Below are 55,499 nucleotides of genomic sequence, written 5' to 3'. Positions count from 1 at the left end.
GCCGATGGCGAGCAACTCGCCAACCTGCTCGTCCTCGTCGGCCATCATCTTGAGCTGCGGCACTTCCTTCAGCGAGCGCTCGAGCGTCCATGGGTCTGCGGGATTGGCCGGCACGAGCTTGGCGATCCGGTCCACCTGGCCGTACGGCATCTGCAGCACGCGGCCGACGTCGCGCAGCACAGCGCGCGCCTGGAGCGTACCGAAGGTGATGATCTGCGCGACCTGCGCCTCGCCGTATTTCTTCTGCACGTAGCGGATCACCTCTTCGCGGCGGTCCTGGCAGAAGTCGATGTCGAAGTCCGGCATCGACACGCGCTCGGGGTTGAGGAAGCGCTCGAACAGCAGGTTGTAGCGCAGCGGATCGAGGTCGGTGATGGTGGTCGCGTACGCAACCAGCGAGCCGGCGCCTGAACCACGGCCCGGGCCGACGGGGATGTCCTGCGCCTTGGCCCAGCGGATGAAGTCGGCGACGATGAGGAAGTAGCCCGGGTACTTCATCTTCTGGATGATATCGAGCTCGAACTCGAGCCGTTCGCGGTACTCGGTTTCGGTCTTCCCGGGGGCGACGCCGACTGTCTTCAGCCGCTCGTCGAGCCCAGTGCGCGCCATCTCGGCGAGGGCATTCGCCTCGGCGGCGATGGCCTCGGCGTCGGTGAGGTCGGAGGCGGCGGCGAACTTCGGCAGCACCGGATCGCGCTTCTTCGGCCGGTAACCGATGCGTTGCGCGATCTCGATGGTGTTGTCGAGCGCTTCGGGCAGGTCGGCGAAGAGTTTCTGCATCTCCTCGCGGGTCTTGAAATAGTGCTGGTCGGAGAGCTTCCGCCGCTCGGTCTGCGCCACCACCGTACCACCGGCGATGGCCAGCAGCGCGTCATGCGCCTCGTGATCCACCGGGCCGGGGTAGAATGGTTCGTTGGTCGCAACCAGCGGCACGCCGCGGGCATAGGCGTAGTCGATCAGCTTGGCTTCGTTCAGCGTCTCCTGCGGGCGTCCGTGGCGCTGCAACTCGACATAGAAGCGATCGCCGAACAGCTCGCGTAGCCGGTCGAGCCGGGCCTGTGCGATTGCGTCGAGATTATTGGCGAGCCAGGGGTCGATCGCACCTTCCGGACCCCCGCTCAGGCAGATGATGCCTTCGAGCGCGTGACGCTCCATCCAGGCGAGCTTGGCTGCGGCGCGACCATTCTCGCCTTCGAGGTGCGCCCGACTGACGAGCGAAGAGAGGTTGGCGAACCCGGTGTCGGAGGCGGCGAGCAGCACCAGCCCGCCCTTGCCGTAGCGACCACGGTCGTGGCCGCGCTCCTGCATACGGTCCTGGCTGTCCTCCATCTCGGAGAAGTCGATCGCCAGTTCGACGCCGATCAGCGGCTGGATGCCCTTGCCCGCCGCCTTTTCGGAGAACTCGAGGGCACCGAACAGGTTGTTGGTATCGGCGATGCCGAGCGCCGGCTGCTTGTCGGCCTTGGCGAGGTCGAGCAGTTTCGACAGCGGCAGGGCCCCCTCGAGGAGCGAGTAAGCCGAATGTACGTGCAGGTGAATGAAGCCGGGGCCAGCCATTCGTCGTTCCTAACCCCGTGGCGGCACCACGGCCACACACGAGGACGTCAATCCACAAGTCACTCACACGAGTCGGGCAGCGATATCCATCCAGGTGAGCGAGGCGACCGAGAAGCCGCAGATGGTGACGAAAGCCAGCAGATCCTTGACGAAAGAGAGCATCGGAACCTCCAAAGTTTCTGTTCCGTTCTTGTATGTTCTCAATTTGTTCTTGTCTAGCGACATCGGCTTAGCCATGAATACATGGTTAACGCGCGAGTCGGGGATCGACCCGGGCACCGAGGAGAACGAGCGTTGAACCAGCAGCAGAAAGCCGAGCGTTTCCAGGCACTTCACCAAGGGCCGCTGTTCATCATGCCGAACCCCTGGGACGCCGGCAGTGCCCGGCTGCTGGCCGGTTTCGGTTTCCAGTCGCTGGCGACGACCAGTGCGGGGCTGGCATTTGCGCTCGGTCGCCGCGACGGCGAAGGCAGCGTCAGTCGCGATGAGGCGCTGCGGAACGCCGCCAATATCGTCGCCGCCGTGGATTTGCCGGTCAGCGCCGACCTCGAGAATGGCTACGGCGATGCACCCGAGTACGCCGCCGAGACCATCCGCCTGGCCGCTGAAGTCGGCCTGGTCGGGGGCTCGATCGAGGATGCCACCGGAAACGCCGATGCGCCGATCTACGATTTCAACCTGTCGGTCGAACGTGTGGCGGCGGCGGCAGAGGCTGCCCACTCCCTGCCCTTCCCATTCACCTTCGTCGGCCGGGCCGAGAACTTCCTCCATGGTCGCAATGACCTCGACGACACCATCCGCCGCCTGCAGGCCTATGAGAAGGCGGGCGCCGACGTGTTGTTCGCGCCCGGCCTGCCTGACCTCGAGGCCATTCGCACCGTCTGCGCTTCGGTGACCAAGCCCGTGAATGTCGTGCTGGGAGCCGGGAACACGCCCTACTCCACCGCGGACCTGGCCGCCGCCGGTGTCCGACGGGTCAGCACCGGCAGTTCATTCGCCCGCGCCGCGCTGACCGGGTTGCGGGATGCATCTCGCGAACTGCTGGGCCCTGGGACTGCGACTTACCTCGATGACGCCATCACCTTCGCCGAGGTGACCGCGCTGATGGCCGAGAAGCAGTAGACGGCTGGATTTCGCGTAGCGATGCGGTTACCCCTTCAACCATGGCGATAGATGGCCGCACCCGCAAGAAACTCATCCGGATCCTGAAGCTGATGGGCTCCGATCAGCCGGGCGAACGCGCTTCGGCCGCGCTGGCGGCGGACAAGCTCGTCGCCTCTCTCGGCACCGACTGGGAGACGCTGCTCGATCCGCCGCCGGAGACCAAGGTGGTGATCCGGCGGGTGCGCGAATGGGACGTGAACCATCAGGAAGCGGCGGAGACCCGCATCCGCCAGCTCAGGGACACCACGGAGCGGCAGGCCCGGCAGATACGCGGCCTGAGAACCCGGGTGAACACCCTGCTGGATCGCGAGCGGACGCGCCGCGCCAGCGAGTCCGACGCGGACGAGGTTCAGCCAGAAGCCTAGAGGGTGATCGGCTCGATCAGCCCGCCACGCAGCGTCACGATCCGGTTGGCGCGCCGCGCCAGTTCGTGGTTGTGGGTGGCGATCAGCGCGGCAGCGCCCTCCTCGCGGATCAGCGCCGCCAGGGCATCGAACACCACATCGCTGGTCGAGGGGTCGAGGTTGCCAGTCGGCTCGTCGGCGAGGATGATGCGGGGGTGGTTTGCCGCCGCGCGGGCGATGGCGACGCGCTGCTGTTCGCCGCCCGAGAGCTCGGCCGGGCGGTGCTGGGCGCGGGGGGCGATGCCGAGGATTTCGAGTAGTTCCATCGCGCGCTTCTCGGCCGCGGCGCGGTCGCGCCCGGCGATAAGTTGCGGCATTGCGACGTTCTCGATTGCAGAGAATTCGGGCAGCAGATGATGGAATTGGTACACGTAGCCGATGGTGTCGCGACGGAGCAGCGTGCGGCCGCGCTCATTGAGCTTGCTGGTCGAGATGCCGGTGATCTCCACGTCGCCACCCTGCGGACGTTCGAGCAGGCCTGAGATGTGCAACAGCGTCGACTTGCCGGCGCCGGACGGCGCGACGATGGCGACGAGCTCGCCGCCCTTCACCTCGAGATCGGCGGCTTCCAGCACGCGGACCAGCGTTTCGCCCTCACCATAGTGACGGTGCACCTTCGCGAGTTTGAGATGGACGTCACTCATAGCGCAGGGCCTCGACGGGATCGTATTGGGCGGCACGCCAGGCCGGATAGAGCGTGGCGAGGAAGGACAAGCCCATCGCCACCGCGACGATGGCCGCGACTTCCGAGGGGTTGGTGCGGCTGGGCAGCGAGGAGAGGAAGAACACCTCGGGCGGGAAGATGGTGAAGCCGAGCACGCTGGAGAGGAATGCCCGGATCGATTCTGCGTTCGCCGCGATGAGCAGCCCGAGCGCCATGCCGAGCAAGGTGCCGCCGACGCCGATCGCCACCCCGGCGATGCCGAAGATCCGCATGATCGAGCCGCGCGTCGCGCCCATGGTGCGCAGCACCGCGATATCGGTGCCCTTGTCCTTCACCAGCATGATGAGGCTGGAGATGATGTTGAAGGCGGCCACCACGATGATCATCGACAGGATGATGAACATGACGCTGCCCTGCGTCTGCAGCGCGTCGAAGAAATTCTGGTGCTGCTGCTCCCAATCCGACAGGATCAGCGGCCGCTCGATCTGCTGGCCGATCTTCAGGCGCATAGCATCGAGCGCGCTTGGGTTGTCGATGAACACTTCGATGGCGGTGGCACGGTAGATCCGATCGTAGGCCGCCTCCCGGTCCTCCTCGGTGGCGTCGAGCGCCGGAACCGAAGCGTTGGGCTTCAGCACCCGGTCGAACATGTCGAGGTAGTCCTGCGCGGGACGCAGCGGCATGTAGAGGTAGAAGCTGTCGAACTCGGTCATCCCGAGGTCGAAGATCACCTGCACCGGGAACGAGCGCGTCTTCGGCCGGTTACCGCCCTGCGCACCCTGCGCATCGGGACTGAGCAGCGTCACCGTATCCCCGATATTGACCTTCAGCTTCTCGGCGAGCCGGCGGCCGATGGCGACGCCGTTCCCCTCGTCCCAGCCATCCCAGTGACCGAGCAGGGCGCCGTCGTGCAGCAGCTTCAGCTTCTCGATCGAGGCCAGTGACACGCCGCGGACGATGACGCCCGTGGAATCGGCCTTGGCGCCGGAGGCAAGTGCCTGCCCCTCGACATAAGGGATCGCCGCGACCACGCCGTCGACGTTCTGAATCTGGATGGCGGACTCGTCGTAGTCGGTGAAGCGCGCTTCGATCGGATAGGCGGAGAAATGCCCGTTGAGCCCGAGCAGCTTGGAGACGATCTCGGCGTTGAAGCCATTCATCACCGACGTGACAACGATCAGTGCCGCGACGCCGAGCGCGATGCCGGTGAGGGTTAGCCCGGCGATCACCGAGACGAAGCGGTCGCGCCGACGGGCCCGCAGGTAGCGGCCGGCCACCAGGAACTCGAACCGCGAGAACGGGCCGGGATCGGCGACTTTGTCGGTCATTGGTTGAGACCCTCGATCGGGTCGAGACGCGCGGCGCGCCATGCCGGGTAGAGGGTCGCGAGGAAGGTGAGGCCGAGCGACAGCAGCACCACGAGTGCCACCTCATGCACATCCACCCGCGATGGCAGGCTCGACATCAGGAACAGTTCGGGCGGGAAGATCGAAATGTTGAAGAAGTTGGAGACCGCCGAGCGGATGGCTTCGACATTGAAGGCGAATACCAGCCCGAGGATCAGCCCAAGCAGCGTTCCGGACAGGCCGATGGCGAAGCCGGTCATCGAGAAGATGCGAAGGATTGAGCCGCGCGTCGCTCCCATGGTGCGGAGGACGGCGATGTCCGGTCCCTTGTCCTTCACCAGCATGACGAGGCTAGCGATGATGTTGAAGGCGGCGACGAGGATGATCAGCGACAGGATGACGAACATCACCACCCGCTCGACCTGCAGCGCCGAAAAGAACGTGGCGTTGCGCTGTTGCCAGTCGGCGATGTCGAAGCCGGGCTCGAGCGCTGCCTGCAGCTTTGAACGCATGCCGGCGATGTTGTCGGGGTCGGTGACGAACACCTCGACGCCGCTGGCCTGGTAGACGCGCTCGTAAGCGGCATCAATCTCCTCGTCGGTCGCCATCACGCCGGGCATGGCGACGCCGGGCTTCAACTGGTCCTCGTACAGCCGGAAATAGGCCTGCGCCTCCTGCATCGGCAGGTAGACGTAGAAGCCGTCATATTCGGGCATGCCGATGTTGAAGATGACGTTGACCGGCAGCGTGCGTTCGGCCGGTGTCATGCCGAACGGGGTCGGAGTGCCGTTGGGATTGATGATGGTGATCTGGTCGCCGAGCGCCAGTCCCAGCCGCTCCGCCAACCGCTGGCCGATAGCGGCGCCCTGGCTGGCGTCCCACTGGTCCCAGCCACCGAGCGCTGCTCCATCACGCAGCAGATCGAGCTTGTTCAGCGATGCCTCGCTGATGCCGCGGACCACGACGCCCGTGGCGCTGGAGACGCCCGACGCGAGCGCCTGCCCCTCGACATAAGGAATGGCGTAGCGCACCCCGTCGACGCCTTCGAGACGCACCACGGCGTCGTCATAGTCGGCCATCGGCCCGGCGACCGACTGCACCACGAAGTGGCCGTTGAGGCCCAGGATCTTGCCCAGGAGCTCGGTGCGAAAGCCGTTCATCACCGACATCACGACGATCAGCGTGGCGACGCCAAGCACGACGCCAAGCAGTGTCAGCACCGCGATCACTGAAACGAAACGTTCCTTGCGGCGGGCCCGCAGATAGCGGCCCGCCACCAGGAACTCGAAACGCGAGAACGGTCCCGGTCCCTTCGCCGCGATGGGCGGGGCGTCGGTCAAACGTTGTCCCGCCGCTGCGGCACGATCAGCTTCTTGAGCCGGCCGACCGCCTCTTCGATGGACAGCGTCTCGCGCTCACCGGACTTGCGGTGCTTGATCTCGACCTGGCCGTCCTTGAGGCCGCGCGGGCCGACGATCAGCTGGTACGGGATGCCGATCAGGTCGGCCGCGGCGAACTTGCCCCCGGCCCCCTGGTCGCGGTCGTCGTAGAGCGCGTCGATACCCTCGAGCTTGAGGTCTTCGTAGAGGCGCTCGGCCGCGCGATCGCTGTCGGCGTCGCCGACCTTGAGGTTGATCACCACGGCCTCGAACGGCGCCACGCTCACCGGCCAGACGATGCCGGCATCGTCATGCGAGGCTTCGATGATGGCGGGCACCAGCCGGGTCGGGCCGATGCCGTAGCTGCCCATCTGGACCTCGACCGCCTGCCCTTCCTGGCTCGTGACGGTCGCCTTCATCGGCTTCGAGTATCTGGTGCCGAAGTAGAAGATGTGGCCGACTTCGATGCCGCGGGCAGCGAGCTGGTGCTCCGCGTCGACGGCAGCCTTGAACTGGGTCTCGTCGGTCATCTCGTCGGTGGCGGCAAATAGCGACGTCCAATCCTTGAAGATCGGCGTCAGGTCGCTGCGGAAATCGATGTCGATGGGCGGAATCGGCTTGTCCACCAGGCGCTTGTCGAGGAATACCGCGCTCTCGCCGGTCTCGGCGAGGACGTGGAACTCGTAGCTCAGGTCACCGCCGATCGGGCCGGTATCGGCGCGCATCGGCACACCCACCAGCCCCATGCGGTGGAAGGTGCGGAGATAGGCCACAAACATGCGGTAGAATGCCTGCGTCGCGCTGGCCTCATCGAGGTCGAACGAATAGGCGTCCTTCATCAGGAACTCGCGCGAGCGCATGGTGCCGAAGCGCGGCCGTACCTCGTCGCGGAACTTCCACTGGATGTGGTAGAGGTTCAGCGGCAGGTCCTTGTAGGACTTCACGTACGTCCGGAAAATGTCGGTGATCACCTCCTCGTTGGTCGGCCCGAACAGCATGTCGCGCTCGTGCCGATCCTCGATGCGCAGCATCTCCTTGCCATACGCGTCGTAGCGGCCGCTTTCCTTCCAGAGGTCCGCGGACTGGATAGTCGGCATCAGCAACTGGATGGCACCAGAGCGGTTCTGCTCTTCTTCGATGATCCTGACGATCTTGTTGAGGACCTTGAAGCCCAGCGGCAGCCACGAATAGCTGCCTGCCGCCTGCTGCTTGATCATGCCGGCGCGCAGCATCAGCTGATGCGAGACGATCTCGGCCTCTTTCGGCGTCTCCTTCAGGAGGGGCAGGAAGTAGCGGCTCAAACGCATGAACGGTCCTCGGGTACGCCGGATTCGGTTGGGGGAACCCTATAGCGCAAAGCGGGGCAAAGTGGAGCCCGCAAAAACGCGCGAAACTTAGGCAAACGCTTGGTCGTGCGGCACTTTTGCGCAGTCGCTGAGCGCCCCCAAATCATGACTTGAATACTATGTAAAATTGCCATGGCTGCCATGCAGAATCCACTTGGCAGCCCCAGATTCAGTTGTTAGGGTCCCGCGTCATAAGAACACAGGCAACCACAAGTTGCCGGACGTCGACAACGTCAAGGGAGGAGCGTTGGCTGCCATCTAACCGTGTGCCTAAGACCAACGTATTGTCGAAAAACTTCTCAAAGCAGGGCTTAGGCCCTGCTTTTTTCATTCCGGGATGAAGAATCGATGACAAGTTCTTCTGACTTCAGGGCAATTGCACTGTCGCTGGCCGGCACCACCGAAGCCCCGCACTTCGACCGCGCGGCGTTCAAGGTCGCCCGCATCTACGCCACCCTCGCTGCCGATGGCCTGACCGCCAACCTCAAGCTCACGCCCGACGAGCAGGAGTTCAAGGCCATGCTGGCGCCTGAAGCCCTGATCCCGATCGACAATGGCTGGGGCCGGCAGGGCTGGACGACGGCAGTGCTGGCGAAGCTCAGCGAGGGGGAGTTGCAGGCGGCGCTGGAGATGGCTCACGCGCACGCGTTGCCCAAGGCGAAGAAGCGGGCTGGCGGGAGCTAGGTTGCGCCTACCGAGGCTATGGCGACGTTCGGCTCTCTACCGCCAGTACTCGATCAGCCATGGGGTGGTCAGCGCCCAGAGCAGCAGGCCCGTGACCACGATGGCGAGGATGGTCGTGATCAGCAGCTTTGGCCAGAGGCGCAGGATGCCCGCCGGGGCGCCGCGTTCGGTGCCCTGCACCCATTCGCCCGCATCGACCTGGTTGCGCACCTTGAACGGCAGCACCAGGAACAGGCATATCCACCAGGTGACAAAGAAGATCGCGAGGAATGTGCCGACTTGCATGGCGAGCTCAGACGCGGTGTACGAAGATCGTTACGTTGGGTTTGCGGCCCCAGTAGGACGAAACTTCACTGCGCACCGCCCGCTGCAGCGCCGTGTTGACCAGCTCGGGGTCATTGCGGCGCTTGGGCGGTATCGACTTGAGCGTGCCGGTGACGGCGCGACGCACCAGTTGCGGCAATGACTCGTCGTCATCCTCCACATCCGGCAGGCCTTCGATCACCAGTTCGGGGCCGGCAAGCACCTGGCCGCTGGCATTGACGCAGAGGCTGACCACGATATGGCCGCCGAAGCTGAGCCTGCGGCGGCCCTTCACGCCGCTTTCCTCGGGTGTGCAGAGCACGTTGCCATCGAGATAGAGCTGGCCGACGCGGACCTCGCCGGGGAACTGGGTGGTGTTGGGGAACAGCCGGACCATATCGCCGTTGCGGGCGTGGACGACGGTATCGATGCCATGCTGGCGGCCGAGCAGCGCATGCGCCTCGAGGTGAGCGGCTTCGCCGTGCACTGGCACCAGCACGTCGGGCTTGATCAGGTCGTAGAGCCGCTTCAGCTCTTCGCGGCGCGGGTGGCCGGTGGTGTGCACCAGGCCGTGCGTCTGGGTGATCACGTCGATGCCGCGGTCGATCAGCATGTTCTGGATGTCGATGACTTCGCGCTCGTTGCCCGGGATAGCCCAGGACGAGAAGATCACTCGGTCGCCGGCGTTGAGCGAGATCTCGGGATGCTCCTCGCGGGCGATGCGGGCGATGGCGGCGCGGGCTTCGCCCTGGCTGCCGGTGCAGAGCAGCACGACCTTGGCGCGCGGCAGGGTCTTGTATTCGTTCTGGTCGAGGAACGGATCGATCCCCTCCAGCATGCCGAGTTCGCGGGCGATCCCGCTGATGCGGTGCAGCGCCCTGCCCGACATCACCACCTTGCGGCCGGCCTTCTGGGCGGCGCGGGCCACCGAAATCACCCGGCCGACATTGGAGGCGAAGGTGGTGACGGCGACGCGATGCGTCGACTCGGCGATCAGCGCGGCGAGCGTCGCCGCGACCTCGTCCTCGGACGGGCTGGTGCCGTCCTTCATCGCATTGGTGGAATCGCAGATCAGCGCGATCGGCGTCGAGCGGTCGGCGCCGATCTGCGCGAAACGGCCCACATCGGTCGGCGGCGCGCCGACCGGATGCGGATCGAGCTTCCAGTCGCCGGTATGGACGACGCGGCCGATCGGCGTGGTGATCAACAGCGCGCAGCTTTCCGGGATCGAGTGGGCGACGTTGATCGCCTCGATGGTGAAGGGGCCGACCGTGAACGGCTTACCGACCTGCATCGGCTTGACCTCGACGTCCTCGACGATGCCCTCCGATTCCTTCTTGGCGCTCAGCATCGCGGCCGTGAAGGCGGTGGCGTAGACCGGCCGGTCGAAGGCCGGCCACAGGTCGAGCACGGCACCGTAATGGTCTTCGTGGCTGTGGGTAAGGATCAGCGCCAGGATGTCGTCGGCGTTCTCCTCAAGGAACGCGGGATCGGGCAGGATCAGCTCGACACCGGGCTCTTCCGGGCCGGCGAAGGTGACGCCGCAATCGACCACGATCCACTTGCGGTTGCGCTCCGGCCCGAAGCCGTAGGCGCCCATGTTCATGCCGATTTCGCCCACGCCGCCAAGCGGAACGAAGACGAGCTCATCGGGACTCGGCTTTGCCATTGTCAGTTCCTAACGCTTGCGGTCGTGCCGAAATGCACGTCACCGGCGGTGATGGCAATGCGACTGTTGTCATTGGCGCGGACGATCAGTCGCCCCGCCTCATCAATGGTTTCGAAAATGCCGCGGACGATATCGCCATCGCGGTTCACCGCCACCTCGGCGCCCATCCCGGCAGCCGATTTGCGCCAGAGTTCGAGCACCTGGGTTATGCCCCTGCCCTGGTTCCAGATCTCGAACGCCTCGACCCAGGCGTCCGACAGCGCACCGAACACGGTCTCGGCGCTCGTATCGAGCCCGAGGGTGCGGAGCGACGTCGCGGGATACGGCAGCCCCTCGGGCGCCTCCACCACGTTGACGCCGATGCCGATGACGATGGCCATCGAGCCATCCGGGCGTTTGTGGGCTTCGAGCAGGATGCCGGCGAGCTTGGCGCCATCGGCCAGCACGTCGTTCGGCCACTTGAGCGCGATGCGGCCGTGAGCCAGGTCGGCTCCGTCGATGCCGGTCTTGAAGCGGGCTGCGGGGACGATATCGGCGAGGGCCCGGTTCAGCGCCACCCCGGCCACAAAGCCGAGGGTAGCGGAGATCGCCGGATCGGCGTCGGGCACCACGAGCAGGCTGGCAGCGAGGTTGCCGTGCGGCGACTGCCACGGGCGGCCGCGCCGGCCACGACCGGCGGTCTGCTGCAATGCGCAGAACCAGACATCGCCGACATCGCCGGCTTTCGCTGCATTGGCGGCCTCGTTCGAGGTCGAGCCGACGCTGTCGAAGCCGTTCAGCCTATAGCCGCGGGAGACCGCCCTGGACCCAAGCCAGAACCCTGCCACTAGAACAGGCTTCCGGCCGCGCTGTGGGCAGCGGCTGTGAGCGGCGAACCCACGGTCACGAAATAGGTGACGATGAGAAAGCCGATCGCTGCCATGACGACGTTGAGTTCACCCGGCACGGCGGCGAACTTCGCCACCGGCTCGTCGAAGTACATCACCTTGACGATGCGCAGATAATAGAACGCGCTCACCGCCGAGGCGAGGACGCCGATCACGGCGAGAACGAAGAGGTTCTGCTCGACCGCGGCGAGGAACACCTGCCACTTGGCGAAGAACCCGGCGAGCGGCGGCAGGCCGATCAGCGAGAACATCAGGATGGCAATCACCGCCGCAACGAACGGCCGGCGCTGCGCCAGGCCTGCAAGTTCGGAGATCGTCTCGACCGGACCGTTCTCGGTGCGGAGCGCCAGGACGCAGGCGAAGATGCCCACGGTCATCGCGATGTAGATCGCCATGTAGACGGCAACGCCCTCGACGCCGACGGCAGTGCCAGCCGACAGGCCGACGAGCGCGAAGCCGACATGGCCGATCGACGAATAAGCGAGCAGGCGCTTGAGGTTGTTCTGCCCGATGGCGGCAAAGGCGGCGAGGACCATCGAGGCGATCGAGAGGAAGATGACGACCTGCTGCCAATCATGAGTGATCGGCGCGAAGCTGACGGTGGTGACGCGGATGAAGAGCGCCATCGCGGCGACCTTCGGAGCGGCCGCGAAGAACGCCGTCACCGGCGTGGGAGCACCCTCGTAGACGTCCGGCGTCCACATGTGGAACGGCACTGCCGAGATCTTGAAGGCGATACCGGCGAGCAGGAACACCACGCCGAAGATCAGCCCGATCGAGCGACTGTCGAGCGAGATCGCAGAGACAATCAGGTCGAGCTGGGTAGTGCCGGTGAAGCCGTAGACCAGCGACGCGCCGTAGAGCAGCATGCCCGAGCTGAGGGCGCCGAGCACGAAGTACTTGATGCCGGCCTCGGTGGCCTTCTGGTCTTCGCGCTTCATCGCGGCGACCACGTAGAGCGCGAGGCTCTGCAGTTCGAGGCCGATATAGAGGCTCATCAGATCGTTGGCCGAAACCATGATCATCATGCCCAGCGTCGCCAGTAGCACGAGCACCGAGTACTCGAACTTGTCGATGCCGTGCTCCTTGGAGTTCGACAGCGAGATCAGCAGCGTCGCTGCGGCGCCACCCAGCACCAGTGCCTTCATGTAGCGAGCGAACCCATCGACGATGAACACGCCGTTGAACAGCACGCCGGTCGCCGGCTGCAGCAGCAGCACCGCGAGCACCGCTACCAGCAAGGCGATGGAGACGATGGCCACCACGGTCGGGCTGATGCCCTTCCAGAACAGCGCGATCAACAGCACCACCACGGCGCCGGTGGCGAGCAGCAGTTCAGGATAGGCGGGTGCGAGCGAAGCGAAGCTCGTGACGTCGGACAGCATGCCCGTCTCCTAGTGGCCGGTCACCGCGGCGACCGCTGCAGGAGCGGCGCCTATGGCGTTGGCGAAGTTTTCAGCGACGAGATTCACCGATGCGGCAGTCGCATCGAGGATCGGCGCGGGATAGAAGCCGAAGAGGATGGTGAGGATCACCAGCGGTACCAGCACGGCGACTTCACGCGCGTCGAGATCGAGGATGCCCTTCAGCGACTCCTTGGTGAAGGCGCCGAAGATTACCCGGCGATAGAGCCAGAGCGCATAGGCCGCCGACAGGATCACGCCGAAGGCCGCGAAGAACGCCACCCAGGTATTGGCCTGGAATGCCGCCAGCATGGTGAGGAATTCGCCGACGAAGCCCGACGTACCCGGCAAGCCAACATTGGCCATGGTGAATACCATGAAGGCCACTGCATAGCGCGGCATCGGCGACACCAGCCCGCCATAGGCGGAGATCTCGCGGGTGTGCATCCGGTCATAGACCACGCCGACGCAAAGGAAGAGCGCGGCCGAGACGACGCCGTGCGAGATCATCTGGAAGATCGCGCCGTGGATGCCGTAGACGTTGCCGGTGAAGATACCCATCGTCACGAAGCCCATATGGGCCACCGACGAATAGGCGATCAGCTTCTTCATGTCGGTCTGCACCAGTGCGACGAGCGAGGTGATGATGATCGCCGCGATCGACAGCACGTAGACGAACGTCGAGAACTGGTGCGACGCATCGGGGAACATCGAGATCGAGAAACGGATGAAGCCGTAGCCGCCAAGCTTCAGAAGGATCGCGGCCAGGATCACCGAGCCACCCGTCGGCGCCTCGACGTGTGCTTCCGGCAGCCAGCGGTGGAACGGCCACATCGGCATCTTCACCGCGAACGAGGCGAAGAACCCGATCCAGAGCCAGGTCTGGACTTCCGGCGCAAATTTGAAGGTCAGCAGCTTGGTGATGTCGAGCGTGCCGGCCTGCCAGAACATCGCCATGATGGCGATGAGCATGAGCACCGTGCCGGTGAAGCTGTAAAAGAAGAACTTGTAGGTGGCCTGGATGCGCCGCGCGCCGCCCCAGATACCGATGATCAGGAACATCGGGATCAGCGTGCCCTCGAAGAACACGTAGAACAGCGCCAGATCGAGCGTCGCGAAGGCGCCGATCATGAACGTCTCTAGGACCAGGAAGACAATCAGGTATTCCCGCACGCGCTTGGTGATGGAGGTCCAGCTCGAGAGGATCACCGCCGGCATCAGCACGGCCGTCAGCGGGATGAACAGCACCGAGATGCCGTCGACGCCCATGCGGTAGCCGATCGAGTCGCTGAATGGGATATTCTCGACGAACTGGAAGCCGGTGTTCGACGGGTCGAACAGATACCATAGATAAAGGCTCAGTGCCGCCGTCACCAGCGTCACAACGAGCGCGATCCAGCGCGACAGGTTCGTCCCCGCCTCGTCGCGACCGCCGACGAACAGCAGCAGCAACGCGCCCAGCGTCGGCAGGAAGGTGATGACCGTCAGAAGGTGGTCACTGAAGATCATCCCAGGAGTCCCCCGGCGGCGATGGCCCAGGTGAGCAGCGCCGCGATACCGATAAGCATGGCGAAAGCGTAGTGATAGAGGTAGCCGGACTGTAGCTTGACGACGCGACCGGTGATGGCCTTCACCCGATTGCCGAGGCCTTCGGTGATGGTCTGGTCGATCAGCATGTCGTCAAAGCCCTTCCACAGGGCATTGCCGAGCCAGAGCGCCGGCTTGACGAAGATGCGGTCGTAGAGCTCGTCGAAGTACCACTTGTTGAGCAGGAACAGGTAAAGCCCGGGGTTGGCGTGAGCCAACCGCTTCGGCGCCGCCGGATCGCGGATGTACATCTGGTACGCAGCGGCGAAGCCGAGCAGCATGGCGACAGTCGCCGACCACTTCACCCACAGCGGCACGCCGTGCGCGGTTTCGAGCAGTTCCGTCGGAACGACCAGCGAGCCTTGGAAGAAGTGCGCGATGTGCTCGGCATGGCCGAAGAACAGGTCGTTGAATACCACGCCCGCCAGCACCGCACCGGCAGCCAGGATATAGAGCGGCACCAGCATGACGTTGGGGCTCTCGTGCGCATTATCGTAGGCGCTGCCGTGGTGCCCGTGGTCATCATGGGCAGCATGCGCATCATGGCCGTGGTGGGCTTCGCGCGGCTTGCCGTGGAACGTCAGGTGGATCAGGCGCCACGAGTAAAAGCTCGTGAACATCGCTGCGATCACCAGGGCCCAGAAGGCGATGTAGCCGGTCGATCCGCCAGCCGCATAAGCGACTTCGATGATGCCGTCCTTCGAGAAGAACCCGGCGAAGCCGAGCGGCGTGCCCGGAATGCCGACGCCGGTGAGCGCCAGTGTGCCGATGATCATCAGCCAATAGGTGACCGGGATCTTCTTCCGCAGTCCGCCCATGTTCCGCATGTCCTGCTCGTGGTGCATCGCATGGATGACCGAGCCGGCGCCGAGGAACAACAGAGCCTTGAAAAAGGCGTGGGTGAACAGGTGGAAGATGCCCGCCGAGAACATGCCGGCGCCGAGCGCCACGAACATGTAGCCGAGCTGCGAACAGGTCGAATATGCGATGACGCGCTTGATGTCGTTCTGGACCAGGCCGACGGTCGCCGCGAAGAACGCGGTCATCGCGCCGACCAGCATCACCACGGTCATGGCGAAGGGCGACAGCTCGAACAGCGGCGACAGCCGCGCCACCATGAACACGCCGGCGGTCACCATGGTGGCGGCGTGGATGAGCGCAGAAACCGGGGTCGGGCCTTCCATGGCGTCCGGCAACCAGGTGTGGAGCAGGAACTGCGCGGACTTGCCCATGGCGCCCATGAACAGCAGCAGGCAGACCACAGTCATGGCATCCAAGTCCCACGACAGGAAGTGGATGACCGGCAGGTTGCCCTTTAGGCCGTCCGCAGCGTGGAACGCGCCATCGAAATCGAGGTGACCGAGCACCACGAAGGCGGCAAAGATGCCCAGCGCGAAGCCGAAGTCGCCGACGCGGTTGACCACAAACGCCTTGATGGCGGCGGCATTGGCCGACGGCCGCGTGTACCAGAAGCCGATCAGCAGGTAGGACGCGAGACCCACGCCTTCCCAGCCAAAGAACATCTGGAGGAAGTTGTCGGCGGTCACCAGCATCAGCATGGCGAACGTGAACAGCGACAGGTAGGCGAAGAACCGCGCGCGGTGCGGATCATCGGCCATATAGCCGATCGAATAGAGGTGGACGAGGCTGGAGACGGTGGTGACGACGACCAGCATCACCGCGGTCAGCGTATCGACGCGCAGCACCCAGCGGAGGTCGAGCGCACCCGAGGCGATCCAGCGGAACACCTCGACCTTGGCAGCCTCGGCATGAGCGCCCGCCTCGGCGGCTTCCGGAGCGAACCAGTAGCCGGCAAAGACGATCCAGCTCAGCACCGCGGCGGCGATCAGCAGCCCGGTGGTGATGTACTCGCTGGTGCGGTGACCGATGATACGGCCCAGCAAACCTGCGATCAGGGCCCCGACGAGCGGGAAGAATACGATGGCCTGGATAAGCACCGGGTCAGCCCTTCAGCGAGTTGACGTCTTCCACGGCGATGGAGCCGCGGTTGCGATAGAAGATGACGAGGATGGCGAGACCGATCGCCGCTTCAGCAGCAGCCACCGTAAGGATCAAGAGCGCGAACACCTGTCCGGCGAGATCGCTGAGCTGTGCCGAGAACGCCACGAAGTTGATGTTCACCGCGAGGAGGATGAGCTCGACCGACATCAGGATGACGATGATGTTCTTGCGGTTGAGGAAGATACCGAACACGCCAAGCGTGAAGAGGATCGCCCCGACGGTCAGGTAGTGCCCGAGCCCGATGCCTGTTTCTGCCAGCATTTAGAGCCCCTGCCCCGATTTGACCTTGACCAGTTCCGTGCCTTCCGAGCGCTTGCGCCCAGTCTGGCGGAACACGTCCTGACGTTTGACATTCGACTTGTGCCTGAGCGTGAGGACGATCGCGCCGATCATCGCCACCAGCAGCACGCCGGCGGCGCCCTGGAACAGGAAGACGTAGCGCGTATAGAGCAGCTGCCCGATGGCCCGGGTGTTGCTGATCCCGGCCTCGATCGGCACCATGGCCGAGGCCCCGGAGTCGACAGGCAGCACGAAGCTACCCCCGACCAGCAGCAGCTCGAGCAACAGGATAATGCCCACCACCATGCCGACAGGCGCGTACTGCAACATGCCCTGGCGCAGCGACGCGAAATCGACATCGAGCATCATTGTGACGAACAGGAACAGAACCGCGACGGCGCCGACATAGACGACGATCAGGATCAGCGCCAGGAACTCGGCGCCGGCAAGCATGAACAGCCCGGCCGAATTGACGAACGCCAGGATCAGGAACAGCACCGAGTGCACGGGATTGCGCGCCGCGATCACCATCAGCGCCGAGGCGACGGTGATGACCGAAAACACGTAGAAGAAGAACAGCGGCAGCGTCATCTCGATCCCTTACCGGTACGGCGCGTCGGCGGCGAGGTTGGCAGCGATTTCACGCTCCCAGCGATCGCCATTGGCAAGCAGCTTCTCCTTGGAGAAATACAGCTCCTCGCGTGTCTCGGTCGCAAACTCGAAGTTCGGCCCTTCGACGATGGCGTCGACCGGGCAGGCTTCCTGGCAGAAGCCGCAATAGATGCACTTCACCATGTCGATGTCGTAGCGCACCGTGCGGCGGGTGCCGTCGTTCTGGCGCGGGCCGGCCTCGATGGTGATGGCCTGCGCCGGGCAGATCGCTTCGCACAGCTTGCAGGCGATGCAACGCTCTTCGCCGTTTGGATAGCGGCGGAGCGCATGCTCACCGCGGAAACGCGGCGAATACGGAATCTTCTCGAACGGGTAGTTCACGGTCTTCTTGGGCGCGAAGAAGTACTTCATCGCGAGGAAGAAGGCGCCGACGAACTCGCGCAGCAGCAGGCCGTTGAGGAACTGGGCGAAACGCATCAGACGGCACCTCCGTGCCAGCCCCAGCCGGTGAGCTGGAGAACCGCGGCAACGACGACGACCATGAGCAGCGAGATCGGCAGGAACACCTTCCAGCCGATACGCATCAGCTGGTCGTAGCGGTAGCGCGGCACGATCGCCTTGGCCATCGCGAACATGAAGAACACCAGGCAGAGCTTGAGACCGAACCAGACAACGCCCGGGATCCAGGTGAACGGCGGCGCGTCGATCGGCGCAGCCCAGCCTCCGAGGAAGAGGATCGTCGTCATCGCGCACATCAGGATGATGGCGATGTATTCGCCGAGCATGAACAGCAGATACGGGGTCGAGGAATATTCGACCATATAGCCAGCCACGAGCTCGGACTCACCTTCCGGCAGGTCGAACGGCGGGCGGTTGGTTTCCGCCAGTGCCGAGACGTAGAAGATCACGAACATCGGGAACAGCGGCAGCCAGTACCAGTTCAGGACGCTGAGCCACGGCACGCCAAGCATGGTGGCGATGCCGCCCGACTGCTGCGCCACAACGATGTCGGTGAGGTTCAGCGAACCGACGCAGAGCAGCACCGTGATGATGACGAGGCCGATCGAGACTTCGTACGACACCATCTGCGCGGCCGAACGCAGCGCGCCGAGGAAGGCGTATTTGCTGTTCGACGACCAACCGCCGATGATGATGCCGTAAACGCCGAGCGACGAGATGGCGAAGATGTAGAGGACGCCGATGTTGATGTTGGCAAGCGCCCAGCCCTTGTCGAACGGGATCACAGCATAGGCCGAGAGCGCCAGGATCGACGTCACCAGCGGGGCCAGGATGAACAGCACCTTGTCCGAACTTGCCGGGATTACAGGCTCTTTGAGCACGAACTTCAACAAGTCCGCGAAGCTCTGCAGCAACCCGAGCGGGCCGACGACGTTGGGGCCACGACGCTGCTGCACGGCCGCCCAGATCTTGCGGTCGGCGAGCAGGATGTAGGCGGTGAAGATCAGCAGCGCCACGAGGAGCAGCAGCCCCTTGTAGATGAAACCGACCTGTTCGCCCCACCCGAAGATCGGGATGCCGAGCAGGTAGTCCAGCGCTGAAACGACGAAATCCATCTGGGCCTCTTACTCTGCTGCCTGCCGGAGACCGGCCTGCAGCGCGGCGCATTCGCCCATCGTCGCGGACGACCGCGCGATCGGGTTGGTGAGGTAGAAGTCGGCGATCGGAGACGTGAAGGTCGCGGACTTGGTCTTGATCGCGGCGCCCGCGAGCTTCTTCACATCGGCCACCGAACCGGCGGCGATCTGGTCGAGGCGCGCGAGGTGCGGGAACTCGGCATAGATCGCGGCGCGCAGCCCAGTGAGCGAGTTGAACGGCAGAGGCTGGCCGAGAACAGCCGACAAGGCACGGAAGATCGCCCAGTCTTCCTTCGCCTCGCCCGGGGGGAACACGGCGCGCTCGGCGAGCTGCACGCGACCCTCGGTATTGACGTAGGTACCCGACTTCTCGGTGTAGGTGGCAGCCGGCAGGATGACGTCGGCGCGGTGTGCACCGGCATCGCCGTGCGTGCCGACATAGACGACGAACGCCTTGCCCATCGCCGCGGTGTCGTACTCATCGGCGCCCAGCAGGAACAGCACGTCGAGCTTGCCCTCGCCGGCGAGACCAACCTGGTCCGCCGAGCAGACGCCGCCATTGTGCGGCACGAAGCCGATATCGAGGCCGCCGACCCGACCTGCTGCGTTGTGCAGCAGCGCAAAGCCGTTCCAGCCCTCGGCGACATTTGCGCCGGTGGCGAGCTTGGCGGCGAGCGCGATGGTATCGCGGCCGATCTGCTTGGAGTGCGCGGCACCGTGCGAAACAGCTCCCTCGCCCACGATGATCAGCGGCTTCTTCGCGGCGGCCAGCTTCTCGGCAAAGCCGCCCTTGCCGGCGACGAGGTCGAGAAGGCCCGAAAAGCCATTGCCGAGGTATTCATAGTCATAGGTCAGGTCGGCCTGGTCGCCGATCACGGCGATCGGCATGCCCTTGGCGCGCCAGGCCTTGCGGATCCGGGCGTTAAGGACCGAAGCCTCCTTGCGCGGGTTCGAGCCGATGATCAGGATAGCGTCGGCTTCTTCGATACCCGCGATCGTCGGGTTGAAGATGTAAGCCGAACGCGGCATCGACGGATCGATCCCCGACATCGCCGGACGGCTGTCGGTCATGCCGGAGCCCAGCGAGGTCATCAGCGCTTTCAGCGCGTACATGTCCTCGACCGAGGCAAGGTCGCCGGCGATCGCGCCGACCTTGTTGCCGCCACCCGAGGCCTTGATCGCCTTGGCAACCGCCGCGAATGCCTCATCCCAGGTGGCGGGCTTCAGCTTGCCGCCCGAGCGGACATACGGGCGATCGAGGCGCTGGCTCTTCAGGCCATCCCAGATGAACCGGGTCTTGTCCGAAATCCACTCTTCGTTGATCGCCTCATTGACGCGCGGCAGGATGCGCATCACTTCGCGACCACGGCTGTCGACCCGGATGTTGGAGCCGACCGCGTCCATCACGTCGATGGATTCGGTCTTCACCAGTTCCCACGGACGAGCCGCGAAGGCGTAGGGCTTCGAAGTCAAAGCGCCGACCGGGCAGAGGTCGATGACGTTGCCCGAGAGTTCGCTGGTGAGCGCCTTCTCGAGATACGAGGTGATCTCGGCATCTTCGCCACGGCCCAGGAGGCCCATCTCGGCGATACCGGCGACTTCGGTGGTGAAGCGGACGCAGCGCGTGCAGTGGATGCAGCGGTTCATCGACGTCTTCACCAGCGGCCCGAGATACTTGTCTTCGACGGCACGCTTGTTCTCGGCGTAGCGGTTCTTGTCCACGCCATAGGCCATGGCCTGGTCCTGCAGGTCGCATTCGCCACCCTGGTCGCAGATCGGGCAATCCAGCGGGTGGTTGATGAGCAGGAACTCCATCACCCCTTCGCGGGCCTTCTTGACCATAGGGGTGTTGGTGAACATCTCGGGCGGCTCGCCGTTCGGGCCCGGACGCAGGTCCTTGACCGACATGGCGCAGCTGGCCTGCGGCTTCGGCGGCCCGCCCTTAACCTCGACGAGGCACATGCGGCAGTTGCCGGCGACCGACAGGCGCTCGTGGTAGCAGAAGCGCGGGATCTCGGCGCCGGCGGCCTCGGCCGCCTGCATCAGCGTGTAGTAGTCCGGGACCTCGACGAGCGTGCCGTCGACCTTGATGCTGGCCATCAGTCTTACTCCGCCGCGATCGAGGGCACGGCGCCCTCGCTGGTCGAGGACCAGGTGTATTGGTCGATCCGCGCCTCGATGACGTCGCGGAAGTTGCGGATCAGCCCCTGGACAGGCCAGGCCGCCGCATCGCCGAGGGCGCAGATGGTGTGCCCTTCGATCTGCTTGGTCACTTCGAACAGCATGTCGATCTCGCGCTTCTGGGCGCGGCCTTCGACCATGCGCTCCATGACGCGCATCATCCAGCCGGTGCCTTCACGACACGGCGTGCACTGGCCACAGCTCTCGTGCTTGAAGAAAGCCGCGATACGCCAGATCGCCTTGATGATGTCCGTGGACTTGTCCATGACGATCATGCCGCCGGTACCGAACGACGACTTCTTCTCGCGCATCCCGTCGAAATCGAGGATGGCGTCCATCATGTCTTCGCCGCGCACGACCGGACAGGACGCGCCGCCCGGAATGACCGCCAGCAGGTTGTCCCAGCCGCCGCGGATGCCGCCGCAATGCTTCTCGATGACTTCGCGGAACGACACCCCGAGTGCGTCTTCGAAGGTCGCAGGCTTGTTCACATGGCCCGAGACCATGAACAGCTTAGTGCCAGTGTTGTTCGGACGGCCAATGCCGGCGAACCAGGCACCGCCGCGGCGCAGGATTTCCGGGACCACGGCGATCGACTCGACGTTGTTGACGGTCGTCGGGTTGCCGTAGACGCCCATCGCCGCCGGGAACGGCGGCTTCAGGCGCGGCTGGCCCTTCTTGCCCTCCAGCGACTCCATCAGCGCGGTTTCTTCGCCGCAGATGTAGGCGCCGGCGCCGTGATGGACGACGATCTCGAAGTCCCAGCCATGGATGTTGTTCTTGCCGATCAGCTTGGCGTCGTAGGCCTGTTGCACGGCTTCCTCGAAGCGCTGACGCTCGCGGATGAACTCGCCACGGATGTAGACGTAAGCGATGTGCGCGCCCATGGCGCGGCCGGCCAGGAGGCAGCCCTCGATCAGGTGATGCGGGTCGTGCCGCAGGATCTCGCGGTCCTTGCAGGTGCCGGGCTCGGACTCGTCGGCATTGACGAGAAGCTGGCTCGGGCGGCCGTCATTGACGCCCTCCTTGGGCATGAAGGTCCACTTCAGCGCGGTCGGGAAGCCGGCGCCGCCGCGGCCGCGGAGGCCCGAGCCCTTGACCTCGTTGACGATCCAGTCGCGACCGTTGTCGATGAACTTCTTGGTATCCTGCCAGCCACCGCGCGCCCGGGCGCCCTCGAGGCCCCAGTCGCCGTTGCCGTACAGATTGGTGAAGATGCGGTCTTTATCTTCCAGCATCACACACTGCCCTTCTTGGTGCGCGGCTTACCCGGCGCCTTGCCCGCATCGATCTTGCCGGCCGGCGATTCGGCGCCGGTGGCATCTTCTCGCATCGCCTTGTTCGGCTTGCCATCGGCCTTGGCGGCGGCATCTGCCTTCTTGCGCTCCGACTCAGCCTTGGCGACGGAGGCCTTGGGCGCACCCGCGGGCTCCTTGAGCGCCGGAGCGGCCTCTTCAGGAACGTCGCCACGCTTGCGACCAGGCTTGGTCGGCGCGGGTTCTGCCACCTTTGCGGCAGGAGCCGGGGCAGCCGCGGCGGGAGCCGCAGCAGCCGGAGCACCCGGAGCGGGCGCCGGAGCCGGCGGTGGCGGGAACGGCTTGTAGGTGCGCTTGGCGGTCGGCTTTTCCAGCAGCGTCGTCTGCCCGCCCTCGGCGGCGCCGAACTGGCGCTGGATCTGCGGACCGGTGGGGACTTCGCTGCCCTTGCCGGCGGCGAACTTGTCGATCAGCGACTCGAGGCTGTCTACCGTCAGGTCTTCGTACGTGTCGTTGCCGATCATCACCAGCGGAGCATTCACGCAGGCGCCCAGGCACTCGACCTCTTCCCAGCTCAGCGTGCCATCCGCATTGGTCTCGAACGGCTCGTGATTGATCTTGTGCTGGCAGACTTCGCGCAGGTCTTCGGCGCCGCGCAGCATGCAGGGCGTCGTGCCGCAGACGAGAATATGCGCCTTGGTGCCGACCGGCCGCAGCAGGAACTGCGTGTAGAACGTCGCAACTTCGAGGACGCGGATGTAGGCCATGTCCAGCATCTTGGCGATCGTCTCGATCGCCGCGCGGGTGATCCAGCCTTCCTGCTCCTGGGCACGCCACAGGATTGGGATCACGGCCGACTGCTGCCGGCCGGGCGGGTACTCAGCCATCTTCTTTTCAGCCCAGGCCTGGTTGGCCTTCGAGAAAGCAAAGCTCTCGGGCTGGACGGTCTCATCTGCGAGGCGGCGGACGGACATGCTCTATCCTGCGAAATCGACGCGGGCGATCTTGCCGCCCGCTATGGTGTAAATCGCGATCGCTTCGAAGCGCTCGCCATCCGGCGCGCGCCGGACGTCTTCGTGGTCTACGACAGTGTTCCCCGCCGCGATGCGGTTGATCAGGATTGCCTGGTTCTGCGGGAACTTGGCGAACATCGTCGCATAGCGCTCGCGGATGGCGGTCGCGCCGTCCTGGGTGATCTTGCCATCCGGGCCGGCAATGACGCAGTCATCGGCGTAGAACGTCATGAACGCGTCGAGATCCTGCGCGTTGTAGGCGTCGAGTTGGCCTTGGGCGAGTGCGGTGGGCGACATCAGCGGTCGACCTCGCCGAACACGATGTCGAGCGAACCGAGGATAGCGGCAACGTCGGCCAGCATGTGCCCGCGGCAGAGGAAATCCATCGCCTGTAGGTGCGCAAAACCCGGCGCGCGGATTTTGCAGCGGTACGGCTTGTTGGTGCCGTCGCTGACGAGATAGACGCCGAACTCGCCCTTCGGTGCTTCGACGGCGGCGTAAACCTCGCCGGCCGGCACCTTGTAGCCCTCGGTGTAGAGCTTGAAGTGATGGATCAGTGCTTCCATCGACTGCTTCATCTCGGCGCGCTTGGGCGGCACCACCTTGCCGTCGGTCGAGGCCACCGGCCCCTGCCCTTCAGGCGAATTCAGTAGATCGAGCACCTGCTTCATGATGCGGATCGACTGGCGCATCTCGTCCATGCGGACGAGATAGCGGTCGTAACAATCGCCGTTCTTGCCGACGGGAACGTCGAACTCGAGCCGGTCGTAGCACTCGTAGGGCTGTGCCTTGCGCACGTCCCAGGCATCGCCCGAGCCGCGCACCATCACGCCGGAGAAACCCCACTTCCACGCGTCGTCGCGCGACACCACGCCGATATCGGCGTTGCGCTGCATATAGATGCGGTTGCCGGTGAGGAGCTTTTCGAGATCGTCGAGCACCTTGAGGAACGGGTCGCAGAACGCGCCGATATCGTCGATCAGCGCCTGCGGCAGGTCCTGGTGCACACCACCCGGACGGAAATAGGCCGCATGCATACGGCTGCCCGAGGCGCGCTCGTAGAAGATCATGAGCTTTTCGCGCTCGTCGAAACCCCAGAGCGGCGGGGTCAGCGCGCCGACGTCCATGGCCTGCGTCGTGCAGTTGAGCATGTGCGACAGCAGCCGCCCGATCTCGGCATAGAGAACGCGGATCAGCTGGCCTCGGAACGGCACGGTGATGCCGAGCAGCTTTTCCACTGCGAGGCAGAACGCGTGCTCCTGGTTCATCGGTGCCACGTAGTCGAGCCGGTCGAAATACGGCACGGCCTGGAGGTAGGTCTTGGTCTCGATCAGCTTCTCCGTGCCGCGATGCAGCAGCCCGATATGCGGATCGACCCGCTCGACGACTTCACCGTCGAGTTCGAGGATCAGGCGCAGCACGCCGTGCGCCGACGGGTGGATCGGCCCGAAGTTGATCGTGAAATTGCGGACGTCGACTTCGGACATCAGTTCTTCGCCTTCTCGTCGCCGGGCAGCACGTAATCCGTACCCTCCCAAGGTGACAGGTAGTCAAACTGCCGAAATTCCTGCGGCAGCTTCACCGGCTCATAGACGACGCGCTTGCGCTCTTCGTCGTAGCGCACTTCGACATAGCCGGTGGTCGGGAAGTCCTTGCGCAGCGGGTAGCCGTCGAACCCGTAGTCGGTCAGCAGCCGGCGCAGGTCCGGATGCCCGGTGAACAGGATGCCGAACAGATCGTAGGTCTCGCGCTCGAACCAGTCGGCCCCCGGGTACATGCCGGTGATCGACTGCACGGGCTGCGTGTCGTCCGTCGTCAGCTTCAGCCGCACGCGCAGGTTCTGCTTGGGGCTGAGCAGGTGGTAGACCACGTCGAAGCGCTCGTCTCGCTCCGGGAAGTCCACGCCGCACACGTCGATGATCGAAATGAACGCCTCGTGGTCGTGCAGGAACGTCGCCACGTCGATGATGGCATCGCGCCGGACCGACAGCGTCAGCTCGCCATAGGCCAGCTTGTGGTCGATGATCTTGTCGCCGAGCGCGTTACGGGCGCGTTCAGCGAGCGCCGCGAGCGGTGAAGGAATGGGGCCGTCAATCATGGCCGGTCCTAACGTTCGATCGTGCCGGTGCGGCGGATTTTCTTCTGCAGCAGCAGGATGCCGTAGAGCAGCGCCTCAGCTGTCGGCGGGCAACCCGGGACATAGATGTCCACGGGCATCACGCGGTCGCAGCCGCGCACCACCGAGTAGGAATAGTGATAGTAGCCGCCGCCATTGGCGCAGCTGCCCATCGAGATGACGTAGCGCGGCTCCGGCATCTGGTCGTAGACCTTGCGGAGGGCGGGAGCCATCTTGTTGGTGAGCGTGCCGGCGACGATCAAGACGTCCGCCTGGCGCGGCGAAGCGCGCGGCGCAGTGCCGAATCGCTCGATGTCGTAGCGCGGCATCGACATCTGGATCATTTCCACGGCGCAGCAGGCGAGGCCCGTCTGCATCCACATCAGCGATCCGGTGCGCGCCCAGGTGATCAGCTGCGAGGCCGTCGAAACGAGGAAGCCCTTGTCCGCCAGCTCAGCGTTCACATCCGCCATGAACGGATCGTCGGCGCCGATCGGCTTGTTGGTGCGCGGGTCGATCAGGCCCTTGGGCTGCGGCGCGACCAGCGTCTGCTCACTCAATCCCATTCCAGCGCGCCCTTCTTCCATTCGTAGATAAAGCCGATAGTCAGTACCCCGAGGAAGATCATGACCGCCCAGAAGCCGAACCAGCCGACATCGCGGAAAGCCACGGCCCACGGGAACAGCAGCGCCACTTCGAGGTCGAACACGATGAACAGGATCGACACCAAGTAGAAGCGCACATCGAACTTCATGCGCGCGTCGTCGAACGCTTCAAACCCAGCCTCGAACGCCGACACCTTTTCCGGGTCCGGTCGCTTGTAGGCAACGATGAAGGGGGCAACCATGAGGGCCAGGCCGATAACGGCAGCCAGACCGACGAATATGATGATCGGCAGGTAGTTGCTGAGCAACTCGTTCATTGTGCAGCCTAATGGTCGGGCCGGCTGGGAGTGGCCGGCTCGCGCGGCCAGACGGGCGATTTTGGGCCCGCGAGACGACGCGACTTCGTGTGGCACGGGCTTAGCCCACGCCTTGCAGCGATTCAAGGAAAACTAATGTTGATCATTACGCTCAACTTAGCACGGGAATCCGGCTGAGACGCCCTGCCCGCAACGGTCTTCCGACGATTGTCGCTATCGGAGTGCTTTGCTCATGGTTGAGGCTGTGCAAACGCGTGACTGGCGATGCCGCGGGTCGCCGCGGAATCGCTAGAAATGGAACCGCGCGCCGAGGCTGAACTGGTCCTTCGGGTTGCCACCCTCGAGATCGAAGCCGCGCAGGTATTCGGCATTGACCGAGATATCGTCGCTGACCGCGTATTCAAGACCGCCACCCGCCAGCAGGTCACGCTCGCCGGTGCCGGTGAGCTCCATGCCGTAGCCGGCCGAGGCGTAGGCCAGCAGATCATCGGTAACCAGCACGCCGCCGCGACCCGTGACCTGCCCGTAGGCCGTGTCGATGGTGTCGCTGGTCAGCCCGTGCAGGGCCACCTCGCCGCCGACGAGGAAGAAGTCGAGCTGCGCATTCACGCCGGCCTCGATGCCCGCCCCGACCTCGCCGCCACGCGCCGGGCTGGATTGTACAACGCCGTAGACGCCGGCGTAAAAGCCGCTCCAGTCGAATCCACTGGCGACAGGAACGCCGACGGCGCTGGAACCGACCGGCACGGTGATGAGGTCAGACGCAGCCGCGGCCCCTACCGTGCCGGCTAGTGCTGCTGCTGCAAGCATCAGTCGCAACGACATCCGCATGTCTGGTCTCCGAGATCGCCTCCAACAGACTTCAATGCACCACCCCGCCCCGCGGTTCCGACGCACCTAGGGGCTGGTACAATTGAAATGTGGTGAGGGGACGGCCCTTGCAAGGGCAGAGCATGGCGACCGCCATCAAGCGATCATCGCCACCCGGTATTCTTCAACAATGTGATGAGAAAGGGTGGCGCGAGAGACGGGGCTCGAACCCGCGACCTCCGGCGTGACAGGCCGGCGCTCTAACCAACTGAGCTACTCCCGCAGCGCTTGCGAACAAGTCGTCCGCGCAACGTGGCGTCCGTTTAGAGGGAGGGTCGGAGAGTGTCAAGCGCCGAAACCGTGCGCGCCGCATACTTTCTTCCAGCTTTTCCACGCCTGCCTGCAAATGCCTTTCCAGACTGGCGTTTTCCCCATCGAATGCGGTGTCGCTCGCTAAGCCCCCGCACCCGCCGGACGAATGTTGTGGTTGTGGCGGAACACGTTCTCGGGGTCCCACTCGGCCTTGAGCGCGCGCAGCCGGGCAAGCTTGGCGGCGCCGAACGCCGCGTCGACTCGATCCTGCCCCTCGTTGCCGATGTAGTTGAGGTAGACCCGGCCGGTCGACCAGGGCTTCAGCACGGAGGCAATCTCCTTGACGCGGGCAATGTTGGCTTCGTTGTCGGCCGGATCCATCCAGCCGCAGATGTAGTGGACGTTCCACGGCGCGGTGCGCATGCCGAAGGCCGTTGCTTCTTCATCGACTCGCGACGGCGCGCCACCGCCAGGAACGAGGATGATGGCCGACTGCGGCGACACCGGCGTCAGCGCCAGCGCGGCATAGGCGTCGATCGCCTCCTCGGGCAGCTCGTTGAGGAAGTCGGCGGTCCAGTAGTTCTGCGAGCCGGGGAAGTTGCCGCCCATCTTCTGGAACTCGGTGTAAGGCATCGGCTGCACTAGGTCGGCCGCCGGCGGACCAAAGGCCCGGAACGGCGCCAGCACCCGCTGCCCTTCTTCCACGTCGCCGGCATAGATCAGTTGCACCACCACGATCGGCTTGCCGCGTGCCGGCTCGGGGACGAATGGCGCGTCGGGCGCGGTGGTGAAGGCCATTCCGGTGCCCACCTCATCCGGCGCGGTGCGCATGAAATCGCGAATGTGCCGCAACACGGCACCAGCCATCGGCGCCGGGTACATAAGCACGCCGGCCAGCACGATCGGGCCGAGCTTGTGCAGACGGAAGTGGAACGCCGTGACGATGCCGAAATTGCCGCCCCCACCGCGCAGGCCCCAGAACAGCTCCGGATTCTCGCTGGCCGACGCGACCACCTTGCGTCCGTTTGCGGTGACCACTTCGGCACTGATGAGATTGTCGCAGACGAAGCCGAACTTCCGCTCCAACCAGCCGCTGCCGCTGCCCAGCGACAGCCCGGCGACGCCGGTGGTGGGGTTTCGGCCACCAGTGAGCACGAGGCCGTATGCGGCAGTCGCCGCGTCGAACTCGCCCCAGTTCAGCCCGGCCTCGACGCGGCAGGTCTGCGCCGCAGGATCGATGGTCATCCCCTTCATGCCGCGCATATCGATGCACACCCCGCCGTCACAAACCGACGCACCGGTGACCGCATGGCCGCCGCCGAACACCGAGAGCGGCAAACCCTCTCGACGGGCAAGGCCGATGGCCAGCACCACGTCGTCGGCGCTGCTGCAGCGCGCGATCACCGCCGGCCGACAGTCGATCATGCCGTTGTAGACGCGGCGCGCGTCATCGTAGTCGGCATGGTCTGGGTGGATCAGGGTGCCCGCAAAACCAGGCAGATCAAAGCGGCTTACTTCGGCAATCGACATCAGAGCCCTCCCCTGGCCTAAGTCCGACGAACCGTGAAGTTTAGCGATGTGAGCCTACAGGGGGATTGTTGCGACGCACAGCCCAGATCGGAGTGCCACGGGTTGACGCCTCGCGACCAAAACCCTAGTTAGTGCGCCTTCGTCGCGACCACGTCGCTGACGGGCGGTTAGCTCAGTTGGTAGAGCATCTCGTTTACACCGAGAGGGTCGGCGGTTCGAGACCGTCACCGCCCACCATTCCCCTCGAATGACTGACATGCGCTTGGCGCCAGCACCAAGCCAACTTCAGCGCCCTGCCCCAAAAAGCAAATGGCCCCGGCGGCAAGCGCACGGGGCCATGTGGTCTTATCGACCGGAACGCGTTCTTAGTTGATCGCGTCCTTGAGGCCCTTGCCGGGCTTGAACTTGGCCTGGTTGGAGGCCGGGATCTTGATCTCGGCGCCCGTTGCCGGGTTGCGGCCGATCGAAGCCTTGCGCTTGGAAACGGCAAACGTGCCGAAACCGACGAGGCGAACTTCTTCGCCCTTCTTCAGCGAAGCGGTGACGGCGTCAAACACGGCATCGACAGCCTCCCCAGCCTGGGCCTTGGTCAGGCCCGCCTTGTCGGCGACGACGCCGATCAGATCGTTCTTGTTAGACATAGCGTTTCCTCACTGTGGGATGCCCGCCCTCTGAGGCGAACCAAAACGCCGTGACCCTTCTTCGATTCTGCTCGGAACGCAAGGAAATCCGGGCTTTTCCGCAAGCTGGGCACAGCAATTCTGTTAATGAACTGTCAATTTAGGCTCAACTTTGTCAGCCTTCGGGCGTTACTGTGGCGAGCGGCGTTCTCCGGATGCCCAAAAGCAGCGGCAAAGCCAGCAAATACACGCCTCCCCCGACGATCCAGATCAGCCCCGGCCAGGTCGGTTTGAGGGCGAAATACACCATTGAGAAGAATAGCGGGCCGAATACTGCCGAGAGGCTGACGAGACTGGCGAGCACGCCCTGAAGCTTGCCCTGGTTGTCGGCATCGACCTGCTGTGTGGTGAGCGATTGCAGCGCCGGCATGCCGATGCCGCCGAGCGCGAATAGTGGGGCCAGCGCGAACACGATCCAGCCCTGCGTGGCGAAGCCCAGAATCAGCAGCGCGGTGAGCTCGCAGGCCATGCCCAGAATCATCGCCCAACGCTCGCCCAACCGCGCCGCGACCGGACCGGTGAGCAAGGCCTGCGCGCCGGCGTGGAAGAGCCCGAACGCCCCTAGCGAGAGCCCGATCATCAGGCCGTTCCACTGGAACATGTCCTGGCCGAACAGCGCCCAGATGGTGCCGTACATGGTGCCGACGAAATTCATGATCACGAAGATGGCCATCAGCGGCAGTAGCGCCGTGAAGCTGAACGCCCAGCCCAACGGCCGGAACGGGTTCAGCGTCTTGAAGTCGAACTTGGCGGAGCTGTCACCCTTGCGCGATTCCGGCAGCACAAACAGCGCCAGCGCGAAGTTGACCGCGTTGAGGCCCGCCGCCACGAGGAACGGCGCCCGCACCCATATGTCGCCCAGAATGCCGCCGATCACCGGCCCAATGATGAAGCCGATGCCGAACATGGCGTGGAAGTAGCCGAAGCGCTTGGCGCGCTCCTCCTCGGCCGAAATGTCGGTGATATAGGCCGTGGCCACCGCCATGTTCGCACTGGTGACGCCGGCAATGGCGCGGCCCAGGACCAGCATCCAGAGCTCGGGCGCAAATGCCATGATCAGGTAGTCGATGGCGGCACCAGCCAGCGACAGCAGCAGCACCGGGCGCCGGCCATAGCGGTCGCTGAGCACCCCCAGCACCGGCGAGAACAGGAACTGCATCGCCGAATACAGCGCCAGCATAATGCCGATCAGTGTCGTCACCTCACCGGTATGGGTGACGTCCTCCAGCAGGCGCGGCAGAATCGGAAAGATCAGCCCGATGCCAACGGCGTCCAGCGTCACGGCGGCCAGGATCACGATAAGTGCTTTGTTCAACTCGGGGCCCTCCAGCCGGTCGATACGCGGGGCGCGTTCTTTATTCGTTCTTGTCTGCATTGGCAAACGAAATGCCTAAGTGGTGATCCGTGCCAACTTGTGCCAGCCCGTTGATCGACGACGCGGTTCTCACGCGTCACCTCGTGATCGCGGCTCTGCTCACCCCCGCCCATCCTCCCCCGGGAGGTGCCCGCTGGTGGTCCCGGTCCTGCCACAAACGAAAACGGCGCCCTGAGGCGCCGTCTCCAATTTCATCATTGCAAACCCGCTTAGTGCGGCAGGCTCGAGCCGGCTTCGTCGCCGTCGACGGTCGGGTCGACCACCGGCACCACGGCCGCCGGCTTGTCGTCGTCGTACTTCCATTCGATCGGCTCGGGCTGGCGGATCAGGGCGCGGCTCAGCACCTCGTCCATCCGGCTCACCGGGATGATCTCCATCCCCTCGGTCACGTTCTTCGGGATCTCCTTGAGATCACGCGTGTTCTCCTCGGGGATCAGCACGGTCTTGATGCCCGAGCGGAGCGCCGCAAGGAGCTTTTCCTTGAGCCCGCCGATCGGCAGCACGCGGCCGCGCAGCGTCACCTCACCGGTCATCGCGATGTCGTGCCGCACCGGAATACCGGTCATCAGCGAGACGATCGCCGTGGCCATGCCGATGCCGGCGGACGGTCCATCCTTCGGCGTCGCGCCTTCCGGCACGTGCAGGTGGATATCGCGCGTGTCGAACAGCGGCGGCTTGATGCCGAGGTCGACAGCCCGCGAGCGGACGTAACCCGAGGCGGCAGTGATGGATTCCTTCATCACTTCCTTGAGGTTGCCGGTCACCGTCATGCGGCCCTTGCCATGCGTCATCACGCCTTCGATCGTCAGGATCTCGCCGCCGACCGAAGTCCAGGCGAGGCCCGTCACCGCGCCGACCTGCGGCTCGGCATCGATCTTGTCGTTCCGGAAGAATGCCGGCCCGAGATATTCCTCGAGCAGTTCCGGAGTGATGACCACCTTGGTCGACTTCTTGACCAGGATGTCGCGCACGGCCTTCCGCATAAGCTTCGACAGCTCGCGCTTCAGGTTACGGACGCCGGCCTCACGGGTGTAGTTGCGGACCACGGCCATCAGCTGGTCATCGTCGATGACGAATTCCTTGGGCTGCAGGCCGTTTTCCTTCAGCGTCTCCGGGATCAGGTGGCGCCGGGCGATCTCGAACTTCTCCTCCTCGGTGTAACCCGAGAGGCGAATGATCTCCATGCGGTCCATCAGCGGGCCGGGGATGTTGAGCGTGTTCGAGGTGGTGACGAACATCACGTCCGAGAGGTCATAGTCGACCTCGAGATAGTGGTCGGCGAACGTGTGGTTCTGCTCCGGATCGAGCACTTCGAGCAGTGCCGACGACGGATCGCCACGGAAGTCCTGGCCCATCTTGTCGATCTCATCGAGCAGGAACAGCGGATTGCTCTTGCCTGCCTTCTTGAGCGACTGGATCACCTTGCCTGGCATGGAGCCGATATAGGTCCGGCGATGGCCACGGATCTCGGCCTCGTCACGAACACCACCGAGCGCCATGCGCACGAACTCACGGCCGGTCGCCTTGGCGATCGACTTGCCGAGCGAGGTCTTGCCGACGCCCGGAGGGCCGACGAGGCAGAGGATCGGGCCCTTGAGCTTGCCGGTGCGGGACTGCACCGCCAGGTACTCGAGGATGCGCTCCTTGACCTTCTCGAGGCCGTAGTGATCCTCGTCCAGCACCTGCTCGGCGTAGACCAGGTCGCGCTTGACCTTGCTCTTCTTGCCCCACGGGAGCGTCAGCAGCCAATCGAGATAGTTGCGGACGACCGTCGCTTCCGCCGACATCGGGCTCATCGTCTTGAGCTTCTTGAGCTCGGCGTCGGCCTTGGTGCGGGCTTCCTTGGAAAGCTTGGTCTTCTTGATCTTCTCTTCGAGCTCGGTCAGCTCGTTCGAGCCTTCCTCGCCGTCGCCCAGCTCGCGCTGGATCGCCTTCATCTGCTCGTTGAGATAGTACTCGCGCTGCGTCTTCTCCATCTGCCGCTTGACGCGGCTGCGGATGCGCTTCTCCACCTGCAGGACGCCGATCTCGCCTTCCATCAGGCCGAGGATCTTCTGCAGCCGCTCGCTCACCGAAACGGTGCCCAGCAGCTCTTCCTTCTGCTCGATCTTGATCACCAGGTGGCTGGCGATGGTGTCGGCAAGCTTGGAATGGTTGGTGATCTGGCTGACGGCGTTGACCACCTCGGCCGAGATCTTCTTGTTGAGCTTGACGTAGTTCTCGAACTCGGACTGGGCGGAACGCGCCATCGCCTCGAGTTCGGTCTCGTCTTCCTCGGGTTCCGGCAACGTCGTGGCTTCGGCTTCGAAGTAGTCGACGGTCTGCAGGTACTGGTCGATCTTGGCGCGGCGCAGCCCCTCGACCAGCACCTTGACGGTGCCGTCGGGCAGCTTCAGCAGCTGCAGCACCGAGGCGATGGTGCCGGTGGCATAAATCTCTTCAGGCGACGGATCGTCGTCCTGGGCATTCTTCTGGGTGACGACGAGGATGTGCTTGTCGTCGCGCATCACTTCTTCGAGCGCCTTCACCGACTTTTCGCGGCCGACGAAGAGCGGCACGATCATGCCCGGAAAGACAACGATATCGCGTAGCGGCAGCACCGGGTAAACCCGATCGCGATCGATTCCGGCGCCGCCTTGGGTAACGTCCGACATATTTGGTCCTTTCCTGGGCGCAGGGCTCAAAGGGAGAAAGCGCGAGCCCGCGCCCGTCTAGCAATCGGGCCGGTCCCCACGATGGGCGGCGAGCCTGATTCTGCTGATTAAATAGGGCGCCCTCAGCAAAGGGCAAGTCAACCTACCCGTAATGACGGGTATGCCTGCAATGCGGCGCCACTGTGTGCTGCCGCTGCATCAGCGAAGGGCACGTTGTCGCGGGACTAGACGGTCTGCAGCGCAGGCCCGACATAGCGCGCCCGCGGGCGGATCAACTGCCCGGCAGCCGCCTGTTCCAGCATATGCGCCAGCCAGCCAACCGACCGCGCCAGGGCAAAGATGGTGGCCGGCGCATGGCGCGGCAAGTCGTAGGCGACACTCAGCGCGGCGAGGGCAAAGTCGACATTGGGCCGGTCGCCGATCAGGCGTTCTGCTGCGGTTTCAAGGGCGTGAAATATCGGCGGCGCCTCGATGGCGGCCAGCAACGCCGCGCACCTGATGTCCCCGCCCGGATAGAGCCGGTGCCCGAACCCGGGAACGACGCGCCCTTCGTCCAGCCACTCGCGCAGGGCGCGTGTCGCGCGGCGCGGGTCGGCGCCGATATCGGCGGCGAGCGCCAGCACCGCGGACGCGGCATCGCCGTGCAGCGGGCCGCTGAGCGCTGCGAGGCCAGCCAACGCGCCGGCGGCCAGCGACGAACCTGTGGAAACGGTGACCCGCGCCGCGAAGGTCGAGGTGTTGAGCTCGTGATCAGCCAGCAGCACCAGGGCGCGACGCAGGGCATCAGCCGTCGAGGGACGACCGAGATATTGCGCGAGTCGCTGATGCAGCAGCCCTGCTCCGCTGCCGAGCATGGCGTCGGCAAGGCTGGCGAGAACCTTTCCGGCCTCCCCACGCAACTCGGCTGGAAAACGGCCGTAGCTGGGTGGGTCAGACGCCGCGCGCAGGGCAAGTTCAGCAAAGGCCGCATTCATTGGAGCATCGGTCGAGGCGGAGGATGAGGTGTCGTGAAGCTCGCAGGGGCCCTGCCATAGGAGGGTCGCGACATCCTCCAGCGTAGCTGTCGCCGACAGTTCGGCTGCATCAACGCCGCGATAATACAGGCGGCCGCCGCTGACGGTGGAGACGGCGGAGGGCAGCACCGGATCGCCCCAGCTGATCGCTTCGGAAGCGACTGTCGCCGTGCTGCGGCGGCCCCGGGCCCGCGATGCCAGGCGCTCCACGTCTTCCTCACGATAGAGGCTGCGGCGGGTATCCTGGGGGTCAGGCTTCGCGCGGATCCGGCCGCGGCTGACATTGGCGTAGAGCGACTGCGGCTTCGAACCGAGCCGGGCCAGTGCCTCTGTTGCATTGAGCCACATGCTGACCCCTGACATTGATCCATATGATCAAGATTGACGTCAATGTTAGCGCGCCTACCTTCCTTTGCAAACAGCCAAGGAGGCTCACATGAGCAATGGACTCGAAGACGTCGTCGCAGCCGAAACCGTCCTCTCGGACGTGGACGGGCTGGCGGGGCGACTGATCATCCGCGGCCAGCCGCTGGACGCGCTGGCCGGCCGGGTGAGCTACGAGGAGGTGCTGTCGCTGCTCTGGGACGGGTTTTTCCCCGACCTGCCCCAGGACCTGGCGCCGCCGCTCGCGAAGGCGCGGAGCGAAGTCTTCCGCACGCTCGAACGCGAGTTGCCGTTCCTTGCCGGCCGGCCGGTCTATGACGGCGTCCGCGCGCTCATGGCGCGCCTGCCCGACGGCACCGATCTCGATACCGCGCTGCTACTCGCTGCCGCTCCGGCGGTTCTGTTGCCGGCCCTGATCCGGCTGCAGGCCGGCAAGCCACTGCACGCGCCAGATGCCTCGCTGGGCCATGCTGCCGACATGCTCGCCATGCTTGGCGGCGCCAAGCCGGCGCCTGCCATGGCCGCGGCACTCGACGCCTATCTCGTCACCGTCGCCGATCACGGCCTCAACGCGTCCACCTTCGCGGCGCGCGTGGTGGCTTCGACGCTTGCAGGGCTCAACTCGTCGTCCCTCGCGGCACTCGGGGCCCTCAAGGGGCCGCGGCACGGCGGGGCGCTGGGGCCGGTGCTCGACATGCTCGATGCGGTTGGCAAGCCCGAGAACGCCGCGGCCTGGATCGAGAACGAGCTCGCCAGCGGTCGCCGGTTGATGGGTTTTGGCCACCGCATCTATCGCGTCCGCGATCCGCGGGCCGATGCGCTGAAAGCCGCGCTCGACCGGTTGGCCCAGTCGGGTGCCGTCGATACCACACGCATAGCTCTCGCCGGACATGTCGAGGCCGAGGCGCTGGCGGCGCTCAAGCGCCACAAGCCCGGCCGCGTGCTGGCGACGAATGTCGAGTTCTACCCGGCTTTGTTGCTCGAGGCCCTTGGCTTCCCGCGCGAGACTTTCACGGCGATTTTTGCGGCAAGCCGCATCGGCGGCTGGATCGCCCACGCCAAGGAAGAAGCCGCGAACGGCCGGCTTATCCGGCCGAAGTCGCTCTATGTCGGACCGGTGCCGAGGGTGGCTGCTTAGTTCTCTACTGCCCCCACCCGTCTCGGCTTCGGCGAGCCACCCTCTCCCGTACGGGAGAGGGGCGTTGTGGAGCGGGGCCCCTCGCCTCCCCTCTCCCCTTGGGGGAGAGGGGTGCCCAAAGGGCGGGGTGAGGGGCAGTCCAAGCTCTTAAGCTGCCACCTTCGGCGGCAGTTGCTGGCCCGGGGTCGAGACTGAAATCGCCTCTTCTTCCGGCGTCATCTCGGCCGGAACGTCGGCGAACAGCGGCGTCGACAGATAGCGCTCGCCCGTGTCGGGGAGCATCGCGAGGATGGTCGAGCCATCCGGCGCGCTTTCTGCGACCTTCAGGGCCGCTGCGAAGGTGGCGCCGGCGGTGATGCCGACGAAGATGCCTTCCTTCTGCGCCAGGTCCATCGAGCACTTCATGCCGTCGGGGCCGGCGATGGTCAGCACCTGGTCGAACAGCTTCTCGGTGACCGCCTCGTTGGTGATCCACGGGATGAAGTCCGGGCTCCAGCCCTGGAACGGATGCGGCTTCCAGGCGGAATGGCTGCCGGTGGCAGCGTGGTCGGCCCGGCGCTCCTGGCCCTCGCCGCTGGTCAGCATCGGCGCGCCTTCGGGCTCGGCGACGATGATCTTGGTGTTCGGCATCTTGTCGCGCAGCACCCGGCCGACGCCGGTCAGCGTGCCGCCGGTGCCAAAGCCGGTGACCCAGTAGTCGAGCTTCTCATCGGCGAAATCGCGGAGGATTTCCTGGGCCGTAGTCCGCGAATGCATGTCGGGGTTGGCTTCGTTCTCGAACTGGCGGGTCTGGAACCAGCCATTCGCCTCGGCCAGCGACTCGGCCTTGCGGATCATGCCGTTGGCGCGCTCGGCGGCTGGCGTCAGCACCACCTTGGCCCCGAGGAAGCGCATGAGCTTGCGGCGCTCGACCGAAAAGCTCTCGGCCATGGTCACCACCAGCGGATAGCCCTTGGCAGCGCACACCATGGCGAGACCGATGCCGGTATTGCCGCTGGTGGCTTCGATGACGGTCTGGCCCGGCTTCAGCGCGCCGGATTTCTCGGCCGCCTCAATGACGCCAAGTGCGAGACGGTCTTTCACCGAGCCGAGCGGATTGAAGGCCTCGACCTTGACGTAGAGCTTGACGTTCTTGGGACCGAGTTTGTTGATCCGGACCACCGGCGTGTTGCCGATCGTGCCCAGAATGTCTTTGAATTTCATGGTTCGTCCTCTTGCTTCCCCGCTTCAATTGAAGCCTACGCGCGTCACAGGACCGCGACAAGTGAACCTATGGTACGGAATTCAGCCGACGACCTGTCAGCCGATGGCATCGCCCCAGTCGAGCTTCTTCGCCGCCTTGAATGCCGGCTTGTCCCGGCTCGGCACGACGCGGGCCTCGAGTCCCTCCGGGGCACACACGGACAGCGCCACCGAAAACTTGTTCTCCTCCGGCCGGCGCAGCACGCGGCCCCTCGCCGGGGTCCCGATGCCGTTGCGGGCGAGGATCAGATAGCTGAACTTCTCGTCCTCGTAGCCGAGCGTGCCGCCCTTCATCCGCATATGATCGCGCGTTCGGCTGAGCCGGACCGAGAAATGGCACCAGTCGGGCTCTACCAGCGGGCACGGCGCTTCGTGCGGACACGGTGCCAGCACTCTGCCCCCGAGCTCAATCAGCCGCTGGCGCACCGCCATCAGCCGCTGGTAGTCGCGCGGCCGGCCGGGCTCGATGACCGCGAGGACGCCATCGCAATGCCGCCAGAGCCGCTCGGCTGCGGCCAGTATCTCGGCATCCGGCAGTTCGGTCAGGGCATAGGCACAAGTAACGAGGTCGTATCGGGTCTGCTGCTCGAAACGCGACAGGTCGGCCTCCACCAGAGCCGCTCCGGCGAGAGCCGATCCCTCCGCCAGGGTCTCGGCCAAGGCGAGAAAGGCCTGGTTGTGATCCATGAGCGTGGATGCGACGTCCTCGAACGCCTCGACGACCGCCCAGCCGGCCGTTCCGGGCCCTGCCCCCGCGTCGAGCAGCGTTCGCGGGGCGAAGTCGGGAGCACGCGCCTTGAGCTCAGCGAGCACGGCCGAAACGGCGGCGTAGGTTGCCGGCATCCGGCTCAGCGCATAGGCGATGGCGTCATCGGCGCCACCGATCACCTGCCGTGAGGCGCCGCGTTGACGGTAGTGCTCGGATATCCGGGTCGAGCTGTCGCCGAGGCCCTTCCGCCCCTCGGCAAGGCGGCGAACGGCAGCAGTCAATTCGGCTGGCAGGTCGGTCACCGGCGCCCGCCTTTGCGCACGCCGTAGGCCAGCAGCGCATCGCTGACCGCCCGCTTGAAGCGATCCTTGTCTCGCTCGGCGTTGTCGACGATCTCGCGCACCCGCCAGAACTCGCGGCCGCTGAACGGCCCAACCTCGGCGCGCACGTAGACATCCGGCGGGTGCTGCAGCACCGTTGCGTCCACTAGCTTCTGCGACATGATATCCGTCGCCACCACTGCGGCATCGGTAATGCTCGGCTCGCGCGTCGGATCGAGCAGTTCCGGGGTTCGGTGCACGTCGATGCCGATAAGCACATCGCACCTGCCTGCGATGTGCCCCAGCGGCAACGGGTTGCTCACCCCACCATCGATGAAGTAGCGGCCGTTGAGGCTGACCGGCCGGAACAGGCTCGGTATCGCCATCGAGGCCGCGATCGCCGGCCGCAGCGGGCCGCTGTCGAACACGACCTCCTTCCAGGCGTAGAAGTCGGTCGCGACGACATAGAACGGCACCTTCAGCTCGGCGAAATCGTCGGGGAAGCCCTCGGGCAGGAAGGCATTCGCGATCCCCTCGGAGTTGACCTGCACCGAGAGCCCCGAGGCCATCAGCCGCTTGAGGTTCGGCCGGTTGCGGTTCCACAAGGTCGTGGCGATCTGCTGCACGCTGCCCAGCACGCTGTAGGCATGCTCGCGCAGCTCCGCTCCGCTCATGCCGTTGGCCCAACCCGATCCGATCAGTGCGCCGATCGACGATCCGGCGATCACCGAAGGCTTCAGCCCCAGCTCGTCCATCGCCTCGATATACGGGATATGGGCCAGGCCGCGCGCCGCGCCGCTGCCGAGTGCCACACCGATCCGCATCGCTCACCCTCCACGGCGCCCTTATGCGACCGCCCAGTCCAAAAAGAAAAGGCCCCGCCGGATGAGCGGCGAGGCCTTCGATTCTGTGTCGAGAAGGGTCAAGCGCTGGTGGACAGCGCCTCTTCCTTCTTGCGCTCGGCGTAGATGTACAGCGGACGGACGTCCTTGCCGTTCACCACTTCCTCGCTGATCACCACTTCCTCGACGCCTTCCAGCGACGGGAGCTCGTACATCGTGTCGAGCAGGATGCCTTCGAGGATCGAGCGGAGGCCGCGGGCGCCGGTCTTGCGCTCGATGGCATGCTTGGCGATGGCCTTGAGCGCATCCTCGTGGAAGGTCAGCTCGACCTCTTCCATCGAGAACAGCCGCTGATACTGCCGGACCAGCGCGTTCTTCGGCGCGGTCAGGATTTCGATCAGCGCAGGCTCGTCGAGATCCTCGAGCGTGGCGAGGATCGGCAGACGGCCGATGAACTCGGGGATCAGCCCGAACTTCACCAGGTCTTCCGGCGCCACTTCCTTCAGCACGTCACCGACGCGACGGTCCTTTGGATCCTTGACCACGGCGGAGAAGCCGATGCCCGAGCCTTCGGAGCGTGCCGCGATGATGCGCTCGAGGCCGGCAAACGCGCCGCCGCAGATGAACAGGATGTTCGTCGTATCCACCTGCAGGAATTCCTGCTGCGGATGCTTGCGGCCGCCCTGTGGCGGAACGGAAGCGACGGTCCCTTCCATGATCTTCAGCAAGGCCTGCTGCACGCCCTCGCCCGACACGTCGCGGGTGATCGACGGGTTGTCCGACTTGCGGCTGATCTTGTCGACTTCGTCGATATAGACGATGCCGCGCTGGGCCTTCTCGACATTGTAGTCGGCGGCCTGCAGCAGCTTGAGGATGATGTTCTCGACGTCCTCGCCGACATAACCGGCTTCGGTCAGCGTCGTCGCATCGGCCATGGTGAACGGCACGTCGAGGATACGGGCCAACGTCTGCGCAAGCAGCGTCTTGCCGGTACCGGTCGGGCCGATCAGCAGGATGTTCGACTTCGAAAGCTCGATGTCCTGGTTCTTGGTGGCGTGGTGCAGCCGCTTGTAGTGGTTGTGCACCGCGACGCTCAGCACCCGCTTGGCACGGAACTGGCCGATCACGTAGTCGTCCAGCACCTTGCAGATTTCGGCCGGCGTCGGGACGCCGTCCGAGGACTTCACCATCGAGGTTTTGTTTTCCTCGCGGATGATGTCCATGCACAGCTCGACGCATTCATCGCAAATGAAGACGGTCGGCCCGGCGATCAGCTTCCTGACCTCGTGCTGCGATTTCCCGCAGAACGAGCAGTACAGCGTGTTTTTGGAAGATTCGCCGCTGGTCGTGTCCTTGGACATCCTGTCACTCCTGGGAGTTCGGGCTCCCATCCCGGCTAGAGAAGAACGCTAGCCCCGGATACCTAAACAAAATGTAAGCCCGACCGACCTTAACGGCCAGCCGGGACCCACACAATCACACAAGTGTCACACTCGCGTAGGACGTTGAGATTCACCTTAATAGGTAAAACCTCCATCACGCGTCGGGCGCAGCCCGCTTTTCGAAGATCGAGTCGATGATGCCGAATTCCTTGGCCTCTTCGGGGCTGAGGAAACGGTCACGCTCGAGCGCGTTGTGAATGGCGTCGTAGTCCTGGCCGGTATGCTTGACGTAGATTTCGTTGAGCCGGCGCTTCAGTTTCTCGGTGAACTGGGCGTGGATCAGGATGTCGGTCGCTTGGCCCTGATAGCCGCCGGACGGCTGGTGCACCATGATCGAAGCATTCGGCAGGGCCGCGCGAAGACCCTTCTCGCCGCCGGCGAGGAGGAGCGAGCCCATCGAAGCCGCCTGCCCGATGCACAGCGTCGCCACCGGCGGGCGAATGAACTGCATGGTGTCGTAGATGCCGAGACCGGAGGTCACGACGCCGCCGGGCGAGTTGATGTAGAGGCTGATTTCCTTCTTCGGATTTTCCGACTCGAGGAACAGCAGCTGCGCCGCAATCAGGGACGCCATCTGGTCTTCGACCTGGCCGGTCACGAAGATGATGCGCTCCTTGAGCAGGCGCGAATAGATGTCGAAAGCGCGCTCGCCGCGCGTCGTCTGCTCGACCACGGTGGGCACGAGGTAGTTGTAGAAGGTATCGACCGGATCTCTCATTTGGAGATTTGCCCCTTTGAAGGAAGAATCAGCGCTCGCGGCCGACTTCAGGCGATGCCCGCTTAACGGGCGGTAAAGCGACAGATAGGCGCCAATGTGGCAGGCCGCAATAGTCCCATATTCGCGCAACCCGAGGGATCGAGGGAAGCTGCCCGGATGGGGAGGCAGTCCGGTGGGGCGGCTATGCCGCGAAGCTCACCACGACGCCGCGCTTCTTGAAGTAGGACTGCATGGTCTTGCGGCCCTGGCGGTTGTTTTGCGCGAGCTTGGCCGGATCGAACACGGCTTCCTTGGCGCCTTCCTTGGCCATCGCCGCCTTCAGCGCCGCGATGTGGACGTCGATATCGGCGTTGTTCTCGCGCAGCGAGGTGTAGATGTTGTCGATCGCTTCGGTCAGGGTGAGGTCGCTCACGGGCTCGAACTCCAATGGGTGTCTGGCGAGGCGTTTAGCCGGTTTTTCCGCTGCGGCAAGTTGTTTCCGCTACCCCTGACGGCTTCCCGTCGGGCCGGATCGCCCTATAGCATGGCTGTCAGTTTCCGTTTCAGCAGGTTCAATCCTTGTCCGTAGCCGCTCCCTTCATCCTCACCGACCGCCACGCCAACGCCCAGCCGCGCGAACTCGCCTTCTACCGCGACCCCTATGCCTTCTACGACGCGGTGCACGCGGCCTCGCCCGCCTTCTTCTGGGATAATTACGGGCACTGGTGCTTTGCCGGCTTCAAGGACGTGAGCGCACTGCTCCGTGACAAGCGCTTCGGCCGGCAGATCCTCCACCTGATGAGCCGCGAGCAGCTCGGCATGGCGCCGCCCAAGGCGCACACCGCCGCCTTCGACCAGACCGAGAAATACACACTCCTCAACCTCGAGCCGCCCGCTCACACCCGGCTGCGGGCGCTGGTCAACCGCGCGTTCGTCTCGCGCAACGTCGAGCAGTTGCGCCCGCGCATCGAGCGGCTGGCCAATGAGCTGATCGACGGTTTTGAGGCCGACGGCCACGTCGAGCTACTCCGGGCCTTCGCGGCGCCGGTGCCGGCCATTGTCATCACCGAGATGATTGGCCTCCCCGCCGACATGGCGATGCAACTGGTCGACTGGTCGAACCGCATGGTCGCCATGTACATGTTCGGCGTCACCCACGAGACCGAGCTCGACGCCAACCAAGCCTCGATCGAATTTATGGACTACGTGCGCCAGATGATCGCTGAGCGCCGCCGGCAGCCGAGGGAGGACCTCCTCACCCACATGCTGACCACCGAGATCGACGGCGAGAGGCTGACCGAGGACGAGGTGATCTCCACCACTATCCTGCTGCTCAACGCCGGGCACGAGGCGACCGTCCACACGACCGGCAATGGCGTGAAGGCGATCCTCGAGAGCGACCTCGACCGCAAGGCGCTGTTCGCGGGCGAGGACCAGACCGAAGCCACGGTTGAAGAGTGTGTTCGCTTCGACGCGCCGCTCCATATGTTCACCCGCTACGCGCTGCAGGATGTGACGCTCGACAACGGCCTGAGCTTCAAGCGGGGCGAGACCATCGGCCTGATGCTTGGCGCCGCCAACCGCGACCCCGCCCGCTTCGCCGAGGCCAACCGGTTCGATCCGTTCCGCAAGGATGGCGCCAATGTCAGCTTCGGCGCCGGAATCCACTTCTGCATCGGCGCGCCTCTGGCGCGGATCGAGCTGCAGGTGGCGATGAAGACGCTGTTCGAGCGGCTGCCGGGGCTGCGGCTCGCCGCCGAGCCGCAGTACAAGAACATCTACCACTTCCATGGGTTGGAGCGGCTGGAGGTGGCTTGGTAGGCGTCAGCGTCGAATCCGCCGCCCAATCCAGTTCGCAAGGTCGAGCAAGAGCAGCGCCACGGCCCCGACGGCGAACGCGACCCCGCCCCAGCCCACCGTCAACAGCATCGCTGTCGTGATCCCTTCCCACGACGGCATGCACGGAATCCAGTACCGATCCGGTAGTCGCGGGCAGTATTCGACATGGGAGCCACCCTTGGCGATCATCGCCATTCCGGCCAACACCGTCAGAACGGCGCCGAATGTAAGTGACCCGGCCGCAAGAAATCCCCAGCGCCTAAGCCTCACCCATTAGCTCCCTCAGGACATCCGGGATCAACCCCGGCAGGTCCTCAGCAATCAGCCCCGGCCCACCCCAAAGGTTGCCCGCCTCGCCGTGCATCCACACTCCGGCGCACGCGGCGTCGAACCCCTTCATGCCCTGCGCCAACAGCCCCGCGATGATGCCCGCCAGCACGTCGCCCGAGCCGGCCGTGCCCAATATCGCCGGCGCATTGTCGTTGATCACCGCGTGACCATCCGGCGCTGCGACCACCGTGTCGCTGCCCTTCAGCACCACGATGGCGCCGGAGCGCAGCGCCGCCGAGCGCGCCCGGTCGACCTTCGAACCATCCACCTTACCGAACAGCCGCTCGAACTCGCCCTCGTGCGGGGTCATCACCACCGGCCGCTCGGGCTTGGCCTTGATCGCCGAAAACAGCGCCTCCGGACTATCCTTGAAGCTGGTCAGTGCGTCGGCATCGAGCACCACGGCAGCATCGCTCTGCAGCACGACCGACACGTTCGCCTTGGTCGCCTCACCCAACCCCGCCGCGGGCCCGATCACCACTGTGTTGATCCGCTGATCCTGTAGCAGCAGCTGCAGGCTCGCCGCCCCATCTACTGGCTTCAGCATGATCGCCGTGACGTGGTTGGCCTGGATCAGCAGCGACGAATGTGCGCCCGCCAGCGTCACCAGCCCTGCCCCGGTCCGCAGCGCCGCCATCGCCGTCATCCGGCTGGCGCCCGTCTGCAGCGGTCCGCCGGACATCACCACGCAGTGGCCGCGAGTAAACTTGTGGCCCTCGGGATCGAGCCTGGGCAGGCTCCACAGCTCCGGGCCATTGCGGCTGAGGTTCGGCCTGATCTCGCCGAGCACGCTCTCGGGAATGCCGATCTGGCTCAGCACTACCTCGCCGCACCGCGCCCGGCCTGGCAGCAGCAGGTGCCCCGGCTTCAGCCGGAAGAACGTCACCGACACATCGGCCTTAACCGCGACGCCGCGCACCTGCCCGCTCGCCCCGTCAATGCCCGAGGGCACATCCACCGCGACGATCGGCACGCGCATCCCGTTCACGGCCTCGATCAGCTCCGCCAGCCCGCCCTCGATGTCCCGATCGAGCCCTGCACCTAGCAGCGCATCGACAATCACCTTCGCGCCACGCAACCCATCCGGCCGCGCCGCCTGGATCTGTGCATTCCACAGGTCGGCGAAGAATGCCGCATCGCCCTTCAACCGGTCGCGCTCGCCGAACAGCGCCACCCGAACCTCGCGCCCGAGTTCCTTGAGCTTCTTGCCGGCAACAAACCCATCGCCGCCATTGTTGCCCGGCCCACAAAGGATCAGCACCTGACCCTCGGGATAGCGCTCCTGCACCACATCGGCGACAGCGTTGCCCGCCGCCTCCATCAGCTTGAACGACTGGATGCCCGATGCGACCGCAAGCGCATCGGCGCGACCCATTTCGGCTGGCGTAAGGAGGACGTGTTCGCTGGTCATGCGCCGACCCTAGCCGCGCCCGCCGAAAACAAAAAGGCCGCCCCGAAGGGCGGCCCTGAACTTGTGATTGGAGCGCACCAGCTTAGTGGTGGTGCTCCTCCGGAACCTCGTCCTCGTCCGAAGCGATGATCTTGCTCAGCTCGGCGCGGGTCATCGGCTTGTCGGTCTTCTTGGCGAGCTCGGTGACGAAATCCACCACCTTGTTCTCGAACACCGGCGCGCGGAGGCCAGCGAGGGCCTGCGGGTTCTTGCGGTAGTAGTCGTAGACCTGCTGTTCCTGGCCCGGGAAGCGGCGCACTTCGGCGATCAGCGCCTGCTGGTGCTCGTCCTCGGTGACCTCGACCTTGTTCTGGTTGCCGATCTCGGCGACCACCAGACCCAGGCGCACGCGGCGCTCGGCGATCTTCTGGTACTGTTCCTTGGCGGCTTCCTCGGTCGTGCCTTCGTCCTCGAAGGACTTGCCGTGGTGCTCGACCTCGTGGACGACGCGCTGCCAGATGGTGTTGAACTCGGCTTCCACCAGCTGCTCGGGAACGGCGAACTTGTGGCCTTCGTCGAGCTGGTCCAGAATCTGGCGCTTGATCGCCTGGCGACCCATGGAGTCGAGCGCCGCCTTCATCTGGTCCTTCACGGCGTTGCGCAGGCCCTCGACGTTCTCGAGGCCGAGCGACTTGGCGAACTCGTCGTTGAGCTCACCGGCCTTGGGCCCATCGATGTGGAGGATGGTGACTTCGAAGTCGGCCTTCTTGCCGGCCAGTTCGTCCTGCGCGTAGTCCTTGGGGAACGTGACCTTGACGGTCTTGGTCTCGTTCTTCTTCATGCCCACGAGCTGCTCTTCGAAGCCCGGGATGAACTCGCCCGAACCGACGGTCAGGTGCGCGTGGTCGGCCGAGCCGCCGGCGAAAGCCTCGCCCTTGATAGTGCCCTTGAACGAGAGACCGAGACGATCGCCGTTCTCGACGACGCCGTCCTCGCCCTTTTCCTCATAGCCGCGCTGCTGCGCGAAGACGCGCTGCACTTCGGTGTCCACGTCCTTCTCGTCGAGCTCGACGACCGGCTTGTCGACCGCGAGGGTCTTGAAGTCCATCAGGGTCACCGGCGGCAGCACTTCGTAGCTGACGTCAAAGTTCAGGTCGGCATCGCCGTCCAGCACTTTGTTGATCACATCCTGGTCTTCCGGCAGGTCGACCTTGGGCTGGGTGGCGGCGCGCTCGGAGCGGTCATCGAGGGTCTTGGAGACCGTCGAGTTGATCGCGTCGGACAGCACTTCGGACATCGCCGAACGGCCATAGACCTTCTTCAGGTGCGCGGTCGGCACCTTGCCGGGGCGGAAACCCTTGATGTTCGCAGTGCCCTTCAGCTCGTCGAGCCGCGCATCCAGCCGCTCGCTGAGATCCTTCTTGGGGATGACCAGGGAAAGTTTGCGCTTGAGGCCCTCGTTGAGGGTTTCTGTGACCTGCATTGGGGTATCCCGTTAACTTTTCAATTTCGTGTGGCCGGGGTGCGGGTGGCGGCTGGTGCGGGTGAGAGGGCTCGAACCTCCACGCCTTGCGGCGCTGGAACCTAAATCCAGTGCGTCTACCAGTTCCGCCACACCCGCAAGGTGCCCCGTCGGCCGGGTCGCGTGCATATATGTGAAGAATTGGGGAAGGTCAAAGGGAGAGGTGGAGTGCGGGGTACTACCGCTCCAGTCGCGCCTTGGCGGCCGCGATGAATGCGCCCTTCAGCTCATTGTATCTACCGCGGCCAACCGGCGCTGCGGCGACCGCTCGTTCCTTCTCTTCTGCGTACGCGTCGCGAAGATCGGTATCGGCGCGCAGCGCGTCGCGGAATGCCAGGTTGGTGCGCCAGGAGTGGCCGAGGTGTTCGACAACGTGGACCAGGTGAGTCCGCTCGGTCGCGTCGCGGCCTCGACCGAAGATGTAGCGTCCGGGGACGCCGGCGTTCTCGGCGTAGTCGTAACCAAGGGCCAGCAACGGATCGTGGCCGAGCTGCCAGTTCTCGAGTGGCGCTACGCCGACGAGAATGTCGAGGATCGGCTTGGCGCGCATGCCCGGGACCGCGGTGGAGCCGTAGTGCTCGATGCCGATGGCCACGCCGGCGAGCGCTGAGGCAAGGCGGTTGCGTTCGCGCTCGAACTCGACCGGCCAATCCGGATCGTAGTCGACCAGCGCGTTCGTACCGTTCTTCAGCCCGAGCATTTGCCCACTTTCGCTGCAAACCGATCTTTGTCACTGTCCGTTCGCTCGTTCCGGAACACCGAAATGAACAAACCAGCGGCTCGATGCACATCTTTTGTGCATGCGCCTGCAATGACGCCTCGCCTGCAGGATCAGATGTTCGTCGTAGGCGCTTATTTTGGCAAGGTTTTCTTGCCCGCCGGCGAGCTGGCACGGACCCTGCATACAACCGAGCGGCACCCGACCGGTGCCTGTTGGAGGCCTGAATGAAGAAGATCGAGGCTATCGTAAAGCCGTTCAAGCTCGACGAAGTGAAGGAAGCGCTGCAGGAAGTTGGTCTGCAGGGTATCACCGTCACCGAAGCCAAGGGTTTCGGCCGTCAGAAGGGACATACCGAGCTCTACCGGGGCGCGGAATATGTCGTCGACTTCCTGCCCAAGGTGAAGGTCGAGGTGGTGTGCCCCGACGACCTCGCCGAAAAAGCGATCGAAGCGATCCGCACGGCTGCGCAAACCGGTCGCATCGGCGACGGAAAGATCTTCGTCTATTCGATCGAACAGGCTATCCGCATCCGCACCGGCGAATTCGGCGACGACGCGCTCTGAGACGCGCCACGCCCGCCTACATCAACCCAGCCTTACACAGGGGAACTGAATGACCACTGGAGCCGACATCCTCAAGCGCATCAAAGATGAGGATATCAAGTACGTCGACCTGCGCTTCACCGACATGCGCGGCAAGCTGCAGCACGTGACCTTCGACCAGACCATGGTCGACGAAGACCTGTTCGAAGAAGGCACGATGTTCGACGGCTCGTCGATCGCCGGCTGGAAGGCCATCAACGAGTCGGACATGGTGCTGATGCCCGATCCGAACTCGGCCTACATGGACCCGTTCTTCGGCGCCTCGACCCTCGCCATCAACTGCGACATTCTCGAGCCCCTGACCTACCAGCCCTATTCCCGCGACCCGCGCACCACTGCCAAGAAGGCCGAGGCGTACGTGAAGGAGCTGGGGATCGGTGACTCGGTCTATTTCGGCCCCGAGCCCGAATTCTTCATCTTCGACGACGTCCGCTACTCGAACACCACGTACAAGGTAGGCTTCTCGGTCGACTCGACCGAACTGCCGACCAACAACGACACCGAGTACGAGTCGGGCAACACCGGCCACCACATCGCGCTGAAGAAGGGCTACTTCCCGGTTCCGCCGCTCGACAGCGCGCAGGATATCCGCGGCGAGATGCTGGCAGCGATGGGCGCGATGGGCGTTCCGATCGAAAAGCACCACCACGAAGTGGCCTCGGCCCAGCACGAACTCGGCATCAAGTTCTGCCCGATCATCAAGGCGGCAGACTCGGTCCAGATCTACAAGTACGTGATCCAGCAGGTCGCCCAGGCCTACGGCAAGACGGCCACCTTCATGCCGAAGCCGGTCTATGGCGACAACGGCTCGGGCATGCACTGCCACCAGTCGATCTGGAAGGACGGCAAGCCGCTCTTCGCCGGTGACCAGTATGCTGGCCTCTCGATGGACGCGCTCTACTACATCGGCGGCATCATCAAGCACGCCAAGGCCATCAACGCCTTCACCAACCCGACCACCAACTCGTACAAGCGCCTGGTCCCCGGCTTCGAAGCCCCCGTGCTGCTCGCCTACTCGGCGCGCAACCGTTCGGCTTCCTGCCGTATCCCCTTCGGCCAGTCGCCGAAGGCCAAGCGCGTCGAAGTGCGCTTCCCCGATCCGCTGGCGAACCCGTATCTCGGCTTTGCCGCGATGCTGATGGCCGGCCTCGACGGCATCAAGAACAAGATCCACCCGGGCGACCCGATGGACAAGGATCTGTACGAGCTGCCCAAGGAAGAACTGAAGCAGATCCCGACCGTTTGCGGCTCGCTCCGCGAGGCGCTCGAGAGCCTCGACAAGGACCGCGACTTCCTCAAGGCCGGTGGCGTGTTCGACGACGACCAGATCGACAGCTATATCGAGCTGAAGATGACGGAAGTGATCAAGTTCGAGCACACCCCGCACCCGGTCGAGTACGAGATGTACTACTCGGCGTAATCGCCGACACGATCGACGAATTGAAAGGGCTCCCTCGGGGGCCCTTTCTTCTTTTCTTGCCCAGCGCTATCGATCCGCCTTCGATCGCTCTGGAGCTCCGATGTCGAGCCGCTGGCGCCAAACCTCACCCCAGGAACTTGCCGGTTGGCTCTCCGGCGCCAGTGTGCCGTGGGCAATTGCCGGCGGCTGGGCGCTCGACCTGTGGCTTGGCGAGACCACCCGCGAGCACTCCGACATCGAGATCGCCTGCTTCCACACCGACCTGGCAAGGCTCCTGCCCTCGCTTCAGGGCTTTGAAATCGCCATTGCCCGCAACAAGCAGCTGACGCCGTACCGGACCGGCGAACCTCTGCCCGCATCGCCATTCAGTCTCTGGCTGCGCCGGGTCGGCGAGCTTCTGTGGGACTTCGAAATCGTCGCCGAATCCCAACGGGATGACGCCTGGGCCTATCGACGCGAACGCACCATCCAGCGACCGATCCAATCGACTTTCACGACCTCCACGCTGGGGTTCCCCATCATCGCTCCCGAGATTCAGCTCCTCTACAAGTGCAAGGAACCCCGCCCGAAGGATCTCGAGGATCTGCGCCGCTGCCTACCGCACCTCCAAGGGAACGCGATCGGCTGGCTTCGTTCCGCGGTCGCCTTGGCACACCCGGAGTTCCTGGCGACGCTTGAGGATATCGTCGCGGCGGGATGACGCCGGCACACACGGGGTCGCCTACACCCTCGTCGCCACCCAGATCACGTGCCGCGCACCTTTGCCGCCGTGCGCGCGGGCTTTCAGTTCCTCGACCTTCATCCCCGATTGCTGCAGCCGCTTGGTGAAATGCGCGTCGGGGGCAACCGACCACACCGCGAGCATCCCGCCGGGCCGCAGCGCTGCCTTGGCGGCGGCGATGCCACCGTGGCTGTAGAGCCGGTCATTGCCGGGGCGCGACAGGCCTTCCGGGCCGTTGTCGACATCGAGCAGGATGGCATCGAACTTCTGCGCGTCGCCGGCCATGACGCCGCCGACGTCACCCTGCCGCAGCGTCACGCGCGGATCGTCGAGACTGTCGCCGTGGATGGTGGCCAGCGGCCCGCGGGCCCAGGTGACGATCTCCGGCACCAGCTCGGCAACCACCAGCTCCACGTCCGACCGAAACGCCTGAAGCGCCGCGCGCAGGGTAAAACCCATGCCGAGCCCGCCGATGAGCACCCGCGCTTTCGGCCGGTCGCCGATGCGCTCGGCGGCAATCGTCGCCATCACTTCCTCGGAGCCGCTCAGCCGGCTGCTCATCAGCCCGATCGTCCCGGCGAAGATAGTGAACTCCTGGCCGCGCTGCATCAGCCGGAACTCATCGCCCCCCGGCACCTTCGCCCGACCCAGCTCAATCCACGGCAGCACAGCAGTCTCCTTGCGAGAGCCGGCAGCTTTAGCGCTGTCGCCGCGTTGATGACAGCCCCACCTGTTTGCTCGGCGCTCGGGGGCTGGCATGCTGAACGCCAACAACGGGGATTCGACATGAGTATCGGCCTGCTCGGACTGCTCGACGACGTGACTGCGCTGGCCAAGGTGGCGGCGGCCTCGATCGACGACGTCGCCGGACAGGCCGCCAAGGCCGGACTGAAGGCCGCCGGAGCGGTGATCGACGATACGGCGGTGACGCCCAACTACGTCACCGGATTCGAGGCCAATCGCGAGTTGCCGATCGTATGGAAGATCGCCGTCGGCTCGGTCCGCAACAAGCTGCTGATCCTGCTTCCCGCGGCGCTGGCACTGAGCTTCTTCGCACCCTGGCTCATCACCCCGCTGCTGATGATCGGCGGCGCCTATCTTTGCTACGAAGGCGCCGAGAAGGTCTACGAGGCGGTGTTTCCGCACGAAGCCCACGCGCTCGAGGCCGACCTGGAGCAGCCTGCTAACGAGCCAAGATCGCTGGAGAACGAGCGCGTCGCCGGCGCCATCCAGACCGATTTCATCCTCTCGGCCGAGATCATGACCATTGCGCTGGCCGCGCTGCCGGAGATGCCGTTCTGGGAGCAGGCGCTGGTCCTCGCCGTCGTCGGCATCGGCATCACGCTGCTCGTCTATGGCGCGGTGGCGCTGATCGTCAAAGCCGACGATATCGGCCTCGCCCTGGCCCGGAAGGGCCTAACGCGCGGCGGCCGGGCCTTCGGCCGCGGCATTCTTGTTGCCATGCCGTGGATCATGCAGTTCCTCAGCGTCGTCGGCACCGCGGCGATGATATGGGTGGGCGGCGGCATCGTCGTCCACGGCCTCGCCGGCTTCGGCCTCGACCAGCTCGACCATCTGATCGAGGGGATCGCCCATGGCGCTGCAGGCCTGCTGCCGGCCTTTGCCGAACTAGCGACGGAGCTGGCCGTCATCGTCGCCGACCTCGTTTTCGGCCTGCTGCTCGGGCTGGCGCTCATCCCGGTCGCCAGTTTCGCCATCGCGCCTGCATGGAAGGCGATCCGCGGCATCTTCCGCCGCCAGCCTTCCACCTGATCGAGACGAGCAAAGGGGCCCAGTTGGGCCCCTTTCAACTCCAGGGCTGGCGCTCAGCGGATATCGCCGAAGAACCCGCGCACGTCGTCTACCCACACGTCCGGCACTTCCAGCACCGCATAGTGCCCGCCGACGTCGAACTCGTTCCAACGGACGATCGTGTTGCTGGTCTCGCCATAGCGACGGATCGGCACTTCATCGTAGCCGAACACTGCGACACCGGTCGGTACGCCCGAGTTCGCCTTGGGCGACCAAGCCTCCGGATCATGCGCGTTCTCGTAGTAGAGCCGGATCGACGAGGCGGCGGTGCCTGTGAACCAGTAGATCATGAAGTTGGTGAGGAACCGGTCCATCGGCACGGCGTCGACGCGATCGCCAAAGCTGGTGAACAGCTCGCTGATCCAGGCCAGCAGCCCCGCCGGCGAGTCCGAGATGCCGTAGGCCAGCGTCTGCGGGCGGCTCGACTGCATGATGTTGAAGCCGAAGTGCTCGGCCATGAAGCGCTGCACCCGCTGCAGGCGCACCTTTTCGCTGTCGGTGAAGGTGGCGATCTCTTCCGGCGAAACCGGGCCGAACGGGATGAAGCCCATGGTCGCGGCGTTGAGGTGGACACCGATGATCCGCTCGGGGGCCAGGCGGCCGATCTCGGGCCCGATGATGGCGCCGGCGTCACCGCCCTGCACGGCGAACTTCTGATAGCCGAGGCGGCTCATCAGCTCGATGAAGGCCTTGCCGATGCGGACATTGTTCCAGCCGGCCTCGCGGGTCGGACCGGAGAAGCCAAAGCCCGGCAGCGACGGCACGACGACGTCGAACGCATCCTCGGCCTTGCCGCCGTGGGCGACAGGGTTGGTCAGCGGCCCGATCACATCGAGGAACTCGACGATCGAACCCGGCCAGCCGTGGATCAGCAGCAGCGGCGTGGCGTTCTTTTCGGCCGACTTCACATGGATGAAGTGGACGTTCTGGCCGTCGATCTCGGTGGTGAACTGCGGCAGCCCGTTGATCTCTGCCTCGGCCTTGCGCCAGTCAAAACCGTCCAGCAGCCGGTCGACGGCGCCACGGACGTAAGCGTTGGTCGGGCCGGCGGCCCAGCTGCCGTCAACTTCGCTCGGCATCACGGTGCGGGCGAGACGGTCGCGCAGGTCCTGCAACTGAGCGGCGGAAACGTCGATCTTGAAGGGGGTGATGGTGGCCATTTCGGGTACTCCGTTCGGGGGTGATCGTTGAAGACACCCCTTCGTACCCAACCCCCACTAGGGATTATTGGAAGTTTCCGACAACCGGATTCGGGACCGCCCGGACGATCTCTTTCGGGGTCTGGCCCATGATCGCCTTGAGCGAATTGATCATGTGCGCCTGGTCCGAAAAACCCAGCGCCAGTGCCACGTCCACCGCCGGCCGGCCCATCTGCAGCATCGACACAGCCTTCTGCGCCCGCTGCACCAGCGTGAAGTGCTTGTAGGTAAGCCCGGTGGTGCGGAGAAAATGCCGCTGCAGCGTGCGCTCGGTCATCGCCTTGGGCTGGCCTTCGACCACCGAGGCGACCAGCTCGTTGCTGTCGATGATCCCGTCGCGCACCAGCCGCTCGACGAACACGTCGGCATTCTCGAAGGTCGGAATCTCGCGCACGTCGGTGCCGATCCAGAAGCCGCCCTTGCCGAACTTCTCCAGCATCACGCCTTCGTCGCGCATGATGTCGCCCGGCATCAGCGGCATGAAGCTGTGCGGCTTGAACGAGATCACCAGCTGCTCGTCGCCCACCTCGTGCTCGTAGACCACCGGCTGGGTGGTGAGCCCGGTGCGCAGCACCATGGTCTCGTCGCCACGCTTGATGATCGCGATATCCCAGCAGCCGTCGGGCTGCATCAGCGTCGTCCCGGTCGTGTCGAAACGAACGGAGCTGATGCTCTCGACGAAGGGCGAGTCGATCGGCCGGCTTTGCACGATGCGCTTCATGGAACGGAGCCTAGCAGCGACACGCCGGGATGCCAAATCACCTGCCCTGCCAACCCTCTGGCGCTCGTCGCCGACATGGCTATGCTGCCGCCTGCCTTGCTGGTCCGGAGCCCGCCATGACGCCCGAATTCCTCATCACCACGCTGGTCATCGTCGCCTCGCCGGGGACCGGCGTGCTGTATACGCTAGCTGCGGGCCTTACGCGCGGCGCGAGTGCCAGCATCCTCGCGGCACTCGCGTGCACGCTGGGGATCATCCCGCACGTGGCCGCGGCGATCACCGGGCTCGCCGCCCTGCTTCACACCAGCGCACTGGCCTTCGAGATCGTCAAATACCTCGGCGTCGCCTACCTGCTCTACATGGCCTGGGCGACGCTCAGGGAGAAAGGCGCTCTCAGCGTCGACACCGAGGCGGCGCCGAAATCAGTGCGCCAGGTGTTGGTCTCGGGCATCCTGATCAACATCCTCAATCCGAAGCTGTCGATCTTCTTTTTTGCCTTCCTGCCCCAGTTCGTGCGGACGGACTCGCCCGACGCCCTGCCCCAGATGCTGGAATTGAGCGCGGTGTTCATGGCAGCCACCTTCGTGATCTTCGCCATCTACGGCGTGTTCGCCGCTGCGGTGCGCCAGCACATCGTCACCCGCCCGCGCGTCCTCACCTGGATGCGTCGCAGCTTCGCCGCCGCTTTCGTGGCGCTGGGGGCTAAACTGGCGCTGACCGAGCGCTAGGCGCCGGCGGACAGGTGCAGGCGCTCCTCGAGGCCCTCGGGGTCCTGCTCGCTGAGGAACTGCACGGCGAAGCCGACCTCCAGCCAGCGCACCACACGCGCCACCACCCGGCCCACTGCCAGGGGTGTGCCGAGATCGGGCTGTACGTCCGCTGACAGCGCTGCGCCCGAGCGCGACATGTCGATGATCAGGCAGGGCAAGCGGCTGCCATCGCCGAAGAGGATTGTCGAGCGTGGGTCGCGCGGCATCAGGCGCCGATGTGCCCGCTTGTCGGCCACGCCCTGGAACACCTTCTTCTTGTACCAGCCGATGCGCTTGACCAGCAGGTCGCGCTCGTCGGGGTTAGCCTCAATCGCCATCGAGAATCCACCTTCGATCAGCCGGGCAACCCGGCCCCTGACGGTTCCGAAGGGTTCGAAATTGGCAGAAAGCTCTTCGCCGGGAGCACCAAGTACTGGGGCCGACGCGACCATCAACTGTGGCGAAATGCTCTGCAGTCGGCAGGCGAAGACCTGGACGCGATGGGTGCGATTCTTGCGGCTGGCGAGCAGATAGCGGCCCATCAGCGCGCCGATGAATCGTACATCGCTGGACCGCGGGGAGGCATCCTGCCTCATTGCGAGCTTCCTGGCTGGCGTTAGATGTAATCGTTATCATCACGCTAGCGTGAAAGCCTGAATGCCCCGTTGCCTCCTACCGGCAATCCCTAGGGGCTCCACTAAGAATACGGTTACCATACGAGCCGCGAGGGCGGCCGGACGCTACTCTTTCAGTGCGAGCTTTTCGCCGGCAAGGAGGCGATGATCGCTGGTCGTCAAGGTGAGCAGTCCCTCGAGTTGGCTGATGGACTGCAGTTCGGCGAACTGTACGGCGAAGCCGGCCTCGATGTGCCGGACGACGCGACCGGGAACGGCCCCAACCCCGGCAAGGGATCCCACCGGCGGCAGCACGTCGGCC

54 protein-coding genes and 3 tRNA genes (2 of these 57 cut by a window edge) are annotated in these 55,499 nt (G+C 64.7%); 11 read left to right on the top strand and 46 right to left on the bottom strand.

What is annotated here, in order from left to right; genetic code table 11:
- Positions 1-1,557: the 5' end (the start) of a DNA polymerase III subunit alpha gene (gene dnaE / locus AC1DV8_RS12765; protein ID WP_477157698.1), read on the bottom strand. 1,917 nt of this gene lie to the left of the window's left edge; the window shows 1,557 of its 3,474 coding nt (coding positions 1-1,557); the start codon lies at positions 1,555-1,557; the stop codon falls past the left edge of the window.
- Positions 1,558-1,800: 243 nt separating this feature from the next.
- Here dnaE and AC1DV8_RS12760 point away from each other — a divergent pair, with 243 nt between their 5' ends.
- Both AC1DV8_RS12760 and AC1DV8_RS12755 read left to right on the top strand, forming a co-directional pair.
- A complete protein-coding gene (locus AC1DV8_RS12760) occupies positions 1,801-2,679 on the top strand; it encodes an isocitrate lyase/PEP mutase family protein (RefSeq protein WP_477157697.1) in 879 nt (292 codons plus the stop codon).
- A 41-nt stretch (positions 2,680-2,720) separates the two neighbouring features.
- Positions 2,721-3,086 carry a hypothetical protein gene (locus tag AC1DV8_RS12755; protein ID WP_477157696.1) on the top strand — a complete coding sequence of 122 codons (366 nt, stop codon included), beginning with the start codon at positions 2,721-2,723 and terminating at the stop codon, positions 3,084-3,086.
- Here AC1DV8_RS12755 and AC1DV8_RS12750 read toward each other — a convergent pair.
- The 4 genes from AC1DV8_RS12750 to proS are packed head-to-tail and all read right to left on the bottom strand — an operon-like array spanning position 3,083 to position 7,821.
- Positions 3,083-3,769 (bottom strand): ABC transporter ATP-binding protein, encoded by a 687-nt coding sequence (locus AC1DV8_RS12750; protein WP_477149421.1) that lies wholly within the window; start codon positions 3,767-3,769, stop codon positions 3,083-3,085. The two genes, AC1DV8_RS12755 and AC1DV8_RS12750, sit on opposite strands and share 4 nt — an antisense overlap.
- On the bottom strand, positions 3,762-5,117 hold the full coding sequence (locus tag AC1DV8_RS12745; RefSeq protein ID WP_477149422.1) for an ABC transporter permease: 1,356 nt from the start codon (positions 5,115-5,117) through the stop codon (positions 3,762-3,764). Before AC1DV8_RS12745 ends, AC1DV8_RS12750 begins: the two co-directional genes overlap by 8 nt.
- On the bottom strand, positions 5,114-6,475 hold the full coding sequence (locus AC1DV8_RS12740; protein WP_477149423.1) for an ABC transporter permease: 1,362 nt from the start codon (positions 6,473-6,475) through the stop codon (positions 5,114-5,116). Before AC1DV8_RS12740 ends, AC1DV8_RS12745 begins: the two co-directional genes overlap by 4 nt.
- Positions 6,472-7,821: a proline--tRNA ligase gene (proS, locus tag AC1DV8_RS12735; protein WP_477149424.1), complete on the bottom strand. Its 1,350-nt coding sequence runs from the start codon at positions 7,819-7,821 to the stop codon at positions 6,472-6,474. Before proS ends, AC1DV8_RS12740 begins: the two co-directional genes overlap by 4 nt.
- A gap of 387 nt (positions 7,822-8,208) precedes the next feature.
- On the opposite strand from proS, the gene AC1DV8_RS12730 reads away from it, so the two are divergent.
- On the top strand, positions 8,209-8,544 hold the full coding sequence (locus AC1DV8_RS12730) for an MmcQ/YjbR family DNA-binding protein (RefSeq protein ID WP_477149425.1): 336 nt from the start codon (positions 8,209-8,211) through the stop codon (positions 8,542-8,544).
- A gap of 36 nt (positions 8,545-8,580) precedes the next feature.
- On the opposite strand, the gene AC1DV8_RS12725 is transcribed toward AC1DV8_RS12730, so the two are convergent.
- The 21 genes from AC1DV8_RS12725 to AC1DV8_RS12625 form a co-directional block, all read right to left on the bottom strand.
- Positions 8,581-8,829 carry a DUF1467 family protein gene (locus AC1DV8_RS12725; RefSeq protein WP_477149426.1) on the bottom strand — a complete coding sequence of 83 codons (249 nt, stop codon included), beginning with the start codon at positions 8,827-8,829 and terminating at the stop codon, positions 8,581-8,583.
- Between the two features lie 7 nt (positions 8,830-8,836).
- The gene (locus AC1DV8_RS12720; RefSeq protein WP_477157695.1) at positions 8,837-10,516 is read right to left on the bottom strand and encodes a ribonuclease J; all 1,680 of its coding nucleotides are present in this window, start codon (positions 10,514-10,516) and stop codon (positions 8,837-8,839) included.
- Positions 10,517-10,518: 2 nt separating this feature from the next.
- Entirely contained in the window at positions 10,519-11,343 is an 825-nt protein-coding gene (locus AC1DV8_RS12715) for a biotin--[acetyl-CoA-carboxylase] ligase (RefSeq protein WP_477157694.1), read from the bottom strand.
- Complete coding sequence (gene nuoN / locus AC1DV8_RS12710) at positions 11,343-12,788, bottom strand: NADH-quinone oxidoreductase subunit NuoN (protein WP_477149429.1); 1,446 nt, start codon at positions 12,786-12,788, stop codon at positions 11,343-11,345. The genes AC1DV8_RS12715 and nuoN overlap by 1 nt, the downstream gene beginning before the upstream one ends.
- Positions 12,789-12,797: 9 nt before the next feature.
- On the bottom strand, positions 12,798-14,315 hold the full coding sequence (locus tag AC1DV8_RS12705) for an NADH-quinone oxidoreductase subunit M (protein ID WP_477157693.1): 1,518 nt from the start codon (positions 14,313-14,315) through the stop codon (positions 12,798-12,800).
- Positions 14,312-16,351 (bottom strand): NADH-quinone oxidoreductase subunit L, encoded by a 2,040-nt coding sequence (nuoL, locus tag AC1DV8_RS12700; RefSeq protein ID WP_477157692.1) that lies wholly within the window; start codon positions 16,349-16,351, stop codon positions 14,312-14,314. Before nuoL ends, AC1DV8_RS12705 begins: the two co-directional genes overlap by 4 nt.
- Before the next feature lie 4 nt (positions 16,352-16,355).
- Positions 16,356-16,676: an NADH-quinone oxidoreductase subunit NuoK gene (gene nuoK, locus AC1DV8_RS12695; RefSeq protein ID WP_477149432.1), complete on the bottom strand. Its 321-nt coding sequence runs from the start codon at positions 16,674-16,676 to the stop codon at positions 16,356-16,358.
- The gene (locus AC1DV8_RS12690) at positions 16,677-17,285 is read right to left on the bottom strand and encodes an NADH-quinone oxidoreductase subunit J (RefSeq protein ID WP_477149433.1); all 609 of its coding nucleotides are present in this window, start codon (positions 17,283-17,285) and stop codon (positions 16,677-16,679) included.
- Between the two features lie 9 nt (positions 17,286-17,294).
- Positions 17,295-17,783 carry an NADH-quinone oxidoreductase subunit NuoI gene (gene nuoI / locus AC1DV8_RS12685; RefSeq protein ID WP_055881640.1) on the bottom strand — a complete coding sequence of 163 codons (489 nt, stop codon included), beginning with the start codon at positions 17,781-17,783 and terminating at the stop codon, positions 17,295-17,297.
- Positions 17,783-18,880, bottom strand: coding sequence for an NADH-quinone oxidoreductase subunit NuoH (gene nuoH / locus AC1DV8_RS12680; RefSeq protein ID WP_477149434.1), 1,098 nt, complete (start codon positions 18,878-18,880; stop codon positions 17,783-17,785). The genes nuoI and nuoH overlap by 1 nt, the downstream gene beginning before the upstream one ends.
- Before the next feature lie 9 nt (positions 18,881-18,889).
- Positions 18,890-21,001: an NADH-quinone oxidoreductase subunit NuoG gene (nuoG, locus tag AC1DV8_RS12675; RefSeq protein WP_477157691.1), complete on the bottom strand. Its 2,112-nt coding sequence runs from the start codon at positions 20,999-21,001 to the stop codon at positions 18,890-18,892.
- Between the two features lie 5 nt (positions 21,002-21,006).
- Complete coding sequence (nuoF, locus tag AC1DV8_RS12670; RefSeq protein WP_477149436.1) at positions 21,007-22,320, bottom strand: NADH-quinone oxidoreductase subunit NuoF; 1,314 nt, start codon at positions 22,318-22,320, stop codon at positions 21,007-21,009.
- The gene (gene nuoE / locus AC1DV8_RS12665) at positions 22,320-23,312 is read right to left on the bottom strand and encodes an NADH-quinone oxidoreductase subunit NuoE (protein ID WP_477157690.1); all 993 of its coding nucleotides are present in this window, start codon (positions 23,310-23,312) and stop codon (positions 22,320-22,322) included. The genes nuoF and nuoE overlap by 1 nt, the downstream gene beginning before the upstream one ends.
- Before the next feature lie 3 nt (positions 23,313-23,315).
- Complete coding sequence (locus AC1DV8_RS12660) at positions 23,316-23,648, bottom strand: nuclear transport factor 2 family protein (RefSeq protein WP_477149438.1); 333 nt, start codon at positions 23,646-23,648, stop codon at positions 23,316-23,318.
- The gene (locus AC1DV8_RS12655) at positions 23,648-24,838 is read right to left on the bottom strand and encodes an NADH-quinone oxidoreductase subunit D (RefSeq protein WP_477157689.1); all 1,191 of its coding nucleotides are present in this window, start codon (positions 24,836-24,838) and stop codon (positions 23,648-23,650) included. The genes AC1DV8_RS12660 and AC1DV8_RS12655 overlap by 1 nt, the downstream gene beginning before the upstream one ends.
- Positions 24,838-25,434, bottom strand: a complete 597-nt coding sequence (locus AC1DV8_RS12650) for an NADH-quinone oxidoreductase subunit C (protein WP_477157700.1) — start codon at positions 25,432-25,434, stop codon at positions 24,838-24,840. Before AC1DV8_RS12650 ends, AC1DV8_RS12655 begins: the two co-directional genes overlap by 1 nt.
- Positions 25,435-25,457: 23 nt before the next feature.
- The gene (locus tag AC1DV8_RS12645; protein ID WP_055881654.1) at positions 25,458-26,033 is read right to left on the bottom strand and encodes a NuoB/complex I 20 kDa subunit family protein; all 576 of its coding nucleotides are present in this window, start codon (positions 26,031-26,033) and stop codon (positions 25,458-25,460) included.
- Complete coding sequence (locus AC1DV8_RS12640) at positions 26,024-26,389, bottom strand: NADH-quinone oxidoreductase subunit A (RefSeq protein ID WP_477149441.1); 366 nt, start codon at positions 26,387-26,389, stop codon at positions 26,024-26,026. Before AC1DV8_RS12640 ends, AC1DV8_RS12645 begins: the two co-directional genes overlap by 10 nt.
- Positions 26,390-26,677: 288 nt before the next feature.
- A complete protein-coding gene (locus tag AC1DV8_RS12635; protein ID WP_477149442.1) occupies positions 26,678-27,220 on the bottom strand; it encodes an outer membrane protein in 543 nt (180 codons plus the stop codon).
- A gap of 185 nt (positions 27,221-27,405) precedes the next feature.
- Positions 27,406-27,482: transfer RNA gene (locus AC1DV8_RS12630), tRNA-Asp, on the bottom strand.
- Positions 27,483-27,652: 170 nt separating this feature from the next.
- Positions 27,653-29,041, bottom strand: a complete 1,389-nt coding sequence (locus tag AC1DV8_RS12625; RefSeq protein ID WP_477157688.1) for an FAD-binding oxidoreductase — start codon at positions 29,039-29,041, stop codon at positions 27,653-27,655.
- Positions 29,042-29,202: 161 nt separating this feature from the next.
- Between AC1DV8_RS12625 and AC1DV8_RS12620 the strand changes: the two genes are divergently transcribed.
- Positions 29,203-29,278 (top strand) — tRNA-Val (locus tag AC1DV8_RS12620).
- Between the two features lie 128 nt (positions 29,279-29,406).
- Here AC1DV8_RS12620 and AC1DV8_RS12615 read toward each other — a convergent pair.
- The 4 genes from AC1DV8_RS12615 to AC1DV8_RS12600 all read right to left on the bottom strand — a co-directional run bounded on the left by AC1DV8_RS12615 (position 29,407) and on the right by AC1DV8_RS12600 (position 35,111).
- The gene (locus AC1DV8_RS12615) at positions 29,407-29,682 is read right to left on the bottom strand and encodes an HU family DNA-binding protein (protein ID WP_477149444.1); all 276 of its coding nucleotides are present in this window, start codon (positions 29,680-29,682) and stop codon (positions 29,407-29,409) included.
- A 154-nt stretch (positions 29,683-29,836) separates the two neighbouring features.
- A complete protein-coding gene (tet, locus tag AC1DV8_RS12610) occupies positions 29,837-31,036 on the bottom strand; it encodes a Tet(A)/Tet(B)/Tet(C) family tetracycline efflux MFS transporter (protein ID WP_477157687.1) in 1,200 nt (399 codons plus the stop codon).
- A 269-nt stretch (positions 31,037-31,305) separates the two neighbouring features.
- Positions 31,306-33,750: an endopeptidase La gene (gene lon / locus AC1DV8_RS12605; RefSeq protein WP_477149446.1), complete on the bottom strand. Its 2,445-nt coding sequence runs from the start codon at positions 33,748-33,750 to the stop codon at positions 31,306-31,308.
- A 224-nt stretch (positions 33,751-33,974) separates the two neighbouring features.
- On the bottom strand, positions 33,975-35,111 hold the full coding sequence (locus tag AC1DV8_RS12600; RefSeq protein WP_477157686.1) for a citrate synthase: 1,137 nt from the start codon (positions 35,109-35,111) through the stop codon (positions 33,975-33,977).
- A gap of 88 nt (positions 35,112-35,199) precedes the next feature.
- On the opposite strand from AC1DV8_RS12600, the gene AC1DV8_RS12595 reads away from it, so the two are divergent.
- A complete protein-coding gene (locus AC1DV8_RS12595) occupies positions 35,200-36,285 on the top strand; it encodes a citrate synthase (RefSeq protein ID WP_477157685.1) in 1,086 nt (361 codons plus the stop codon).
- Positions 36,286-36,432: 147 nt separating this feature from the next.
- Here the strand turns inward: AC1DV8_RS12595 and cysK are convergent, their stop codons facing one another.
- The 6 genes from cysK to AC1DV8_RS12565 all read right to left on the bottom strand — a co-directional run bounded on the left by cysK (position 36,433) and on the right by AC1DV8_RS12565 (position 41,970).
- On the bottom strand, positions 36,433-37,488 hold the full coding sequence (gene cysK, locus AC1DV8_RS12590) for a cysteine synthase A (protein WP_477149449.1): 1,056 nt from the start codon (positions 37,486-37,488) through the stop codon (positions 36,433-36,435).
- Between the two features lie 96 nt (positions 37,489-37,584).
- Entirely contained in the window at positions 37,585-38,538 is a 954-nt protein-coding gene (locus AC1DV8_RS12585) for a small ribosomal subunit Rsm22 family protein (RefSeq protein ID WP_477157684.1), read from the bottom strand.
- Positions 38,535-39,380 carry a patatin-like phospholipase family protein gene (locus tag AC1DV8_RS12580; protein ID WP_477149451.1) on the bottom strand — a complete coding sequence of 282 codons (846 nt, stop codon included), beginning with the start codon at positions 39,378-39,380 and terminating at the stop codon, positions 38,535-38,537. The genes AC1DV8_RS12585 and AC1DV8_RS12580 overlap by 4 nt, the downstream gene beginning before the upstream one ends.
- A gap of 98 nt (positions 39,381-39,478) precedes the next feature.
- Positions 39,479-40,759: an ATP-dependent Clp protease ATP-binding subunit ClpX gene (gene clpX / locus AC1DV8_RS12575; protein ID WP_477149452.1), complete on the bottom strand. Its 1,281-nt coding sequence runs from the start codon at positions 40,757-40,759 to the stop codon at positions 39,479-39,481.
- Between the two features lie 175 nt (positions 40,760-40,934).
- Positions 40,935-41,558, bottom strand: coding sequence for an ATP-dependent Clp protease proteolytic subunit (locus tag AC1DV8_RS12570; RefSeq protein ID WP_477149453.1), 624 nt, complete (start codon positions 41,556-41,558; stop codon positions 40,935-40,937).
- Between the two features lie 181 nt (positions 41,559-41,739).
- Positions 41,740-41,970: a hypothetical protein gene (locus tag AC1DV8_RS12565; RefSeq protein WP_477149454.1), complete on the bottom strand. Its 231-nt coding sequence runs from the start codon at positions 41,968-41,970 to the stop codon at positions 41,740-41,742.
- A 146-nt stretch (positions 41,971-42,116) separates the two neighbouring features.
- Here AC1DV8_RS12565 and AC1DV8_RS12560 point away from each other — a divergent pair, with 146 nt between their 5' ends.
- Complete coding sequence (locus AC1DV8_RS12560) at positions 42,117-43,358, top strand: cytochrome P450 (protein ID WP_477149455.1); 1,242 nt, start codon at positions 42,117-42,119, stop codon at positions 43,356-43,358.
- Positions 43,359-43,361: 3 nt separating this feature from the next.
- Here AC1DV8_RS12560 and AC1DV8_RS12555 read toward each other — a convergent pair whose 3' ends face one another.
- From AC1DV8_RS12555 to AC1DV8_RS12535, 5 genes are all read right to left on the bottom strand, one after another.
- Positions 43,362-43,571, bottom strand: a complete 210-nt coding sequence (locus AC1DV8_RS12555; RefSeq protein WP_477149456.1) for a hypothetical protein — start codon at positions 43,569-43,571, stop codon at positions 43,362-43,364.
- Between the two features lie 64 nt (positions 43,572-43,635).
- Positions 43,636-45,117 carry an NAD(P)H-hydrate dehydratase gene (locus AC1DV8_RS12550; protein WP_477157683.1) on the bottom strand — a complete coding sequence of 494 codons (1,482 nt, stop codon included), beginning with the start codon at positions 45,115-45,117 and terminating at the stop codon, positions 43,636-43,638.
- An 82-nt stretch (positions 45,118-45,199) separates the two neighbouring features.
- The gene (gene tig / locus AC1DV8_RS12545) at positions 45,200-46,579 is read right to left on the bottom strand and encodes a trigger factor (RefSeq protein ID WP_477149458.1); all 1,380 of its coding nucleotides are present in this window, start codon (positions 46,577-46,579) and stop codon (positions 45,200-45,202) included.
- A gap of 53 nt (positions 46,580-46,632) precedes the next feature.
- Positions 46,633-46,717: transfer RNA gene (locus AC1DV8_RS12540), tRNA-Leu, on the bottom strand.
- Between the two features lie 79 nt (positions 46,718-46,796).
- Positions 46,797-47,318 (bottom strand): GrpB family protein, encoded by a 522-nt coding sequence (locus AC1DV8_RS12535; RefSeq protein ID WP_477157682.1) that lies wholly within the window; start codon positions 47,316-47,318, stop codon positions 46,797-46,799.
- Positions 47,319-47,563: 245 nt separating this feature from the next.
- On the opposite strand from AC1DV8_RS12535, the gene AC1DV8_RS12530 reads away from it, so the two are divergent.
- The 3 genes from AC1DV8_RS12530 to AC1DV8_RS12520 all read left to right on the top strand — a co-directional run bounded on the left by AC1DV8_RS12530 (position 47,564) and on the right by AC1DV8_RS12520 (position 50,061).
- Positions 47,564-47,902: a P-II family nitrogen regulator gene (locus tag AC1DV8_RS12530; RefSeq protein WP_046105125.1), complete on the top strand. Its 339-nt coding sequence runs from the start codon at positions 47,564-47,566 to the stop codon at positions 47,900-47,902.
- Between the two features lie 49 nt (positions 47,903-47,951).
- Positions 47,952-49,361, top strand: coding sequence for a type I glutamate--ammonia ligase (glnA, locus tag AC1DV8_RS12525; protein WP_477149460.1), 1,410 nt, complete (start codon positions 47,952-47,954; stop codon positions 49,359-49,361).
- Positions 49,362-49,461: 100 nt separating this feature from the next.
- Positions 49,462-50,061: a nucleotidyltransferase domain-containing protein gene (locus tag AC1DV8_RS12520; RefSeq protein ID WP_477157681.1), complete on the top strand. Its 600-nt coding sequence runs from the start codon at positions 49,462-49,464 to the stop codon at positions 50,059-50,061.
- Positions 50,062-50,082: 21 nt separating this feature from the next.
- Here AC1DV8_RS12520 and AC1DV8_RS12515 read toward each other — a convergent pair whose 3' ends face one another.
- Positions 50,083-50,751: a spermine/spermidine synthase domain-containing protein gene (locus tag AC1DV8_RS12515; RefSeq protein ID WP_477157680.1), complete on the bottom strand. Its 669-nt coding sequence runs from the start codon at positions 50,749-50,751 to the stop codon at positions 50,083-50,085.
- Between the two features lie 117 nt (positions 50,752-50,868).
- Between AC1DV8_RS12515 and AC1DV8_RS12510 the strand changes: the two genes are divergently transcribed.
- On the top strand, positions 50,869-51,855 hold the full coding sequence (locus AC1DV8_RS12510) for a DUF808 domain-containing protein (RefSeq protein WP_477157679.1): 987 nt from the start codon (positions 50,869-50,871) through the stop codon (positions 51,853-51,855).
- Between the two features lie 53 nt (positions 51,856-51,908).
- Here the strand turns inward: AC1DV8_RS12510 and AC1DV8_RS12505 are convergent, their stop codons facing one another.
- Together AC1DV8_RS12505 and AC1DV8_RS12500 are read right to left on the bottom strand one after the other, a co-directional pair.
- Positions 51,909-53,054: an epoxide hydrolase family protein gene (locus tag AC1DV8_RS12505; protein ID WP_477157678.1), complete on the bottom strand. Its 1,146-nt coding sequence runs from the start codon at positions 53,052-53,054 to the stop codon at positions 51,909-51,911.
- A 64-nt stretch (positions 53,055-53,118) separates the two neighbouring features.
- The gene (locus tag AC1DV8_RS12500) at positions 53,119-53,814 is read right to left on the bottom strand and encodes a helix-turn-helix domain-containing protein (RefSeq protein ID WP_477157677.1); all 696 of its coding nucleotides are present in this window, start codon (positions 53,812-53,814) and stop codon (positions 53,119-53,121) included.
- Between the two features lie 116 nt (positions 53,815-53,930).
- Here AC1DV8_RS12500 and AC1DV8_RS12495 point away from each other — a divergent pair, with 116 nt between their 5' ends.
- Positions 53,931-54,542 carry a LysE family translocator gene (locus tag AC1DV8_RS12495; protein WP_477157676.1) on the top strand — a complete coding sequence of 204 codons (612 nt, stop codon included), beginning with the start codon at positions 53,931-53,933 and terminating at the stop codon, positions 54,540-54,542.
- Here the strand turns inward: AC1DV8_RS12495 and AC1DV8_RS12490 are convergent.
- Together AC1DV8_RS12490 and AC1DV8_RS12485 are read right to left on the bottom strand one after the other, a co-directional pair.
- On the bottom strand, positions 54,539-55,159 hold the full coding sequence (locus AC1DV8_RS12490; protein WP_477149467.1) for a PilZ domain-containing protein: 621 nt from the start codon (positions 55,157-55,159) through the stop codon (positions 54,539-54,541). The two genes, AC1DV8_RS12495 and AC1DV8_RS12490, sit on opposite strands and share 4 nt — an antisense overlap.
- Before the next feature lie 144 nt (positions 55,160-55,303).
- On the bottom strand, positions 55,304-55,499 hold the 3' end of the coding sequence (locus AC1DV8_RS12485; RefSeq protein ID WP_477157675.1) for a PilZ domain-containing protein. The gene runs 491 nt beyond the window's last position; 196 of the gene's 687 nt are visible here — the last part of the coding sequence; its start codon lies beyond the right edge, outside the window; the stop codon is at positions 55,304-55,306.

It is taken from the genome of Devosia sp. P3_B2, from assembly GCF_056402875.1.
The sequence above is the reverse complement of the archived record's forward strand: the minus strand, read 5'-3'. Positions and strand labels throughout refer to the sequence as shown.

What these genes read in the sequence shown, in the direction of transcription:
- nuoG (WP_477157691.1), bottom strand. Translation starts at nt 21,001, where the DNA reads ATGGCCAGCATCAAGGTCGACGGCACGCTCGTCGAGGTCCCGGACTAC.
- AC1DV8_RS12705 (WP_477157693.1), bottom strand. Translation starts at nt 14,315, where the DNA reads ATGATCTTCAGTGACCACCTTCTGACGGTCATCACCTTCCTGCCGACG.
- cysK (WP_477149449.1), bottom strand. Translation starts at nt 37,488, where the DNA reads ATGAAATTCAAAGACATTCTGGGCACGATCGGCAACACGCCGGTGGTC.
- AC1DV8_RS12550 (WP_477157683.1), bottom strand. Translation starts at nt 45,117, where the DNA reads ATGACCAGCGAACACGTCCTCCTTACGCCAGCCGAAATGGGTCGCGCC.
- AC1DV8_RS12580 (WP_477149451.1), bottom strand. Translation starts at nt 39,380, where the DNA reads ATGCGGATCGGTGTGGCACTCGGCAGCGGCGCGGCGCGCGGCCTGGCC.
- AC1DV8_RS12530 (WP_046105125.1), top strand. Translation starts at nt 47,564, where the DNA reads ATGAAGAAGATCGAGGCTATCGTAAAGCCGTTCAAGCTCGACGAAGTG.
- AC1DV8_RS12760 (WP_477157697.1), top strand. Translation starts at nt 1,801, where the DNA reads ATGGTTAACGCGCGAGTCGGGGATCGACCCGGGCACCGAGGAGAACGA.
- AC1DV8_RS12660 (WP_477149438.1), bottom strand. Translation starts at nt 23,648, where the DNA reads ATGTCGCCCACCGCACTCGCCCAAGGCCAACTCGACGCCTACAACGCG.
- AC1DV8_RS12655 (WP_477157689.1), bottom strand. Translation starts at nt 24,838, where the DNA reads ATGTCCGAAGTCGACGTCCGCAATTTCACGATCAACTTCGGGCCGATC.
- nuoH (WP_477149434.1), bottom strand. Translation starts at nt 18,880, where the DNA reads ATGGATTTCGTCGTTTCAGCGCTGGACTACCTGCTCGGCATCCCGATC.
- AC1DV8_RS12595 (WP_477157685.1), top strand. Translation starts at nt 35,200, where the DNA reads ATGAGCAATGGACTCGAAGACGTCGTCGCAGCCGAAACCGTCCTCTCG.
- AC1DV8_RS12495 (WP_477157676.1), top strand. Translation starts at nt 53,931, where the DNA reads ATGACGCCCGAATTCCTCATCACCACGCTGGTCATCGTCGCCTCGCCG.
- AC1DV8_RS12505 (WP_477157678.1), bottom strand. Translation starts at nt 53,054, where the DNA reads ATGGCCACCATCACCCCCTTCAAGATCGACGTTTCCGCCGCTCAGTTG.
- nuoK (WP_477149432.1), bottom strand. Translation starts at nt 16,676, where the DNA reads ATGCTGGCAGAAACAGGCATCGGGCTCGGGCACTACCTGACCGTCGGG.
- AC1DV8_RS12490 (WP_477149467.1), bottom strand. Translation starts at nt 55,159, where the DNA reads ATGAGGCAGGATGCCTCCCCGCGGTCCAGCGATGTACGATTCATCGGC.
- lon (WP_477149446.1), bottom strand. Translation starts at nt 33,750, where the DNA reads ATGTCGGACGTTACCCAAGGCGGCGCCGGAATCGATCGCGATCGGGTT.
- AC1DV8_RS12635 (WP_477149442.1), bottom strand. Translation starts at nt 27,220, where the DNA reads ATGCGGATGTCGTTGCGACTGATGCTTGCAGCAGCAGCACTAGCCGGC.
- AC1DV8_RS12600 (WP_477157686.1), bottom strand. Translation starts at nt 35,111, where the DNA reads ATGTGGCTCAATGCAACAGAGGCACTGGCCCGGCTCGGTTCGAAGCCG.
- AC1DV8_RS12535 (WP_477157682.1), bottom strand. Translation starts at nt 47,318, where the DNA reads ATGCTCGGGCTGAAGAACGGTACGAACGCGCTGGTCGACTACGATCCG.
- AC1DV8_RS12750 (WP_477149421.1), bottom strand. Translation starts at nt 3,769, where the DNA reads ATGAGTGACGTCCATCTCAAACTCGCGAAGGTGCACCGTCACTATGGT.
- nuoE (WP_477157690.1), bottom strand. Translation starts at nt 23,312, where the DNA reads ATGTCCGTCCGCCGCCTCGCAGATGAGACCGTCCAGCCCGAGAGCTTT.
- nuoI (WP_055881640.1), bottom strand. Translation starts at nt 17,783, where the DNA reads ATGCGTTTCGCCCAGTTCCTCAACGGCCTGCTGCTGCGCGAGTTCGTC.
- proS (WP_477149424.1), bottom strand. Translation starts at nt 7,821, where the DNA reads ATGCGTTTGAGCCGCTACTTCCTGCCCCTCCTGAAGGAGACGCCGAAA.
- AC1DV8_RS12645 (WP_055881654.1), bottom strand. Translation starts at nt 26,033, where the DNA reads ATGGGATTGAGTGAGCAGACGCTGGTCGCGCCGCAGCCCAAGGGCCTG.
- AC1DV8_RS12730 (WP_477149425.1), top strand. Translation starts at nt 8,209, where the DNA reads ATGACAAGTTCTTCTGACTTCAGGGCAATTGCACTGTCGCTGGCCGGC.
- nuoN (WP_477149429.1), bottom strand. Translation starts at nt 12,788, where the DNA reads ATGCTGTCCGACGTCACGAGCTTCGCTTCGCTCGCACCCGCCTATCCT.
- clpX (WP_477149452.1), bottom strand. Translation starts at nt 40,759, where the DNA reads ATGTCCAAGGACACGACCAGCGGCGAATCTTCCAAAAACACGCTGTAC.
- AC1DV8_RS12555 (WP_477149456.1), bottom strand. Translation starts at nt 43,571, where the DNA reads ATGGCGATGATCGCCAAGGGTGGCTCCCATGTCGAATACTGCCCGCGA.
- AC1DV8_RS12615 (WP_477149444.1), bottom strand. Translation starts at nt 29,682, where the DNA reads ATGTCTAACAAGAACGATCTGATCGGCGTCGTCGCCGACAAGGCGGGC.
- AC1DV8_RS12625 (WP_477157688.1), bottom strand. Translation starts at nt 29,041, where the DNA reads ATGTCGATTGCCGAAGTAAGCCGCTTTGATCTGCCTGGTTTTGCGGGC.
- AC1DV8_RS12510 (WP_477157679.1), top strand. Translation starts at nt 50,869, where the DNA reads ATGAGTATCGGCCTGCTCGGACTGCTCGACGACGTGACTGCGCTGGCC.
- AC1DV8_RS12690 (WP_477149433.1), bottom strand. Translation starts at nt 17,285, where the DNA reads ATGACGCTGCCGCTGTTCTTCTTCTACGTGTTTTCGGTCATCACCGTC.
- AC1DV8_RS12640 (WP_477149441.1), bottom strand. Translation starts at nt 26,389, where the DNA reads ATGAACGAGTTGCTCAGCAACTACCTGCCGATCATCATATTCGTCGGT.
- AC1DV8_RS12720 (WP_477157695.1), bottom strand. Translation starts at nt 10,516, where the DNA reads ATGGCAAAGCCGAGTCCCGATGAGCTCGTCTTCGTTCCGCTTGGCGGC.
- AC1DV8_RS12520 (WP_477157681.1), top strand. Translation starts at nt 49,462, where the DNA reads ATGTCGAGCCGCTGGCGCCAAACCTCACCCCAGGAACTTGCCGGTTGG.
- AC1DV8_RS12745 (WP_477149422.1), bottom strand. Translation starts at nt 5,117, where the DNA reads ATGACCGACAAAGTCGCCGATCCCGGCCCGTTCTCGCGGTTCGAGTTC.
- glnA (WP_477149460.1), top strand. Translation starts at nt 47,952, where the DNA reads ATGACCACTGGAGCCGACATCCTCAAGCGCATCAAAGATGAGGATATC.
- AC1DV8_RS12500 (WP_477157677.1), bottom strand. Translation starts at nt 53,814, where the DNA reads ATGAAGCGCATCGTGCAAAGCCGGCCGATCGACTCGCCCTTCGTCGAG.
- AC1DV8_RS12755 (WP_477157696.1), top strand. Translation starts at nt 2,721, where the DNA reads ATGGCGATAGATGGCCGCACCCGCAAGAAACTCATCCGGATCCTGAAG.
- nuoF (WP_477149436.1), bottom strand. Translation starts at nt 22,320, where the DNA reads ATGCTGGAAGATAAAGACCGCATCTTCACCAATCTGTACGGCAACGGC.
- AC1DV8_RS12725 (WP_477149426.1), bottom strand. Translation starts at nt 8,829, where the DNA reads ATGCAAGTCGGCACATTCCTCGCGATCTTCTTTGTCACCTGGTGGATA.
- AC1DV8_RS12570 (WP_477149453.1), bottom strand. Translation starts at nt 41,558, where the DNA reads ATGAGAGATCCGGTCGATACCTTCTACAACTACCTCGTGCCCACCGTG.
- tig (WP_477149458.1), bottom strand. Translation starts at nt 46,579, where the DNA reads ATGCAGGTCACAGAAACCCTCAACGAGGGCCTCAAGCGCAAACTTTCC.